We start from the raw sequence: 57671 nt of genomic DNA on the forward strand, positions 1-57671 counted from the left end.
CAATAGTTATACCACTCTGTCCAAGAATCAATAAAACTATTTACTACAGGATTGGCTTCATCAAAATGTTTACTTTCAATCTTAACAGTCATACGGCCTTACTCCTGTTCGCTAAAATTCTATTGCCCGCCTCAGCATCGGCTAATTGCAATATTTTCAACACGAACATTTCGTCAAATCAAGGTTCTCTGTCCTACACCACTGCATCTTCTATTCCAGAATTACGCTCTAAATTTCGGTTGAAATTGAAATTTAACACACCGCGTACAGAACCAAATGACAACAGGACTGGCTCAATATTTTTGATTGGCGCAAGCAAAGCTAGTTCACTTCAATACCTACGCACCCAAAAGCCTTGTCCTTTAAGCCGTTAACGACCACCAGACTCGCTACTTAAGGTATAGCTGACAAAAAAAAGAAAACTAGAGACATATAGTAATTATGACTATTTTTTTACAACAATCTGTCGCCTAAAGAGACACTGTAGAATTTTTTAATAGATATGCATCTGAATGCTGACTTTAATATTCGATAAAGACCTTATAAAAGTTCTAAGAATTAGGAGAGCACCAAATAAACCGATTGGGGGAAGAAGAAGAGAAATCGTTAAGCCGATAAAAAAACAAACAACGTTCGCCAGCGAACGCAACAAGTCGTTTTTAGCCCTGTCCATTACTCAAACGATTGGCTTTGCTGAATAACGTTTTTGACGGGAGCAAAGGAAGTACGATGAATTTCACTTGCGCCCAGCTTTCGCAGCGCGTCCAGATGCACACGCGTCGGATACCCCTTGTGCTTGGCTAAGCCATAGCCAGGGTACTGTTTATCCAACACCTGCATTTCTCGATCGCGGGTTACTTTTGCCAGAATAGAAGCTGCGCTAATTTCCGCAACTTTACTGTCACCTTTTACAATCGCCTCTGCAGAATAGTGCCACTTAGGCAACCGGTTGCCATCGACATAGACGTGGTGTGGTTGTGTCGGTAGCTGCTCCACGGCTCGCCTCATTGCTAGCAGGCTCGCGTGTAAAATATTCAGTTCGTCAATTTCTGCCACACTGGCCCTGGCAATGGCCCAGCTAACACTGTGTTCCTGAATCAATTCAAATAGACTCTCTCGCTTCTTCTCCGAGAGTTTTTTCGAATCGGCCAAGCCTTCTATGCCGTGATCTGGACCGAGGATAACTGCGGCCGCCACGACGTCTCCGGCGAGCGGGCCTCGACCAACCTCGTCAACACCGGCAAGCCACTGCAACTTTCTGGAAACATGCTTCATATATTTTTTTTACGCTCTAATAGTTCGCATATAGCATTGGCTGCAGCAACATCGGCATTCTTTTTAAGCGACAAATGAATATCCAAATAATCCTTCTGCAACGCAGCGACTTTCCCGGCATTATCGCAATAGGACAATATTTCATCCGCGAGATTTTCCGCCGTTGCCTGGTCTTGTAATAATTCTGGAACCAGCATCCTCCCCGCCAATAAATTCGGCAAGCCAACAAACGGACTTTTAACTAATCGCCGTAAAATCATCCAGGACAAGCTCGCCATTTTATAGGCGATAACCATGGGTTTTTTTAGCAATAGAGCCTCTAACGTCGTGGTGCCAGAAGCCATTAGTACAACATCAGATGCCGCCATAACGTCGTGAGACTGCTTCAAGAAAAGCGTTACGGGCAGCTGAGGAAAAGCCTGGAGAACATCGTCGATTTGATGCTGGCGTGACTCATTGGCTGCTGCCATCAAAAAACGTAACTGAGGATTTTTTTGCACGCAAATAGTTGCCGCCTGAAAAAATGTTTCGGCCAGATACGCGACTTCGGCCGCACGACTACCGGGAAGCAACGCGATGGTTTTGAGTGCAGGAGCGTCCGGCAGTTTTAATTTTTTCTGCGCGGCCCCCTGGTCAATGTCTAACGGAATCTCATCGGCTAGCGTATGGCCTACACAGGCAACCGTTACATCGTGCTCGCTATAAAATTGTGCTTCGAAGGGAAATAACGTGAGCATAAGATCGACAGCTCGCGCTATCTTTTTAACGCGGCCTTGTCGCCATGCCCAAACAGAAGGGCTAACATAGTGTGCGGTTACCACTCCCGCATTACGCAGTTTTTCTTCCAGTGTGAGATTAAAATCCGGAGCGTCAATTCCGATAAAAATATCCGGTGGATTTTCACTAAAGTAAACACGCAACTGTTTACGAATGGAAAGCAGCTCCGGCAATCGTTTCAGAGGTTCAACTAACCCCATAACCGCCAGGCGCTCCATATTGTGGAGAGAACGAAAACCCATGGCCAACATTCGCGGCCCGCCCACCCCCTCAAAAACGCAATCGGGAAAGCGACGCTGCAATTCGGACATTAAGCCAGCGCCAAGAATATCGCCAGAGGCTTCGCCAACAACAATGCCCACACGCCTAAGTGATACCGAAGCAGCAGAGCCCTGCCCACTCATTAGCGAACAATTCCTCGCGTCGAAGATTTTAAGGATTCAATTAAAACGCTCAGGCTACCGGTAGAAGCCGCTAATGACTCAAGCTCCTCAATCGCCTTCTCCAGCGTCAGTCCACGGCGATAGACCGTTTTGAACGCTTTATTTAACTGGGAAATTTCGTCTTTTGAGAAGCCTCGGCGCTTCAAACCTTCCATATTAATGCTGCGTGCCGCGCCAGGCGCTCCCGTCACAACCACGTAGGCTGGAATATCCTTACCAACTGCGCTACCCATACCGGTAAAAGCGTGGGCACCAATATGACAAAACTGATGAACCAGTGTGTATCCGCTAAGAATCGCCCAATCACCAACGACAACATGTCCTGCCAGGGCAGCATTATTGACCAGAATACAGTGATTACCAATAATGCTGTCGTGGCCTATATGCACATAAGCCATCAGCAAATTATCATTGCCGATGGTCGTTTCACTGCGATCCTGCACGGTGCCCCGATGAATAGTGACGCCTTCGCGGATAATATTATTGTCACCAATAACTAAACGGGTGGGTTCTCCGTTGTATTTTAAATCTGGAGTATCTTCACCCACCGAAGAAAATTGATAAATCTTGTTGTTTTTTCCGATTCGGGTGGGCCCCTTAATAATTACATGGGATGCGACAACAGTCCCTTCATCGATGCTCACATCGGGACCAATAACACTCCACGGCCCAATCTCCACCCCAGGGGCAATATCCGCGCCGGGGTCAACAAGTGCTTGTGAGTGAATACGACTTTCTGTCATAGCAGGCTTTCCACCAAATAGCATCTAACGAATGTTTAGAGCGTTAACCTACAGCTCTATCAGCACACATAATAGTTGCACATGCCACCAACTGATCATCGACTTTAGCAATACAATCAAACTTCCAGATACCGCGTTTTACCGAAACAATTTTAGCTTCAAAGTACACTCTATCACCGGGCACAACCTGACGCTTAAAACGCACTTTGTCCGCGCCTGCGTACAAGTAAATCGAACCATCATCAGGTGTTTTATCCATGGTTTTAAAACCGAGAACACCACAGGCCTGCGCCATTGCTTCCAATAAAAGTACACCAGGAAAAACGGGGAAATTGGGGAAATGCCCCTGAAAAACTTCTTCATTCACGGTGACATTTTTGTATGCAACAATTGATTCGCCTTCCACTAAATCGACTACACGATCAATCAATAAAAAGGGATAGCGATGTGGCAAATATTTTTTAATTTCCAATATATCCAACATAAATGAGCCCCCAGTGCCCAAATTTTTCGTAACTCGAAGAAAAGAATAAGGTGATTTATTTAGCGGCTTTTTCCAGATCTTTGATCCGGTTTGCTAGGTCATCCAATTGAGTATAGCGCACAGAGTTTCTACGCCATTTCCTCACATCTTGCATGGGTGGAGTGGAAGCATAAGCTCCCGATTCACGTACACCTTTCGTAACAATCGTTCCGCCATGGAAAAAGGTATTATCGGCTATTTCAATATGGCCGTTAATGGCAACAGCACCGGCAATCTGACAATTCTTACCAATAGTCGTACTGCCAGCAATGCCGACACAACCGGCAATGGCAGTCCCCTCACCCACCTTCACCCCGTGGGCGATATGAACGAGGTTATCGATAATAACATTGTCCTCAATAACCGTATCCGTCAGAGCACCTCGGTCAATTGACGTATTAGAGCCAATCTCGACACGACTACCAATGCGCACTCCACCAAGCTGGTGTATTTTTACCCACCCCTGTTGAGAAGGCGCAAAGCCAAAACCGTCTGAGCCTAGAACAGTGCCACTGTGCACAATAACTTTATCGCCGATGGTTACTCCGGCATAAACGGATACATTTGCATGCAGTAAGCAGTTGTCGCCCACGCGGCTGGCGTCGCCAACCGTACAGCCGGCTGAAATTTCGGTATCTTCGCCAATAACGGTGAACTCACCAATAACAGCATTTGGGCCAATACGAGCCGTCGCTGCAACCATGGCACTTTCAGCAACAACTGCCGAGGGATGAATACCAACTGCAACACGCTGCCGGCTTTCGAAAATGCGGCTCAGCTGGGCGTAAGCCATATAAGGGTCCGTTACCAGCAATTTGTTGCCGCTAAACTTTTCCTGCTGCTCCGGTTTTAAAACCAAAATACCTGCTCGACAATCGGGCAGGTATTTTTCGTATTTATCCTGAGAGATAAACGTCAGCTGCTGCTTGGTCGCCTGCTCAAGCGTTGCTATTGCGTCAACTTCAACAGCAGTATCACCTACATAATCACACTGAAGAAATTCAGCCAATTGTTTTAGAGAGTAGGTTGTTTTGACCATTATCCGGCTTCCTTCAAAACCAATTACTTAGCTTTATCCAGCGCCGCAGTTACTTTAGCGGTAATATCAAGCGCGGGCATTACGGTATAAACCGCCTGTGGACGCAAAATAACATCGATACCGTCGGCTTTCATAATTTCGTCCAACACAGCTTTCAACTTAGGTTGAAATTCCTGAGCCAGCTTATTGATAACCGCAGCATTTTCGCCCTGAATTTTTTTTGCCGCCAGCTGTAAATCTGCCTGCACGTATTCCATCTTTTTGCGATGCTCAGCCATTTTTTCCTGCGACCAAGTCATGCCATTGGTTTCAGCCTCTTTGGCCAAGCCCTTCAGGTCTGCCTGCAGTGATTCAATCTGGGTCATCATCTGGTTGTATTCGGCATTAGCCTTTAACTTTTCAATAGCCTGAGCAGCTTGTTTGGTACCCATCATCGCGCTTTCGTGGTTAAAAATAGCGATCTTACCGGCGAATGCCATATTCGCCATAACCAAAAGTGCGCCAACTGCGAGGATTTTTTTAATAGTCATAATGGTCTCTCTCAATTTTTTAAGTATTAGAAGCCGGTTCCGAACGAGAACTGGAAAGCCTCCGTTCGGTCATTTTCATTCCGGTGCAGAGGCACAGAATAGCTGAACGTCATTGGGCCAAACCCGGAAATCCAGGTAAAGCCAAACCCCGCAGAAGAACTCAGGTAATCAGCAGAAATCTCGTGGCAGTTTAACTGTTTAAAATTGTCTTTGCGGCAGTAACCGGAGAATACGTTACCTGCGTCAACAAAGGCCACTAACTGCATCGAGCGAGTATCTTCAATAAAGGGAATGGGCAGAATCATCTCGGCACTAAATTCCGCCAGAACGTTACCGCCGATAGAACGAACGCCACCGGTTTGGTATGCCATCAGTTTACCGGGCTCACAAATTTGATAGCTACTGTTCAGAACCTGGGGAGATGTTGGGTCTTCGCAAGCGATATAATTCGGCGAAACACCCGACAGCTCTGTCGATTGAATATTTCCATCACGATTCAGATCCGTCCAACCCGTCGGTAATGCATTGCGATTATTGTCGACAGCCGTACGATATTCCCAGGAGGGAGAACCACGCGGTCCTAAAGTAGAACGTTCAAACCCTCGCACAGAACCAAATCCGCCGGAGTAGAAATTCTCAAAAAATGGCAGCTCATCCATACTTCCGTAGCCATCGCCATAACCCAAACGCGATTTCAGACGCAAAGTAAAATCTTTAGTTAGAGGGAAGAAAATATGACCATTATAGGTAAGCTTATAGTATTCCATTTCACTGCTAGGCACCGTTGCCTCAAACTGCAAACGCTGAGAGCTCCCCCTGGTGGCTAAAATACCGCGGTTCAGCGTGATTCGGCTCCAATTAAAGGACAGAGTAGCGCTGGAAAAATCTTTACCGTATTCGTCAATAAAACCGGGCTGCGTTGCCAGCAGGTTTTCTTCGGTAATAGCGTAAGTATCAATTTCAAATTCCTGATACTGATTATTTTCTATCGGAACAGCATAACCTGATGGATTGGCGCTGGCGGCGGGAAGAGAAATATTTTCCCAATCGTACTGTGTGATATAGGAGTTGGATGAAAAGGCGCTCAGGCTAGGGCTACTGGCAATTTCCTGTGGCGCATAGCGGCCGGTTTTAATCTTCTGATTAATAAAACCCAAACCGAAGCCGACACGGGAAATTTCAGATATCGGATAGCCGAAAGTCATGTCCGCACCATAAGCATCGGTGCTGTAGCTGGACACGTTAATTTTGGAATAGTCCCGCGTACGATAATAGGCGCTCAAACCACGACTCACACCATCCGGCGTAAAGTACGGATCTGAATAGCTGTAGCTGTAAAGCGTTTGGTAAGTGTTTTTATTAATACCAAAACTCACCTGCTTACCGGTGCCCAGCCAGTTGTTTTGCTGAACACTCACACCCAGGTTTAAGCCAGTCGTCTGGGCATAACCCACGCTGGCCTGAATACTACCCGATGCTTGCTCCTCGACCGAGTAGTCGACATCAATCATATCGTCTGTGCCAAGGACATCGACGGTGTTAACCTGCACTTCTTTAAAGTACCCCAGGCGCTCCAATCGAACCTTGGATTGCTCAATGCGAGAGTTAGACGCAGAGGCTCCTTCCATCTGACGCATTTCACGGCGAAGCACTTCATCGCTGGTTTTCACATTGCCGCGGAAGTTAATCCGTCGAACATAAACGCGCTTACCAGGGTCGACAAAGAACGTCACGTCAACCGTATGCTCTTCCTGGTTTTTCTCAGGAATACCTTCCACCTTGGCGTTGGTATACCCGGAATTACCCATCATAGTCGTCACATACTCAGAGGTATCCGTCATATAACGCTGCGAGAAAGTCTCGCCTTCACGTAGCAACACAACTCGGCGCAATCGTTCCTCTGGAATAATTGGATCGCCTGCAATATCAATGCTTTTGACGGTATAGATCTCACCCTCATGAATATTCAGGGTAATAAAAACCTGTGTTTTATCCGGGCTGATAGAAATCTGACTAGAAAGCACTTCAAAATCCAGATAGCCCCGATCCAAGTAGAAGGATTCCAGGGTTTCGATATCACCGGTCAGTTTCTCTTTAGCGTACTGATCCGCACCGGATAAGGGCTTGTACCACTTACCCGTATCAATTTCGAACAGGTCGAGTAATTCTTCCTCGGGAAATACGGTATTACCGACGATATTCAAATGCTTAATACGTGCAGACTTACCCTCGTCCACTTGAATATCAATGCCCACCATATTGTTGGGCAGCTCTTCCACCTCAGCCTCAACAGACGCGCCGTAACGAGCACGGGCAACATACTGCCTTTCCAGTTCACGGGTAATCCCCTGCAGCAAATCCTGCTGCAGAATTTCACCTTCGCGCAGGTCGTTTTCTTCCATCACCTCCGTCAGCTGCTCGGTTTTGATGGCCTTGTTGCCCTCAATATTGATCGACTTAATGGAAGGGCGTTCCTGCAAGATCACAATGAGCACACGGCCTTCCCGCGCGATCTGGACTCCAGAGAAGAAGCCCGTAGAAAAGAGCGAGCGAATAATATCGCGCACATCTTCCCTGTCGATGGTTTCACCCACCTGAACCGGTAGTGCGGCAAATACCGGACTTGCCGAAACCCGCTGCAAGCCTTCTAGGCGAATATCGTCGACTCGGAAACTCTGAGCCAGTGAGGGCGCCGAGACTACAAACAGCGCTAAAAGAACCAGAAATCGCTTCATACTAATAGGGAAACTCAACAAGATATCTTCTTATTTGTTATTAATAATTACCCGCAAATCTACAGGCGTAAAATGTCGTTATAAAAGGCTATCACCATCAAACCCAGCAGCATTACCAGACCTGCCTGATAACCCAAAACCTGTATTTTTTCAGACACAGGACTACCCTTCACCCACTCGATCAAACCGTACAAAATATGACCGCCATCAAGCACTGGAATCGGCAATAAGTTAAATACACCGAGAAGAACGCTGATATAAGCAAGGACATTCACGAAGGTCCAGATACCAGCCTCCGCCGAATGGCCGACAACTTTAGCAATGCCTATCGGGCCACTCAAGTTCTTAGTGGAAATTTGGCCTAAAATCAGCTTTTTAAGGGATATCAAGACGGTCGATACCACTTCACCGGTTTCAGTTACCGCCTGCTTCATACTACCGAAAACGCCATAGTGATGTCGGCGGATCATTTCTTCCGGCCACGTTTCACTGCCCCAGGCAATGCCCATCAAACCTCGTTTACGACCCAGCGTATCTTTCACTTCGCGCGGCGTTACGGTGAGAATCTTTTGGCTAACACTGCCACCCTCTTCGGTTCGCGCTACAACAATCGTCAGTACCTGTCCTGCGCGCGTACTGATATAGCTGGACCACTGGTCGCCGCTACTGCGACTTCCACCGTCAATGCTAATAACCTTATCGCCAACCTGAAAACCACCGGCCTCAGCAGCACTGCCCGGCTCGACATGGATAACGTTTAACAGAATCTGTGGGTGATAGAATTCAATTCCCAGGCCGCCGATAACATCCGGTGCCTCCGCTCCCTTTAACCACTCGTTCAGTTGAGCCCGCGATTCGTATACAAGGTCGCTATCCGGGTACTTCACCGTAAAACTAATATCGCCGCTTTCGCCCAGACGGTTAATTAAATACAGGTCCAAAGATCGACGACTGTCTATCGTCTTACCATCGACCGCCACAATTTCCTGCCCAACCTCCAGACCAGCCTGCGCAGCAATAGACCCTGGCTCAACGTTGCCAATCACAGGAGACAGGGATACCGCTCCCTGCATTGCCAGCAGCCAATAAAATACAATAGCCAGAATAAAGTTGGCCAACGGACCCGCAGCGGCAATAGCGATACGTTGCCAAACCGGCTTCTGAGTAAAGGCGTAGGGTAGATCTTCTGGAGCGACATCACCTTCGCGCTCATCCACCATTTTGACATAGCCCCCTAGAGGAATAGAGGAGATCGCAAACTCGGTACCCTGCTTATCAGTCCAACAATACAGCCGCTTGCCAAAGCCAATAGAAAAACGCAGCACCTTAACACCACAGCGACGGGCGACATAAAAATGACCAAACTCATGCACCGCCACCAGAATCGTAATGGCGATGAGAAAATAAAAGACGGTTGTAATTGTTCCTATCACAAATAAAATCTCATGCTAGCGGCTAAGTCGCGCTATAAATGACTGCGCACTCACGCGCGCTCGTTGGTCGGCATCTTTGACCACATCTAATGAATCTGGTTCGGTACTTTGCCAGGCATCTAAAACATCGGCTATTAATTCAGCTATCTGTGCAAAGCCTATTCGCTGATCCAGAAAAGCCTCCACTCCAACCTCGTTGGCAGCATTCAACGCGGTCGCAAAATCGCCACCTTGCTTCATCGCCTCAATGGATAACTTTAAACCAGGAAAGCGCTCAAAATCCGGCGCGCTGAATTCGAGGGCATTTAAGGTGAAAAAGTTCAATGATTCAACATTGGATGCAATCCGTTGCGGCCACCCTAGGCAATTAGCGATAGGAGTACGCATATCCGGTACGCCCATCTGTGCCAGCACCGAGCCATCAGCATACTCCACCATGGAGTGCACAATGCTCTGTGGGTGAATCACAATTTGTATATCCTCTGGTTGCGCTTTGAACAACCAGCAGGCCTCAATAAATTCCAGCCCTTTATTCATCATCGTGGCGGAATCGACAGATATCTTCTGGCCCATAGACCAGTTCGGGTGCGCGCAAGCCTGCTCAGGAGTTTTACTCGCCAACTCGACAAGTGGCGCTTCCCGAAAAGGGCCACCAGAGCCGGTAAGCAAAATACGGCGAATACCCGCCTGCTTCAGGGAAGAGTAGCCAACCGGCATACACTGAAAAATGGCGTTATGCTCGCTATCAACCGGTAACAACTCAGCGCTATACTTATCAACCGCATCGGTAAACAGCTTGCCACTCATAACCAGCGATTCTTTGTTGGCAAGTAAAACCCGCTTGCCAGCCCTCACCGCAGCCAAGGTCGAATCAAGGCCAGCGGCACCGACAATGGCGGCCACTACAACCTGAACATCATTGGCAGAGGCAATATCGATTAAGCCCTGCTCACCGGAAAGCACTTGCGTTTTGCTGCCCTGCGCTAACAGAGCGCTGCGCAATCGCCCAGCTGCAACTTCGTCATTCAACACCGCATAAACCGGTTTGAACGCCAAACACTGCCCCAGTATTAACTTATCCTGGCAGTTAGCACCCAGCGCATACACCGTAAAACGATCGGGGTGCGAACGAATCACGTCCAGCGTACTAACACCAATCGAGCCGGTTGAGCCCAGTACCGTTATCTGTTGCACTAACCTACCTTTACCGTCCACTGGGTTGAAAGGACCGCGAGCGCAAAAATAGGTGCGGCGGCGACAAGGCCATCGATGCGATCCATAAAACCACCGTGTCCCGGTAGCAAGGCACCACTGTCTTTTACACCTTGATGCCGCTTAACCATGCTCTCTAGCAGGTCGCCGAGTACAGAAACGAGCGCAGTAGGTAGTATGACGGCCACCAGCGCCAACCAGTTGCCATGAATAATGACAACATTGGCGACAGCCCCCAAAGCGAGCGCAAAACACAATCCGCCGACAACACCCTCCCAGGTTTTGCCGGGGCTGACATTTTTCGCCAGCTTGGTTCGACCAAATGCGCGACCGGTAAAATAAGCACCAATATCTGCTGCCGCGACCGTAAACACGGCCATCAGCACCAACCAGCTACCCGCAGGCTCAGAACGTAAATAAACCAATGCCAACCAGGCTGGAACCAATACAAACCACCCCATCACCAGGCGCACAGGGGTGGAACCCCAGATAATGGCGCTGGAGGGGTAACCCTGTACCCACAAAAGTGCGACAGCCCACCAGATCGAGGCCGCAATCAGCAGCGTCTGAAGATTTTGGTGATGCTCTGTCCACTGTAGAAACCATCCAATCAAGGCTCCACTCAAAGCGATAAAGGCCGTAAAAACAGCCCGTGAAAGGGGGGTTTTTAGGCCCGCCAGACCGGCCCATTCCCAGGCGGCAAGGCCCACGACCACACCTGCCAAACAGGTAAAATGAAGCCATGAGCCCAGAAACAGAATCGTAATAAATGGCACAACCAGTGCCACGGCAGTATAAACACGTTGTTTAAGCACGAGAGGCCTCTTTTACCAGCTGTTCCCCAGTTTTGCCAAAACGACGTTGGCGGCTGTAATAGTCCTGAACAGCCTCTTTTAACGCAGAACCGTCAAACTCAGGCCATAACAGATCCGTAAAATAAAGCTCGGCATAGGCTGCCTGCCATAAAAGGAAATTACTAATACGGTATTCACCACCGGTACGAATAAGCAGATCTAAAGGAGGAAGGTCTGAAGTACTGATATTGTCAGAAAGCGCCTCTTCGGTAATATCCGCTGGTGCGATCTCACCCATAGCCACCTTCTGCGCGAGCTTCTGAGCAGACTGAGCGATATCCCAGCAACCGCCATAATCCGCAGCAATAACCAGTGTAGCCTCACCACTGCAAGCAATGGATTCTGCTTCTTCAATCGCTCGCAGCAGCTTTTTATCAAAGCGTTCGCGGCTGCCAATCACACGCAGGGCAACACCTTCGCTGGCGAGCTTACGCGCCTCTTTTTTCAGATAACTGTAAAACAACCCCATCAGGGCTTCGACTTCTTTGGGCGGGCGACGCCAATTCTCACTGCTAAACGCAAATACCGTCAGAGCGTCGATACTCTCTTCTCGACACGCACCCAAGACATCCCGAATGCGCTCGACACCGGCCTTATGGCCAGAAATACCCTGGCGTCCCTGCTGTTTAGCCCAGCGATTATTACCATCCATAATAATGGCGACATGGCGCAACGGGTGGGGATTTAAATTTTCGGTTACATTCATAATTCAAGCGGAAAAACGCCCGGCGCTACAACGACCGGGCAGGATTTTAGATTTCCATCAAATCCTTTTCTTTTACAGCCAGAGCTTTATCCACTTCAGCAATAAATTTATCGGTAGTCTTTTGAATTTCATCCTGGGCACGACGATCATCGTCTTCGCCAATCTCTTTATCCTTTAGCAGATCTTTTATGTGAGAGATCGCGTCGCGACGAATATTGCGAACAGAAATACGAGCATTTTCAGCCTCGTTGCGCGCCTGCTTGATATAGCCTTTACGCGACTCTTCGGTCAGTGCGGGCATGGGTACCCGAATCAACTCCCCGGTAGTCACAGGGTTTAATCCCAAACCAGATTTCATGATCGCCTTTTCAATTTCCGGCACCATGGACTTTTCCCAAGGGCTAAGAGACAGGGTGCGAGCATCCAACACCGAAACATTAGCCACCTGAGACAACGGCGTTGGGTTGCCGTAATAATTCACTGAAACGCTGTCCAGAATACTCGGGTGAGCGCGACCAGTACGGATCTTGTTAAAGTTTACGCCCAGTACTTCTACGCTTTTTTTCATACGCTCTTCGGCGTCATTTTTTATATCATTCAACATTGCTTTACGCCTCTTCTTTTTCTTTGGGGCCTTCGATAAGAGTTCCCTCTTCCTCACCCACAATAATACTCAGCAGCGCGCCCTGCTTTGTCATCTTAAAAACACGTACCGGCATACCGTGATCCTGACAAAGGCATATGGCGGTAAGATCCATAACACCAAGCTTGTCCTGCATCACTTTATCGTAGCTCAGAGTATCGTAGCGGGTAGCCGTCGGATCTTTTACTGGATCGGCGGTATACACACCATCAACCTTGGTCGCCTTCAACACTATCTCAGCCTCGACCTCGATAGCTCTCAAGCAAGCAGCAGAATCGGTGGTAAAGAAAGGGTTGCCCGTACCGGCAGAGAAAATAACCACTTCGCCATTTTCCAGCAGTCGCATCGCTTTGCGGCGATCGTACTGATCGGTAACACCGTGCATGGGAATTGCGGACATAACCGTAGAAGATATATTGGATCGTTCCAGAGAGTCGCGCATAGCCAAGGAATTCATCACTGTGGCCAGCATACCCATATGGTCGCCCGTTACGCGATCCAGACCAGCTTTGCTCAGTGCGGCGCCGCGAAAAAGGTTGCCTCCACCAATAACCAGACCAACCTGAACACCAATACCCACCAGCTGACCAATTTCCAGCGCCATCTTATCGAGCACTTTGGGATCGATGCCGAAGCCCTCATCCCCCATTAACTGCTCACCACTTAACTTCAGCAGAATTCGTTTGTACTTCCGATCGCGCCCGCTTGACATAAACCCCATCTCCCAACTTGCACTCTAGGTTCCGGCCCAGGGCCGACCAAATAAATTCGCGAGAGTTTAACAGAAAAAAGGCGGGAGTTGCGTCCCGCCTTTCTTATTCTGGTACACCTTGCAGCGATTAGGATTTAGATGCCGCTACCTGGGCAGCAACTTCTGCTGCGAAGTCTTCTTCTTTCTTCTCGATACCTTCACCAACCTCATAGCGAACGAAGCTAACAGCCTCTGCGCCGCCAGCTTTAACCAAAGCGCCAACAGTCTGGTCTGGGTCTTTAACGAAAGGCTGCTCAACCAAGCTGTTCTCTTTCAGGAACTTGTTGATACGGCCAGTCATCATTTTTTCAACGATCTGCTCTGGCTTGCCTGCCATATCTGGCTGAGCTTTAATAATTTCTTTCTCTTTGTTAACCAGGTCTTCAGACATATCGGACGGATTAACAACCTGCGGATTCACTGCAGCAACATGCATGGCAACGTCTTTGGCCAACTCAACAGTACCGCCAGACAGCTCAACCAAAACCGCAATGCGATTATTTGAGTGAACGTAAGCACCCACCACACCGTTAGCAGCTTCAACCAGCTGAACACGACGGATATTGATATTTTCACCGATTTTCTGTACCAGCGCCTGACGGGTATTCTCCATCTCGTCGTCTAAAATTACGCCCACGCTCCCGGCTTTGGCGGCGAAGGCCTTGTCAGTTACAGAGCTAACGAATGCTAGGAAGCCGTCATCACGAGCAACAAAGTCAGTCTCGCTATTAACCTCAACCACAACACCATAACTGCCGTCTTCGGCAATCTTAGCCGCTACAACGCCTTCAGCAGCTGTACGATCAGCTTTCTTGGCAGCTTTCAAACCAGAGGCCTTGCGCAGATTTTCTATCGCCAGTTCGATGTCGCCGTCCGTTTCAACTAGTGCTTTTTTACACTCCATCATACCCAGACTGGTACGCTCGCGGAGTTCTTTTACCAAAGTAGCAGTCACAGCCATCTTAATAATCCTCAACTTGTCACGTTTAAATGTTAAAAAAGGGGAGCATAGCCCCCCTTTATGAATTTAACTGCCAGCTGGCAACGCTATTTGCACTGGCAGACACCGGGGTAGATTAACCCTCGGCTTTACCTTCTTCTGCAGCAACCTCAACAAACTCACCTTCAGTAACGGCGGCAGAACCCTCTTTGATACCGTCAATGCAGGCATCAGCAGCGGCAGCTACGTACAACTTAACCGCACGGATCGCATCGTCGTTACCAGGGATAACATAGTCAATACCGATAGGGTTACTGTTGGTATCTACCACGCCGATAACGGGGATACCCAGCTTGTTAGCTTCCTGAATCGCAATACGCTCGTGCTCAACATCGATCACGAACAAAGCGTCGGGCAGACCGCCCATATCTTTAATACCACCAATAGACAGCTCAAGCTTGCCCATAGTACGGGTACGCATCAGCGCTTCTTTCTTGGTCAGCTTCTCGAAGGTACCATCTTTGCTCTGAACTTCCAGCTCGCGGTAGCGACGGATAGAGGCACGGATGGTTTTGTAGTTGGTCAACATACCACCTAACCAGCGGTTGCTCACATAAGGCATACCTGAACGCTCAGCCTGCTCTTTAATGGTTTTTTGAGCGGCGCGCTTAGTGCCTACAAAGAGAACTTTTTTCTTCTGGCTGGCCATTTTTTGGATAATAGCCAAGGCTTCGTTAAACGCTGGAACGGTGTGCTCCAGGTTAATAATATGGATTTTGTTACGGGCGCCGAAAATATATTGACCCATTTTCGGGTTCCAGTAACGGGTTTGGTGACCGAAGTGGACACCGGCTTGCAGCATATCGCGCATGCTTACTGTAGGCATATTCATTTTTCCTGTATCGGGTTAGGCCTCCACATACCCCACCGACCAACTGCTTCCAGCGCATGGCTGTTACAGCACCCAGGCGGGTGTGACGGTATATGTGCGACTTTAATTAAAGGTTAATCCGGCCAAAGAAGTTAGACTCCATATGGCTGGGCGCGCTTTATACCACAGAAGACCAAAAACTTAAACCCAAAGGTCTCGATTCAGGTGTTAATGACTCTCAATCGTGCTGTGCCCGTCCGATTGGTTTAGAATAGGCGGCTTTTACGACAGCTTCGTGAAGGGCGTGCCGCCCACAAACACCTAAAGAGACATAGTGCAGTTATGGCCGTATCCATCAAAACCCCAGAAGACATCGAAAAAATGCGCATCGCGGGCCGTATGGCCGCCGAAGTGCTGGAAATGATCGGAGAGCACGTCGTGGCGGGAGTGACCACAGCAGAGCTGGATCGCATCTGTCACGACTATATAACCATCACCCAGCAGGCCATTCCCGCGCCGCTTAACTACAAGGGCTTCCCAAAATCCATCTGCACCTCTATCAACCATGTGGTGTGCCATGGAATACCGTCGGAAAAGAAGACCCTGAAAAACGGCGATATCCTCAATATCGACATTACCGTTATTACCGGTGGTTACCACGGTGATACCAGTAAAATGTTTATGGTTGGCCAAGTCGCTCCCCACGCCCACCGGCTCTGTAAAATTGCCCAGGAGTGCCTCTATAAAGGTATCGAAATGGTAAAACCCGGATGCCGCCTAGGCGACATCGGCGCGGTCATCCAGCAGCACGCAGAAAAAAGCCACTGCTCTGTTGTGCGCGACTACTGCGGCCACGGCATTGGCAAGGTCTTCCATGAAGATCCTCAAGTCTTGCACTACGGCACCGCTGGAACCGGCATGATACTCAGAGAAGGTATGACCTTTACCATCGAACCCATGATTAACGCCGGAAAATACCAAACCAAACTCAAAGGCGATGGCTGGACAGTAGAGACCCGCGATGGTCGGCTGTCTGCCCAGTGGGAGCATACACTGGCCGTAACCGCTAGCGGCGTTGAGGTAATGACGGCGCGTAAAGAGGAATCGTTTTAATAATGGCCAAAACAGATGTAGCGCCAGAGATCCCCTATTTTCCCTGCCAGCCGATATTCTTTAACCAAAGCCGATTCCGTCTCGATCTGGAAAAGGGGCCGGTCATTACCGTATTTAAAGATGCTATCTTTGGTGTAAACGAGCACTTTAATACACGCTTCGCTGAAGGCAACGAAATCCGTGACCTTATTGCCGAACGCGCCACCTTTATTGACCTGATCCTGCACTACGCCTGGCACCAATACCGCTGGGACAACGATATAGCCCTTATTGCCGTCGGCGGATACGGGCGCGGCGAACTGCACCCAAAATCCGATATCGATCTACTGATTCTGCTCGACAACAAAGCCGCAAAGAAATACAACGACCAGCTGCAAGTCCTAGTAACACTGCTCTGGGATATCGGCCTCGAAATTGGCTGCAGCGTTCGCTCCATGAAAGAGTGCGCAAAAATTGCAAAGGACGATATTACCGTTGCCACCAACCTGATCGAAGCTCGGCGACTAGCGGGCAACGACAAGCTCCGCGACCAGCTTCAAGTTCTCACCGGTCCAGACTACATGTGGCCGGCAGACAAGTTCTACAAAGCCAAGCGCGAAGAACAGCAGGACCGGCACGCCAAGCACAACTATACCGAGTACAACCTCGAACCCAATATTAAAAACGCCCCCGGTGGCCTGCGCGACATTCAAACCATCAACTGGGTCGCCAAACGCTATTACGCCGTACCCACCATAAGCAAACTTGGCGGCATGAATTTTTTCACCGAACAGGAATACGCCATTTTACGCCATGGTGAAGCCTTCTTATGGCGCGTACGTTATGGCGTTCACATGCTTTCCGGGCGAGCAGAAGAGCGCCTGCTATTTGAACACCAGCGGGAGCTGGCGAAATTATTCGGCTATGAAGACGATGACAGCCACCTGGCCGTAGAAAAATTTATGCGCGATTACTATCGTGCGGTTCTCGCTCTGCGCGAGCTGAACGATGTACTACTGCAACATCTGGGCGAAGTCATTTACGCCCATAAAAACCGCCACAAAATCACCCCCATAAACGACCGTTTTCAGCTGCACGACGATTTTATCGAAGTCACTCGCAACAGCGTATTCGAAGAAACCCCCAGCGGACTGCTGGAAATATTCTTAATCATGGGCAACAACCCCCAGATTAAAGGTGTCAGGCCACCCACCATCCGGCTCATTCGTGAAAGCCGCGCCTTGATAGACGACAGATTCCGCAACGATCCCGTTAACAAACTGATGTTTATCGAACTGTTTAAAATGGAAAACGGTCTGGTAAAACAACTGCGCCGCATGAGCCGATACGGGGTTCTCGGTCGCTACCTACCCGCGTTTGGAAAAATAACCGGGCAAATGCAGCACGACCTCTTTCACCGCTACACGGTGGATGCACACACATTACTCGTGATTCAAAACCTGCGCGAATTCCGCCACCCCGAAGCGGAAAAACAATTCCCGATTGCCGCGCACATTATGAAAAAGCGCCAGCATTTAAACCTGCTCTACCTCGCCGGTTTATTTCACGACATAGGCAAAGGTCGGGGTGGCGACCACTCGGTACTAGGCGCTCAGGATGCCATCCAATTTGGTGAGCAACACGGCCTGCGCGGTAAAGACACGCGCCTCGTTGCCTGGCTGGTCGAAAAACATTTGCTGATGTCCTACGTATCGCAGAAAAAAGATATCTCCGATCCAGAAGTCATTCACGACTTCGCTCTAGAAATGGGCGACCAACGCCATCTCGATTATCTCTACACGCTCACCGTTGCCGATATGTGCGGCACCAATCCCGACATCTGGAACACCTGGCGCGCAAGCCTAATGCGACAACTGTATATGGATACCCGGCGCGCACTGCGTCGCGGCCTGGAAAACACCATCGACAAACAGGAAACCATCGAAGAAACGCAACAGTGGGCGCTGGCAAAACTCAGCGATAAAAATATCAACGAAACCGATGCGCGCGCCGTCTGGGCAGACCTGGGCGATGAATATTTTATTCGCGAATCACACCTCGATATTGCCTGGCAAACAGAAGCCATTATTCATCACCAAAGCGAGCAGCCCATTATTCTTATTCGCGAGACCACCTCGCTAGAATTCGAAGGCGCAACCCAGATTTTTGTTCGCGCAAAAGACGACCAACACATCTTTACCGCCGTCGCCAACTGCTTAGCCTCTCAGCAGCTGAATATTCAAGATGCAAGGCTTTACTCATCAGCCGATGGCTACACCGTCGATACTTTTTATGTGCTCGACGAAAATGATCAGCCCATTGGTGACAACCCAGAACGCTACCAAATAATATTGGATTCTCTACACGAAGAATTAATGCTACTGGACGACTACTCAGACGTCGTGCGCCGCCGAACACCAAGAGCACTCAAACAATTTGCCATCCCCACCACCACCAGCATTAGCAATGACATTGCCAGCGGTTGTACCGTGCTGGAAGTTATCAGCCCAGATAGAACCGGGCTTCTGGCAACAATTGGTCAAGTGTTTATGGATCACAATATTCAGCTGCAAAACGCCAAAATCTCCACACTCGGAGAGCGTATTGAAGACATATTTTTTATTACCGATACCAACGGCAGCCCGCTCGGCAACGCACAACAGTGTGACGAACTGCAAACTGCGATTTGCTCCAGCCTGGATCAACACGTAGAAAAAGACCTTGCCGCTTGGCAGTAATACCGGAACCCCACATGAACCCATTGCTACAACAATTGCAGCCGTACCCGTTCGAAAAACTCAACGAGATAAAAGCGGGTATCAACCCTCCTGCAGAGCTGGAGCACATCGCCCTCTCAATAGGTGAACCCAAACATCAACCACCGCAATTTGTTTTAGACGAACTGCACGCACAACTGCCGCGCGTCGTGAACTACCCCAGCACCAAAGGGCTACTCACGCTGCGGGAAACAATCGCAGAGTGGGCAAGTACACGCTTTCGATTGACCGCCAATAGCCTCAGCGCAGAACACCATATACTGCCCGTCAACGGCACCCGTGAAGCCTTATTTGCCTTTGTACAAGCCAGTATCGACAACACTACCGGCAACGCAAAAGTGCTAATGCCCAACCCCTTCTATCAAATATACGAAGGCGCGGCACTGCTGGCCGGTGCGCAGCCCGTTTTTCTAAACTGCACAAAAGAAAACAACTACCAGCCAGATTACGACAATATTGACGAGAAAACCTGGCAGGATTGCCAGCTGCTGTTTATCTGCACACCGGGGAACCCAACCGGCGCCGTTATGAGCATTGAACAGCTACAGGCCTTAATTCACCTCGCCGACAAATACGATTTTATTATCGCCAGCGACGAGTGCTACTCCGAACTCTATTTCGACGAAAGCACACCGCCTCCCGGACTATTGCAAGCCTGCGCCGAAATGGGCAGAGACAACTATGAACGCTGCGTGGTCTTCCACAGCTTGTCGAAACGCTCCAACCTCCCCGGCTTGCGCTCAGGTTTTATCGCCGGAGACAAAAACCTTATTGCACCGTTTTTTCAATACCGAACCTACCACGGCTGCGCCATGCCCATTCAAACGCAGCTAGCCAGCAGTGTTGCCTGGCAAGACGAACAACACGTAAAAGCCAATCGCGAGCTTTACCGCAAAAAATTTACCCGCGTCATCGACACACTGGGAGATAACCTGGAAGTAGAACAGCCGGAAGCCAGCTTTTATTTATGGGCAAAAACCCCCATCAGCGATACCGCGTTTGCCCAAAAATTATTTGCTGAATGCAACATTACCGTATTGCCCGGCAGCTTCCTCGCTCGCGATACCCGCAACGGCAACCCCGGAAAAAATCGTATCCGCATGGCGCTGGTCGCGTCACTGGAAGAATGCGAACAGGCCGCGCTGCGGCTGCACGACTTTTGCCAACAGTTTTAACGCGATAACACCATGCTAAAACAACAACGCGTTACCTATATTCTTTCAGAGCTGCAAAAGCGCTACCCCAATCCGCCTATTCCACTCGACCACAGCGATACCTACACCCTACTGGTGGCGGTATTACTTTCAGCACAGTGCACCGACGAGCGCGTCAACCAGATAACACCAGCGCTCTGGCAACTGGCCGACAATTGTTTCGATATGGCCAAGCAAGACGTTGACGAAATTAGAGCGATTATTCGACCGTGTGGCCTATCGCCACAAAAATCCAAAGCGATAAAAAAACTGTCCGAAATACTGGTCGAAGAACATAACGGCGAAGTACCCAACGATATGGAAGCACTGGAAAGGCTACCGGGCGTAGGCCATAAAACCGCAAGCGTTGTTATGTCCCAGGCATTTGGCGAACCGTCCTTTGCTGTCGACACCCACATCCACCGTCTCGCGCAGCGCTGGGGATTAACCAACGGAAAAAACGTTACGCAAACCGAAAAAGATTTAAAACGTTTATTCCCCAGAGAAAGCTGGAACCACCTCCACCTGCAAATTATTTACTACGGCCGCGAACACTGCTCTGCAAGAGGCTGCGATGGAACCGTATGCCCCATTTGCACAACCTGCTACCCCAACCGAAAAAACCCCAAGGTCACTAAAAAAGCCTAAAAACTGTCTACTGCGCACAACAAAGAGCGTTTTAAATTTTCTATCGGAAGCTCGGCGCTGTGCGCCAAAATCAGGCTCGCGACCCACGCTAAAACCACAGTGCCTAACACCAACCACTCCAACTTACCTTGGCCAAACGTTGCGCTAGCTCAATCCGTAGACCAACCATATAAAAACTTAGATAAATCTCGCTTATGGCTAATGAACTACCACCCCCAATTTGCTATGCTACGGCCTCGAAAATTGGCTACAAAACCGACACTTATTGACCGATTAAAACGTATGGCAATCACCCTTTACGGCATAAAAAACTGCGATACCGTGAAAAAAGCTCGCAAATGGCTCGAGCAACACCATATCGAACACCAATTCCACGACTTTCGGGCGGACGGCCTAGAAGCAACCAAATTGTCCGGATGGCTAAAAGAGCTGGGTAGCGAAATGCTCATCAACAAACGCAGCACCACCTGGAAACAATTGTCAGACGCCGAAAAGGAAAAAATCCTGGCCGGAGATGCCCTCGACATCGCTCTGGCACAACCGACACTGATAAAACGCCCGGTACTCGAAACACCCACCGGCGTAATTGTCGGCTATAGCGAAAAATCCTATACCGAAAAACTGAATTAGCTTGCCGTTTTACGAAGCCGTTACCTTTTGTTTTTCCCACTTTTAAAACTTGATAACTAAGGACTCACAGATGACCAAACTCTACAGTCTCGGCCTGGGTGTTGGCACCCAGAACAGTAAAGGCGAATGGCTGGAAGTCTTCTATCCCAAACCTATATTGAACCCAGAAGACGCGGTTGCGACAGCTTTTATCGACACCCTTGGGTACACCGGCGGCAATGTCGCCATCGACCTGGAGCTGTCCAAAATCGATGCCCTCACCAGCGCATTGAAAAATGTCGGCGCAGAAGAACTGGCCAGCCTGTGCACAACACTGCGCTCCAGCACTCGCCCCGTTGTTGTCACACTGCTAGACAGTGATGCCGCGCCAAGCTCCGTACCGGAAGGCTACCTCAAGCTGCAACTGATCTCTCACCGGCTGGTAAAACCCCACGGCACAGACCTGACCGGCCTGTTCGGCGTACTACCTAACGTAGCCTGGACCAACGAAGGCGCGATCGATATAGAAGAGCTTGCCGATCGGCAGCTACAAGCGCGTATTGCCGGCAAACTACTCAGCGTCGATTGCGTGGACAAGTTCCCCAAAATGACCGACTACATCGTTCCCCAGGGCGTTCGAATAGCCGATACCGCCCGCGTTCGCCTCGGCGCTCACATTGGCACCGGCACCACCATCATGCACGAAGGCTTCGTTAACTTTAACGCCGGCACACTGGGCACCAGCATGGTAGAAGGCCGCATATCCTCCGGCGTAACCGTAGGTGAAGGCTCCGACCTCGGCGGCGGCTGCTCGACAATGGGCACCCTTTCCGGTGGCGGAAAAGTCGTGATCTCGGTTGGCAAAGAAAGCCTTATTGGCGCCAATGCCGGTACCGGTATCCCACTGGGAGATCGCTGCATTATCGAATCCGGCCTCTACATTACTGCTGGCACCAAGCTCACCCTACTGGACGAAAAAAACCAGCCCGTTGAAACCGTTAAAGCACGCGACCTGGCAGGAAAGAGCGATCTACTGTTCCGCCGTAATTCCATGACCGGCGGCGTAGAATGCAAAACCAACAAATCGGCTATCGCGCTTAACGAAGAGCTGCACAAAAACAACTAACCCCCCCCGTTTAGCTCCCCCCTACCCAAGAGCGTACCATTCCGGTACGCTCTTCTTTTTTCTGGACACTGCCTTTATGACATCTGCCACACTCCAACTCGCCTGCGACCTTATCCGCAAAGCGTCCATAACGCCGGAAGATGACGGTTGCCAACCGTTAATGATCGAACGCCTAACCGCGATTGGCTTTAAAATCGAAAACCTGCGCTTTGACGATGTGGATAATTTCTGGGCCATTCGCGGCGACAGGGGGCCAATACTCGCCTTTGCCGGCCACACAGATGTTGTTCCCAGTGGCGACCTCAAGCGCTGGGACACCCCGCCCTTCGAGCCCACAATAAAAGACGGCATGCTCTATGGGCGCGGCGCCGCCGATATGAAAGGCAGCCTTGCCGCCATGGTAACCGCTTGCGAAAACTTTATTGCCCAACACTCAAACCACAAAGGTCGCATCGCCTTTTTAATTACCAGTGACGAAGAAGGCATTGCCGCAAACGGCACCGTTAAAGTCATCGAATGGCTGGAACAGCAAAACGAAAAAATCACCTGGTGCTTAGTGGGCGAACCGTCCTGCACCCATAAGCTGGGAGACACCATTAAAAATGGTCGCCGCGGCTCACTGGGCTGCGAACTCACCGTAAAAGGAAAGCAAGGCCATGTGGCCTACCCGCACCTGGCGAAAAACCCTATACACATGGTATCGCCGGCACTCGCCGAACTGGCAGCAGAACAATGGGACAACGGCAACGAATTTTTCCCGGCCACCAGCTTTCAAGTGTCCAACATTAACAGCGGCACCGGTGCCACCAACGTTATTCCAGGCGAAGCCCATATTGTATTTAATTTCCGCTTCTCCACCGAAACCACCGATAGCGAATTAAAAGCGCGCGCCGAAGCCATATTAAAAAAACACCAGCTCGACTACGACATACACTGGCACCTTTCCGGCCAACCATTTCTGACCGCTGCCGGCGACCTAGTGGATGCCGCCGTTAACGCCATTAAAAAAGTCGCCAATATAGAAACCGAACTCTCAACCTCTGGCGGCACCTCCGACGGACGCTTTATCGCCCCAACCGGTGCACAGGTATTAGAGCTGGGGCCACTGAATGCCACCATCCACCAAGCCAACGAAAGCGTTTCGATAAAAGATTTAGATTCACTCAGCGAAATGTACCAACAAATTCTAATAGAACTTTTGGCCAACTAAAAAACATGACATCACTCACACACCTAAACGAAAAAGGCGAAGCTCACATGGTCGACGTGGGTGGCAAGAACATCAGCCACCGCGTAGCCACCGCGCGCAGCACCGTAAAAATGCTGCCCGAAACCCTGGCGATGATCACCGAAGGCACGCACAAAAAAGGTGATGTCTTTGCCGTAGCCCGCATTGCGGGCATTCAGGCGGCAAAAAAATGCAGCGATTTAATTCCACTCTGCCACCCGCTAATGCTCACAAAAATCGCCGTAGACATACGTGCAAACAGCGAACAAAACACCGTAATAATCGAAGCGACCTGCCAACTGGACGGTAAAACCGGAGTGGAAATGGAAGCACTTACGGCAGCGTCTGTAGCGGCACTCACCCTTTACGACATGTGTAAAGCCGTCGATAAAGGCATGGTGATATGCGAAACAAAACTACTGAAAAAAACGGGCGGAAAATCGGGAGACTGGCAAATTGAACGCTAACAACAGCATTAAGCTCTTGTACTTCGCCAGCCTCGGCGAACAACTGGGCCTGAGCGAAGAAGCGTTTCCGCTAACCCAGGCCTGCAGCGTTCAACAACTGTGCGAGCAACTCAGCGAGCGCGGCCCGCAATGGAAAGAACTGCTCGGCGCCACAAAAATCAAATGCGCCGTAAACCACACCATCAGCAACCAACAGCAACAGATCAAGCCAAACGATGAAGTCGCTTTTTTTCCGCCGGTAACAGGAGGCTAAGGTGATCCGTATACAAACCGAAGACTTCGACCACAACAACGAATACCAAGCGCTACGCAAACACGGCAGCAGCGGTGCTGTTGTCACCTTTACCGGCCTGGTACGCGACTTTGCCACAGCAGAAAACAGAAGCAGCCTTTTCGAACTGCAACACTACCCCGGCATGACCGAAAAAGTACTGAAAAAAATAGAACAGCAAGCAAAAGAAAAATGGGCACTGCAGGCAAGCACCATTATTCACCGGGTAGGAAAGCTACACAGCGGCGACCAAATAGTCTTTGTCGGTGTCAGCAGCAAACACCGACAAAACGCCTTCGCCGCCTGCGAATTTATAATGGACATACTCAAAACCCAAGCCCCCTTCTGGAAGAAAGAAGGCCAACACTGGGTAGACGCAAAAGAAAGCGACCAACACGCCGCCGAACGCTGGCTAAGCCCGTGACACGCTTCACCTGGCCGGCAATAAAAGAACTGCTCGGCAAACACTACTCCGCGCCACTGGAACAAACCTTTAAACAATTTCGTGCCGGAGTAATCTTCTTCACCGTGGGGCTCATTATTATCTACCTCGCCAACACCGCAATGCCTCAATCCGCGAAGCAGGAATTAATCATTCTGCTGGGGCTGATCATTACCGGTTGCGGTTTTATGGTAGCCATGCTCGCCCATATTCGAATGATCATCAGCCGCGCCGTTAAGTTTCTGAAGAAATAATCTCAAACGCCTTTAACGGATAAATATCAAAGCGATTGGATTTCCCCAGCAACTGATAACCCGGCTCCCTGGCCGCTAAAAACGGCGCCACCTTCGGTCGCTTAACCACCACACGATTTTCCGCCAGCGCTAACGCAGGCTCCAGCAGGCCATCTGCGTCATTGTCTGAACCGACAACATCGTGAAAAAACTGCATCTCCTTTTTCACCTCAGCGCTTTTCCGTCTCTGCGGAAACATCGGGTCGAGATACACCACCTGCGGCCTCTCCAAGCCCTTTTGCGCCAGCAACGCAAGACTATCGCCCTCGAGCAACGTCATACGATCGACAATCTCCAGCAGCTCGGCATCGCCATCCTCGGCAAACAACCTGGCCCGCCGCAAGCCATCCTGCAACAACATACGTACCACCGGTGAGCGCTCAACCATCGTGATACTGCAGCCCAGAGAAGCCAACACAAACGCATCGCCGCCCATACCCGCCGTTGCATCCAACACCCGAATACCCCGGGCTTTATTTAAACCCACCGCCTTGGCGATAGACTGCCCCTTACCACCGCCATATTTTCTGCGGTGGGACTGAGCACCCTCGGCAAAATCGACATAACTACTAACAGTCTTCTTTCCCATCTTATGCCGCAAACAGATGGTATCTTCGCCAAACACAAGCTCGTACTCAGCCCGCGTCCCTTCGCCATCGCAAAAAAACTCAAAGCCGTTTTCACGGGCAAAAGCCACGGCCGTATCGAAAAAAACCAAGCGCTTTTCACAAACAACACACACACTCATAAATGGGCTAAACCTCTACTATCGTCGCAGCGCCACAACAGCGTATTTACGACCACTTTACAAAAACCAAGTCTGTACACCTAGGGCAGCGACTTACCCACCGCTACCCCCTGGCACGGGAATTATGCCACAAGACTGTCATATGCTCAGAAAATTCCTGTCTTGCAGCGATAACGATATCACTAAGCCCGCCGGATCGACTGGCGCCTATAAACAGTCACCTGAAACCCGAAACCAAAGCGCGGTGAAATTTTCGCAAACAAAAAACCGAACCCCCATCACCAGCAGCAACCGATTTTAAACGAAAGCACAATACAGCGACCGGCGACAAGAAAAGACGATTACATTCCAACGCCTAAATAAAAAAACAGGCGAAGCCCATCACCCTCAAAACGCCCACATAAATATTAATCAACAACATGAACACTAAATTTCAATTTTATGACAAACATTAACCACCTACATTTGTAAAAAATGGCGCTCAACAATAGAAAACTTTCGCGAATTAAACTACCTCTAAAAAAAATTCCCCAGGCAGTTGAAAAAACACTGGCAGAAGCGCAGACTTTTATCTCAAAGAATTAGAACATTGGCTCGTCTCAACAATAATTACGACAGACAGTTAAGTGTTGCGCCAAAAAACCACATATCTATTTAGCCTTAACCTATTTTTATTACCACCCAGGAAATTCTTGTCGCGCGAATAACGGCGCTCCTATTGTTATTCTCGCTACTCGATGTTCATGTTTGCGAAATCGTACTTAGTTCTCATCTTATTACCAACAATAAAAGAGGAATCATTATGCGACACCTAAAATACAGCTGTATTTTACAACGGGCTGGCACCTCACCCATTATTAAAATAAATAAACATAAAGCATTGCTTTCGCGTATCTTTTCCACTGCCGTGCTATTTTCAGTTTTGTTTGGCTCTGCACTCAACGCACACGCACTATCGTGTTCAACCTCCAACAATATTTGGAATAGCGGTTATGTTATCCTCGTAACCGTAAACAACGATAGCAGCTCTGACATTAGCGCATGGGAAGTGACATTAGACTATGCCCAAAGCACCGGCATTACGAATTGGTGGGGCGCCACCCTCGCAGCGGGGGGTAATACAATAGTGGCGTCAAATATGAGCTGGAATGGAAATTTGTCTGCGGGCCAAACGACAACATTTGGCATACAGGGAACGCATAGCGGTCAGTTTGCAGCGCCCGTATGCACAACGAATCAAACCGTAACTCCGACTCCGACACCGACACCGACTCCGACTCCGACTCCCACGCCCACACCGAGTAGCTCCAGCTCCAGCTCCAGCTCCAGCTCCAGCTCAACCTCCAATTCAAGCTATAGCTATGGCTCTAGCTCTAGCCCAAACACACAACTTCCCGAACCGACACCTGTGGCAGACCCAGAAATTGGTGAAGACGAAACCTACTTCTACCTAAGCTATGACGACTCCGCGAGCACTGCGCCGAGAGACCTGACATTTGCGGCGCTTGCGAATGGCGTTGTTCCCGATCCCTCATACGGACGTGCCTATGAATTTTTAAATGCGGAAACATTCGATCATTTTTCCGCTGAACAAGTCGATCCGTTTGTAATATCAATGGGCTTAATGCAAGTACCTCAATCGGAAATCCCCATCAGTATTGACTACGAAGGCAGCATGTACGCGCTGGGCGCCAACGTTAGCGGCCCCACACTCACAAAAGAAGACCGTAAAAATGTCGTATTAACCCTGCTCTTAGATATTTCAGGATCTATGCGAAGCGCTTACGCAATTGAAACCCAGTCGGATCTATCGACACTACTCGACGTTGCCAAACATGGGCTCACGCAAATTACTTCGAGCCTAAAAGACGGCGACATATTGAACCTGGTAACCTTTGAAACATACGCCGAGATCGTATTAACCGATTGGGCTTACGACCCCGATTCGTCAACCTACGGAGATGCCGTTAGCAGCGTGAACGCAACGGGCACCACCAATCTGAATGCCGGTATTGAGCTTGCGTACGAAGTAGCAAATGTTAGCTATGATGCAACCAAGGCAAACCGCGTAATCATATTGACCGACGCCTACGCAAATACCGGCCAAATAGATCCAGACATTATTGCGAACCACACCGTTATCAACGGCCTAGAGGGCATTTTATTTTCAGGTATAGGAATTGGCTCCAACTTTAATGAAGCCTTTTTAAATGAACTCACCGACATAGGCAAGAGCACCTACTCGGCAATGGTCACCCCCACCGACGCAGAACGCATTTTTACCGAAGGGTTTATGCGCTTTGTTGATCACGCCGTTGAAAACATTCAATTCCGCGTAGACTACCCCCAAAGTTTAGACCAACTAAAATCCGCAGCGGAAGAAGTTTCAACAGATCCAGACGCAGTCTCCACCGTCAACTACGCATACAACAGCTCACAATTTTTCTTGGAGCTATTCAGTAGCAATGTAGAAGTTGATACAAGCGAAACCATCACACTCACCGCAAGCTTCGATAGTGAAAATGGCGAAACAGAAACGGTTACCGTAGAAAAAACGCTCGCAGAATTAATGGCCGAAAGCTCCGACCAAATTTATTCCGCAGCAGCCGTAACCACCCTTGCCGACCTGGTTGCCGGTAAAATTGAATGTGAAACGGCTCTAAATAGCGGCCTATACGCACAGGATATTGATTCAGCAATATTCAATACCTATATCTCGGCCATTACCGACTACTGCTGGCTTCAGTCTACGACTCCCACCCCAGTCCCCACCGATGGGCCCTATACCAGTAGCTCCAGCAGCTCCAGCAGCTCCAGCAGCTCCAGCAGCTCGAGTAGTTATAGTAGCTCTTCAGCCAACGCTGGAATATAAAACGTAACGGCAGTACCTAGTGCAGCCAACAATGGTGCCCCTCCAAACCCTTTTGGGCTTTGGGAGGGGTTATCAACAGAGTGGAATGAGCGTTAAAGTTAAAGCATTAGCCGCTGCCAGCGAATAAAGGATATGCTTACCACGAAAAACACACTATTCCAACTCAATCCTTCTATACGCAAATAACAACGCACTTAAGAATTAACTCCAGCATAAAGGCCCATTACTGCAACGGATTAAACGTGTGATACCTGTTAGTTCAAAACCTCTGCAACATTAACCTCATACGTTCTATACCATTTTTTTCTTACCTAAACATTGAGCCTTTCTATGTTCAGATTTTTTATGCCACTTTTCAATATGCACTCTTGAAGGCCAGAATGAAACTGCAACTTTGTATCGCCTTCAGCGCAAGATAAAAATTCTATACATTCGGAATCTAATTTTCTTATTGTGGCGGCAAAGATAACGACATACCTTCAGCGAGATAATCCTTTATAAGGATTAACGGCTCAACAAGGGTAAGGCCGAAGGTTCAGACGCTGAGCGCCGGTGTTTTTTTAGATGTTATCAATAAGTATCTATCGAATCGTCTTCCGTTTCTCCGTAATCAGTTCTTCGGTCGTACGACTTATCAATGTCAGAAAGCTTTTTCAAAAGACCGCGCCCTAATTGATCCACTTTATTTTCACGTAATTTACAGTGCGTCTCGGCTGGCAGACTAGCAATCCCACTCTCTATTTTTTCAACAGTTACTGTATTATTTCTGTGGCCCGGTTTGTGGCGCAATAAATTTGGATACCAATTGTGAAAAATACTCTTTACGTTTTCCGGGGCAGGCCCCAGCCAATACCCTGACCGGGTGATGTAGTTAAAGCTGTGTGCGCTTAAGTAAGTGCCATTCGGGTCTGCCCCCGCGTAGTACTTCGATTTTTTTGATGCTTCCCATGGAATTTGTACAAAGACTGATAACACTACGTAAAGAGCGTGGATTAACCCAACAGGCTCTAGCCAACGCGATTGAGTTACACGTAAATCAGATTAAACGGTACGAGGCGGGTACAGCCCAACCTACCCTAGATACACTGGTTCGACTGGCTAAGGAACTACATACCACATTGGATGATTTGGTATTTGGAGAAGATCACCGCAGCCCTGAAGATGATTTAAAGCTGCAATTTGAAGCATTAAGCCAATTTGATGAGAACGAGCGGATGGTCGTTAAAAAACTGCTGGAAAGTTTGATATTAAAACACAACGCTAAACGCGCCTTTGCCGATAAGCTCGCATAAAAATTCCATTGCAGATCACTCCACAAAGGCTTCGATTAATTTAATTGGGGTCTGTCCCCTATTATTTTAGTCTTGCTTATCGTGCCTGTCCTATTAGTGTTCCCTGGGCGTCCCACTATTTGGTCCCGCTAAATATTGCATTCACTCATGATCTAAATCAATGGAGTCTGCCCCCTTCAATTTGCAAAACCCATGGGCACAAATATGATATTTTTATAATACTTTCATTGTGGGCGCTAGAAACCTGCTCTAAGGGCTCTTTTTCAACCAGTTCAGAGATCTCATCATAAGATTTCACTAACCCCGAATAATACACATATGATGAGCTATCTTCACCCCATTGCTTTGCTATTTCGGCTTGATAATATATAAGCTCTCTCCAGCCATATACCCAACAATCTTTGCCACCCAACAAGTAAAGATGTGTTTTTTCTAAAAACTTTGCAGCATCCAAGTAGTCTTCTGCGACTATGGTCAACTCAGCCAACCGCAAATACGCTTTAATGTAGCCAAGTCGAACGGAAGAAAGATTACTATCTTGCCGATCTAAATAGTCTACCCAATGAAGCAAAATATCTTTGACCTTTGATGAATCATCAGACAGTAGATAAAGCCGACTTATTTCATCAACAAGAGATTCTGCTAGGGCTTCACTCGGCCCGAGAGTTAAGATCACCTCCAATGCGTTAGCTGATTCAATAAACTTTCCATCCCTTTCATATAACCGACTTTTTTTAATAAACAAATCACCAACGATGAATATAAATTTATCTGACATCAACAAAGGAGGTTCGAGATACAGCGCCAACTCATCAACACACACAATAAAATTAGTGTCAGCCTTAGATCGGCATTCCGCGGCTAGGATCTTTAGCGCCCCAATATGGCACTCACTAATTCCTGGAATCTCGGAAGACTCCAGAATCTTTTTTAAATCTTTCTGCGTTAGTTTTGAGTCAAATCTGCATAAAGCCTGCAACTCAAGATCATCAGGTGCAGACAATGGCTTTATCACTAAAATATCGCCAAAACACGATTGCATGACAACAAAAGAAAGTACAAAGACGGAAAATCTTATTATTAACTTGTCCATTATTTTTGCGCAATCATTGCTTTGAACCTGCTTCTAACTTTTCGATATCCTTGAACAGTTATTGTTCTCCTGCTACTAAAATTACTGATACGTATAGTCGTGGTGCCTTCAGTAACGACATGCGACCCACTTTCATTTGTGGCACCTGATCTACTGAAAGTTTCTGTACCCTTAACTTTCGCCACTCCAGACGAATAAACTGTAGCACCTCCCTCCATCACTTCTACCGAGGCTTTAGCTGTTTTATCTGAAGACACATTGACATTTATATCACCTCCAACTCCATCGACTTCTACGGTCATTTGCGTACCCGGCTGAATTTCAGCCGGACCAAATTCGTCGTACTCATTAACCGATTGATCAAATTGCCCGTCAGGTAAACTGTCTCCACCAGGAGGGTTTTGAGGATCGTAATCTTCAAACTCTTGGTCTGATGAATTCCCAAACACACTAACATCATAACAAGCATAAGCAGTACTACCGGCGCACGCGCTTTCCATGCCTGTTGGGTCGATCAAATTCATGGGATCATTCCCCACATAAGCATAAAGATTCATTTGATCCTCATACCCAATCGGATCGGTTTGCAAGAACCGCCCCATATCAGGGGGTATGCCTGGGGTCAAGTCTTGCCTTTTGCCTTTCTTAATATCCTGCTGACCCGTGAATAATGCAAACCAAAGTGCTCACCTATTTCTTTCATGCTATAGCCGCCACTGGCGTACGCTTGGCTGATGGCGGTATTCCGGTCTGCTTCGGCAGCTTCGTACCAGGCGAGAGGTTTTGGTGCAGCACGCCGCTGGCTTGATGGTATTTCTGACAGCTCTTTGCTGCCGTCAATAAGCTGCTGCATCTGTTCAACAAACCCAGATATACCTGGTTTTTTAGCGTTCCCCACAGAGAGGGCTGGCCTTTACCTTGGCGAACAAAGTCTTTATAGGCAGTTATGGCGCGTGTTTTCTGATGCCCAAATGCCGCGAGCAGCCATTCGGTCTGCAACCCGCCGGTCTCTTTGGCCTGGCCGATGGTGGCGCGGTAGCTACTCCAGGGCCAATCTTTTGCGTGTCGCACCATACCCGCACGCACGGGGTTAAGAACAATATAACGGGCCACCTCCAATAAATAACCATTTTTATCAACCAGGATTGCTTTATAACGTCCTTGAAAGACATGCCCGAAGCGGGTGTGGTTGTGGTTAAAGCGCTGTGTATACACGCCATTAAGATGGCGCATACCTTTGGAAAGGTTGGCATCAGGCGTTTCAATCAAAAGATGGTAGTGATTCGACATCTGGCAGTAGGCATGACACACCCAGTTGTATCGGTCACAGGCTTCAGTCAAAACCGCGAGAAACAGCTCACGGTCTTTATCCGTTAAGTAAATATCTTCACGCCGATTTCCGCGCGAGGTGATGTGATAAAGCGCACCAGCAAACTCCAAGCGTAGAGGTCTGGCCATAATCTTTGCCTGTTTTATCAACTATTGGATAAATCGAAACCTACTCCAGCGGTAGGCAAAAGGCAAGACTTGACCCCATTCTTCTTATCATTGCTGGCTTGCTTTCAATTTTTATACTTCCACAGGCACTTCACTACGGCTTTAAATCATACTTAAATGCTCAGGGATACACTTATTGTGAATTCAACTCACAACAATGGCTACATGTTGACTCGCTTGAATACAGAAATGATGGCAAATGTCGAAAGGAGTAGTGTTTCATCTCTACATCTACAACTAGAGAGCCACATTACTGCCAATCAGAAAGGCTTTTTAGTCGCCCCACTGCCAAACCTGATCCTATGCCCACCCTTGTGTAGCCCTTGAGTAAGGAAGAGGTGCCGTTGTTTCTCTGGGCTTGATATACCAGTCTCTTTACAATACACGTCGAAAATGTCCGGCTCAGCGATGACATAGCCATCGACTGTCGCCGTAATATGATCACCGTACCGACCAGAATCAATCGCTTTCTTTAACCATTGCCGTATGCACGATCCATTGCTCTGTCAAACATCTCTCGATCAAAGTCACAAAGTGAACTCGCATTTCTATCTTTTCGACCACAAAAATTTTCGCCAATTTCTATTGTCGCCATTTGTAAAAACATGGCATAAAGGCATAAAGGCATAAAGGCATAAAGCATATCTCGCGCTTCTTGTTTGTCATATTCACTGATATCGACAACATCATTCACCTGTTTTCCAACGCTGGTAGCAACACTTTCAGCGTACTCTTCGGTCGGACTAATTCCATACGGACAATTATTAGGCGGTTTCCCAATGGAGCCCACACAATCGTCATCCGGAGCATACAAGGATACGATCTGGTAAGTGTGGTATTTAGTGAGTCAATGCGGGGCACGCTATAAACGACTCGACGAACCTCTATGGTGGATGATCGAGTAACCTTGAGATTCAGCGCTTGGTAGTTTACGGCTTGATGTTTGGGCAAGCTTTGTAGGGCTTGCTTTTCTTCGATAAAACGACTGTGTGACCGGCGATTGAGCTTTTCGACCACGCGATCAATAAAGGTCTGGTAGGCTTCGATTTTGTCAACGTCGTTGCTTTGTCGGAGCTTTAGTTGCTGGGATATTCGACGTTTTAATGATCCGTTCGCGCACTCCACAACACCATTTTCATGGGATTCGCCTAGGTTGCACATGCTTTCTTAACAGATCTTGTTTTGATTCGGCAAAATATACAAAGTCTTGCCACGTTTCCACACCGAAAATTGAACCACTAAAAACAATTAACAAGATATCCGGCAAGGCATGGAGTTTTTGTCGGTCAATTCGTGGATCTTCGAGTGAATGAAAGTAATTTAATAGATCTGGCAGGTTTTTTTGGGTCATGTCTCAGCCTGGTATCATATTTTATTGTCACCAATGATACGATATGGGCTTAAGAAATACGACTGCGTTCATTTATTGTGCAATTTAAGTGGGGCAGCCCTGATTGAGATACTTAGTACAGAACCTCTTTATCTCCGCCTGAGCATACCCACGACAATCAGTTCAAGAATTCAATTACATCCTTAAGTATGTACGAGGCATTAAGCCGCTTGCTTAAAGGATATATAAAAATGAATTAATTCGACAGACTGTCAGTACTAAAAAAACCAATCGAACAAATTAATGGCTATCATTACTATGGGCGCTATTAATCCTTATCCTGTATTAAATCTGATGCTTCATTCTGTCTATACAGAAAACGCATTTTTCGCTACCCTATATCATTCCCTTTATTTCCGACCATACTCGTAATTAAATCCCTTAACTGATCAGCAGGCGACAACAGTCTTGAGCGGTACTTAGCCGCAAAGGCTTCCACTTTGGTTCGAATGGTATCCGAATATAACAACATCTCTCGAAAATGCTTACTAATACTTTCTGGTTTTCCAGGATCAGCAATGCTTGCCAGGCTAGATTTAAAGAGGGTTTTTGAGAAAATAAGCTGCTCCATTTGTAAGGGAATTGCCAATTGAGGAATTCCCAGCAACGCAAGCTGTGATGCGGAGTTAAAATTGCCGTTTGTCACAGCGAAAGCACATTCTTTTGCCACTAACTGTAGATCCAGCGGATCACTTTCAAAACAAATGTTGTCGCACTCAAACTGATTCAGCAAAACCGGATCAACACTGCTTGAACAAAATATAACAGGGACTCCAGACTGCCTTAATTCGTAGAGCAATGTCTTTATTTGAGGAAACATATGACTGTAAACAAATATTTTTTTGCCTTTTACATTTGTCCAATTTGGCGTTTTACCCGGCAAGGTGGGAGGAACACCAACATACTGTTCGGAACTTCTACTTGGAAAATGGTCTAGTTCCGGGTAAGCAGTGAGCAACGAAGCATCCACGGTTTTGTAGATATCACTTAATTGTAAAATCTGCGAACAACCAAATGACTGGAGCACAGTGTTTATTTTAACGACCAGCTCCGTCTCAAACACCTTGAACTTTTCCAAATCGGCTTGACTTAATTGCTCCGATAAAAAAACAGCCATTGGATAGGTTTGTGGCGGACAAAGAAACCCAGAACCCATCACTACTTTTTTAAAGTCAAACGCCCTGGCAGCCAGGAGTGCGCTGGGGCTATGATCAAATATAACGATATCCGGCTGTACTAGCTGAAAAAGCGTGCGCCATGCATGCATTAACGCCGCTAAGCTATTCGCTGTGGAAAAGCCGCTGTTATGAAGTAGATGCGCGTAACAGCGTGGAGAGGAGACAGGATTGGCAGTGTTACCTTGAAAGTGCGGCGCCTGCAGTAGTTTTACGTCAAGCGCTTCAACCAATTGATGTGCATGCTGTAAGCTCTGCACAGCAGCGAACAGTTCGTGTTGCTGAAGCGAGTCACAATAGTGTTTTATTGGGATAATGTGGCCTAACCCAAAACCCATTTCCCAAACGAATAAGATTCTAGCCATGACTGGAGTATATACGCCTATATGGACTGATGCATTTCATTCAACGTGAATGCATCAGTCTCACCATTAAAGGTCTTTCACAAAATTAGTGAATCACTTTACGCTTTCTAATACCTAATACGCCTAACATCATAATCAACCATGACACGCCAAAAGCACCGCCACCACCGGATGATTTATTTGTCTCACCATTTTCATTGCCCGGGTTTTCTGTTGGAATTGGTGTAGCTATGGGTGAATCAGTAGGAACCGGCGTTACTGTTGGTATTGGTGTGGCCGTTGCAACAATCCCAGCATCAATCATTAGACTCTTTTCAGCGGTTAAAAAACCGTCACTGACTGTTATCTGAAGATTAACGGGCAATTCAGAATAACCGGTTTCAGTTAACTGGCCACTTAGCACACCATTTTCCGCCAAACTAAGTCCCTCTGGCAGCCCCTGCGCGGAATACGTTAAATCAGCCCCTTCTGGATCAGAGCCATATTGTGATAAGTCTTCATTTATATCCTGCCCTGCGATTAGGGTACGTTTTGGTAAATCATCGAGAATGGGGTTCTGATTGACCAATGACAATATAAACGAGGTGTTTACTGAATTAACCCCATCACTAATCTCGAGAGGAATAGTCGCTGGCAATTGCTCGATATCTGTAAGACTTAATTTCCCTGACAATCTCCCGTCATCCGTCAGCGAAAAACCATCTAACAAGGTATCGCCTACGGAATAATTCAGCTCGGCCGCCTCTGCATCAGTAACACTTTCTGACAGTTCATAACTGACATCAACGCCAACCTGAACACCGAACTCCAGGGCTTTGCTAACTTCAGGGGGCAAATTATTCTGAACGAAACTGACTGTCGCCTCTACACGATTCTGCCCGTCAGTAACACCGATATTAATATCCGCCGGAAAAGTAAATTGGTTGATTGCCGTAACATCAAATTCACCATACAACTCTCCTTCTGGGGATAAAGCATAATAATCAGAAGGCTCGTCCAGGCTAAAGACAAGCGTATCCCCTTCTCGATCAGAAAAATGGGATGCAAAGTCAACTGAAAATGGCCTATTTACAGTGACTTCAACTGAATCGATAGGCGCCTCTACTTTTGGTGGCTGATTACGAAACTCTATCGCTCCAATATCGACACCATCACCAACGATCCGATCAAACCCTTCACCTCGCTGATCATATTCAGGTAACCCATCAACATTTATATTTTCAATATCAATTAACGGACTACCAGGTAGGGGTTCATAAGAGTACATCGGATATTCACCATCGACTCCCACACGAACACCGCCATTATCAGCTAAATCGGCTAACATCGGATTCACGCCAAAAATATTTGAGCCGGGGGTCAACTCTTCAAAAACACCATTATCACTTGTTCCTATCAAGCTGTTTTCTACATAAACTGGCCCAGAAATAATATCCGTTCCTCCATTTTCTGTCCGAGAGGCTATAACGCTATTGATTACGCGAACACCTGTAACACCTTCATCGATATATAATGCTTTTCCTTCAGCGGCATCGTTATCAATTAACGTTGAGCTAACAATATCAATATTGACGTCTCCTTCAGAATTAAATAAACGAATAACACCTCCTTTGTCTCCTCCCATATTTTCACTGAAAGTACTGTTTGTTATTGAAACGACAGCCCCCCCGTAGTTGAGCGAATACAGACTAAACAAACTATCGTCAGCAACATTACCATGATAAAAATCATCTTCAACATGAACGATATTTGCTCGATAAATAGGCGCATTATTTTCAATATATGTATTGTGAATAGAGGTTACATCTCGGTCATAAATAACTGACCCTCCAGAATTATTTCTAAAAACGCTATTTTTAATAATAGTTGAGCACGAAGTCAGTGAAAATACAGCTGCTCCTGAACCGCGTACAGAATTATTCTCAAACAATGAGTCTTCGATTCGCAAGCTCCCGTTATTACAATATACTGCTCCTCCATAACCATAGGAATTGAAATCTTTAACTGTCGAATCATATATTTCAGCACCAGCCATCAACCGAGTTGGATAAGTAAAGCCAGAGATTATGGATGATTTAATTGTTGTGAAGCCGTGAGACCGCAAAGGACTTTGAGTCTGTAACTCTCCGGCATTCGTTAACTTAACAGCGGCTAGCTGTAAAACTGCGTCAGACCTAATCATGTTCCGATCAACCTTTGCGCCAGCAACAGTGTTAATCGATAGATTTGAAATCGTTGCTTCGGCAGAGATAATATCAAAAACTTGCGAAGAGACCGGATTCGATAGAATGGTGTTTTCGGCCCCCAACCCGGTAATAGAAACCGAATCAGTAACTTCAATTAGTGAATTAAGCAAAATATCGTATGTCGTTATTGAAGAATCAAAAACAACTTCATCAGCGCCTTCAAGCGCGTTTGCATCCAACACCGCTTGTCGAAGACTTCCTGCACCACTATCGTTGGTATTAGTCACAGTGAACGTTTCAGCATTGGCTATAGAGGTACCCGCAGCAATACAACTAATTGCAACGACAAGAAGGTTTTTTTTCATTTTTAGCGTAATCGGTTGAACGTCAGTTGATATTGTTGATGAATTGTTTCGTCCCATCAGTACTGCTCCATTTTACAGAGGATTTAGAAATTTTAGTCGATACTTACCAGAAGTTACTAGACTTGCACATTCGAGGTGTTGGGATATTTGACACAGTCATACATTCCAACATATAGGAAACCATCCCCCAACACCCAAGCGCGGAATTATACTGGAAAGACAAAGCAAAGCTTTGTCATTTGTCGCATTTTTGATCGCCTTTTGAACGATACCCCTTCCCGCTGTATTAACCCTGTTTATTCCGCAGCTCCACGGTCAATGCTTATCTACAGCAACACGCTAATGCTTAATCATATTGCTAGCAATCTCTAGCACCGCCTCCAACTCCGAACACCCCTTCTCCTCCATAATCTTCGCCCGCTCCCGCTTTTCATGCTTCTCCGTCATGGCCAACGCTAGCGCAATCGGTGGCGGGACATTGCGGAATAGTGCTTGTACCTTGTCGGCAATAATCACCCCTTCTGTGTATTTCCCCGGTTCTTTGTGGGCGGCCAGTAGCATGCTTTTTTGCTCTAGGGTTAGGTCTTTGAATCGTGCAATTTGCTCAATCTGCTCTTTGGGGCAGACCATCGCAATACACCATTCAAACATCCCCAGCAGCTTTTTCGCTGAATTCGGAAAATCTTCCATATTTTGGGTGGCGAGCCATAACCAAGCGCCCAGCTTGCGCCACATTTTGACGATTTTGACGAGGTATGGGGCCAATAGCATATTGGTGAACCGATACGGTCTGAGATGTAGAGCGTATGCCTGGGGTCAAGTCTTGCCTTTTGCCTTTCTTAATATCCTGCTGACCCGTGAATAATGCAAACCAAAGTGCTCACCTATTTCTTTCATGCTATAGCCGCCACTGGCGTACGCTTGGCTGATGGCGGTATTCCGGTCTGCTTCGGCAGCTTCGTACCAGGCGAGAGGTTTTGGTGCAGCACGCCGCCGGCTTGATGGTCTTTCTGACAGCTCTTTGCTGCCGTCAATAAGCTGCTGCATCTGTTCAACAAACTCTTCGTCACCCAGATATACCTGGTTTTTTAGCGTTCCCCACAGGGAGGGCTGGCCTTTACCTTGGCGAACAAAGTCTTTATAGGCAGTTATGGCGCGTGTTTTCTGATGCCCAAATGCCGCGAGCAGCCATTCGGTCTGCAACCCGCCGGTCTCTTTGGCCTGGCCGATGGTGGCGCGGTAGCTACTCCAGGGCCAATCTTTTGCGTGTCGCACCATACCCGCACGCACGGGGTTAAGAACAATATAACGGGCCACCTCCAATAAATAACCATTTTTATCAACCAGGATTGCTTTATAACGTCCTTGAAAGACATGCCCGAAGCGGGTGTGGTTGTGGTTAAAGCGCTGTGTATACACGCCATTAAGATGGCGCATACCTTTGGAAAGGTTGGCATCAGGCGTTTCAATCAAAAGATGGTAGTGATTCGACATCTGGCAGTAGGCATGACACACCCAGTTGTATCGGTCACAGGCTTCAGTCAAAACCGCGAGAAACAGCTCACGGTCTTTATCCGTTAAGTAAATATCTTCACGCCGATTTCCGCGCGAGGTGATGTGATAAAGCGCACCAGCAAACTCCAAGCGTAGAGGTCTGGCCATAATCTTTGCCTGTTTTATCAACTATTGGATAAATCGAAACCTACTCCAGCGGTAGGCAAAAGGCAAGACTTGACCCCATGCCCCTAAAATAAAAAGCCCCAGTCAATGACTAGGGCTTTGGATGGGTGTCTCGATTATTTTGTAGATTGCTTTACCAAGGCTTCGGATTTCAGTTTAACTGTCGGGAAAATATGTCTGTCCCCATTGTTTTCATGACAAGAAGTTGGTGTTTAGGGTGAGGGATTAAAAAGAAAAAGGCACTCGGTGATTTCTCAAAGAGTGCCTATCCTAGCTATTTATTGCGCCATAAGTTTGATCTGACCCACATATCCCACATATCCTAATTATTTCTACTTAGGCTTTAGTTTTTCACCTTCATAATTCAATTCATATTCAATCAGCCAACCACACCCATCGCCGTAAGAAGCCTGAATAAAATTATGATCAGACATACTTTCAGAAAGCATATACCAGACGTGAACTTTTCCACCTTCCTTTTGAATTTCTAATGGAAATAAAAATTCCGTCTTATCATCAATATTCGGGACTGACTTAACAATAAAAACACTTGATAACTCCGCTCCATTAATTTGGGAAGGCAACTTTAAAATCACATCTATTTCTTTCTCAGAGAAATCAGCTGAAAAACTTATTTTATCTAAGTACATCTTGCTGAGTTTCTTTATAGCTTTTTCATCACTAAAACAAGTATCCCCATACACAGAGAAGCTATAAAAAAAAGCTAATAGCGAAAAAACCATCGACTTCATAGTGTATCTAAAATGAAATTTAAAATTTATGGCCATACCGTACTCATTACATGATCAGGATTTATTACCCTTTTTTCTTTGGATAATTTTTTAAATGCTCTTTTTTGTGCAAAATTACCACTGTAACGGTATGCAATATTTCCCACAAACGTCTGATCCTCTAAGCCTGCGTTGTGCAATGATTCATGCCCTGCCGACCAAGCCGTAGCGTTTGTTCCATCACCAAACCTTGAGTGGCCAGTGTCAATCGTCATAGTTTTTCCACCAACCACAGCTTCAGCAAAACCACCTCCAGAAGTCGCTCCAGCATTCGCGATATAACCCCCCGAACCGTCGTCGTTTAGAGCCTTAGCGCCTGCGTCCAATGAACTAGCCATCGAATTTAGATCATTAGCAGAATATCCATCACCATTAACCTCCCCCTCTCCTAAACCACCAGCTTCATTACGTAAACCTGACGCAGCTCCAGTCATTTCCGACGCTGCTTGCTTTTGGGCTGTGTCAAATTTTTCCCAATCCTCATCACTCCAACCATCACCTTTACCGTACATCCCTGTCGGGTCAGTCATATTCATCGGATCATTCCCCACATACGCATAAAGATTCATCTGATCCTCATACCCCACCGGATCCGTTTGCAAGAACCGCCCCATATCAGGTGCGTAGAACCTCGCCTTGTAGTAATACAGCCCTAAATCTGGAAACCAAGCTTGTCCTGTATAACCAAAACGCCCTCTGTTTTCAAGCCCTGGAAGACCGTATTCATCATAGGTATTTGAATAGTTTAAAGCACCAGAGTAATTAGGTGAAGAGTCTTACTCGCTAATGTGCTAGCGGATAAAACCAAAAAGCCCCGGCCATCTCTGGCTAGGGATTTTGCAGCTTACGGGAAAATAATTTCAAAAACCGCTTAATGTCAAATGTAAGGCCTTCCCCCTTAGTTGGACCCCTTAGCTGTTTGATGGGTTGTAATTATTATAGCTATAGGTTACATCGCTACTGCTCAACGTTGCAAAACATGGGCTCACGCAAATTACTTCGAGCCTAAAAGATGGCGACATACGATTGGTTCAGATTAAGCCACGAGCGAGGAAAAAACGTAACAAGTATTCGCATAGCGTCCTAACAGGACTACAAAAAATCATCATTTATAATCAGTTACCCACAACCCATATTTTGTATTTTAGTTACCTGCCATTTAAGCAGATTACCCTAACATAATCACGCCCATGAAAATTATTATCACCTTTTCGTAGCATGCCTCTTAAAAAAATACACATATGTAGTAGAAACAATAAAAAACGCTATCGCTAAACCGACGGCTATGAGCGAGTAACCATGGCAACCGCCCTTAACCCCGATGTAAAGTTCGAAAGGGCTCGAAATACCGATATAAATCATAAATACGCCTAATGGCGCTAACGGTAATGAATTAGCTATTAGTGCCACCTTAAAATAAATATTACTACTCTGAACTTGGTGCCAGTCTATGTACTGCCCAGAAAGATATTTTGGTGTACAAACCCAAACCACTACTGCAATACCGATAGCAGTTAAAAATAAATCCATTATCACTATTGGGACACCAAAGTATTCAAAAATGGCATCTATGACAATTGCCACAACAACAAATACAACTGTTACAATTTTCTTCATCACTCAACATCCACTCCAGTACACAACACCCTGCTCAGCAGCGCCAAGCCGGAGAGGTTTTTGTGGCAACGTTTAGCGCTGTAAAACACACGAACAGCGTCGGCTTGGGTTTGCATTTTGTGATTTTCTCAGAAGAATGTAATAAAGCATTGTTTGATATTTACCTTGAACTTTTGACGCTTTCAACGTTTCTTGGGTTTGAGAAAAGTCGATGAATAGTTCCAGAACAACCGTTGTAGCAGCGCATACTGCCAGCCAAAGGCAAACATTACACAAAAGCGTTGATACCACTAAGCCTAAGTAGAAACAGGGAGGTTGGCAACAATATCATAATTGGTACCAACCGAATGATATTCTGAATTAAGTCATAAAGACTCATGGAGAACTCGGATGAATAACGCCTACAATAACGGGCCGCAGTGTAGGTGCCAATTGTCGAAACGGGGGTCCGAGCCAGCTTGCCGGCGTGTTTGGTTATTTTTTAACTACATGCAGCACAATGAACCGTAACAGCTGATTAATTGTCAAGAACAAGAGCACACATAAAACCACCGTTACCATTAGCTCGGGGATAGATAATGAAAGCATCTCTACCCTATTGTCGCCGAGCTCACACGCACCCGAATTTGTAACCATTCCCCCCCTATCCAGGCAATAATCGACACGCAGAAAAGTATTTATTTTCATCCCCACGTACGTACACACCACGGAAGAAATGACGGCAATGATTGATTTATGAGATTTTTTCATAAGTAAACACATAACGTCTCATTAACAGGCCATATTGTTAAGGCAATATTTGTACGATAAACATTCCGCCAACGACAATTGCAAACAATGTAAATAGCAACTGCATATTTAATTGTATAGGCCCCGTGAATGCGTATTTCCAGGTAACACCAAACTCAAGATATGTCCAACTACAGGAATTCCAAATAAAGGGTTAGCTACACCAAACCGGCTAATTGAAGTCAGTATAGAACCTATACTTGTTGCATCTCAACTTGTTTAAAAAACGGCATCTATTAGCGTTGTTTCAGGGGCAGCCGCCCACCCATGTGTTACCCGATGCTAATGCGCCGTAGCCCTTCTTGTTGTAGCGCTAACTTTACCTAAATTTACACTCCGTTAACCCAAGTTAGCACTTAAACCGTTCATACTGGTTACTACACCCACCAACCGACACAGGCAGTATAAACACTGTGACCATACGCAAACTCGTCAAGCTCAGCTTAATATTTATTCTTCTCACCATACTCGGCGTTGCGGCTTACGCGCTGCTACCATCGCCAGATGCACCTGAATATGCTACGGCATCCGTTTACAGGGGTGCCATTGAGCAAACGGTTCTGGCGAACGGCATGATACAGGCTTCAAAACTTGTGAGTGTTGGCGCACAGGAATCTGGTCAGATTGTCAGTCTCCCGGTGGAACTTGGTCAAAAAGTGAAAAAAGGTGATCTCATTGCGCAAATCGATAGCCTGACCCAGCAGAACAGTCTGAAAACCGCCAAGGCCGAACTCAAAAGCCTGGAGGCTCAGGTTGAGGCCATTGTGTCTCAAATAAACCTTGCCCAACTCGAATTTAACCGTCAGAAAACCATGCTCGCCAATCACACAAGTGCAAAGGCAGACTATGACATCGCCTCAGCCAACCTGGAAGTTTTACAGGCACAGAAAAACCAATTGAGTGCTGAAATTGCTCGCGCGGAAGTGAACGTGGACAGCGCCAATATCAACCTCGCATATACCACTATCACCGCCCCTATGGACGGCACTGTTGTCTATTTAGCGGTGGAACTTGGCCAAACCGTTAACGCCAAACAAAACACACCAACTATCGTTGAACTGGCCGAGCTCGATACTATGACTGTGAAGGCACAAATTTCTGAAGCGGATATTATTCACGTGCAACCAAGCCAAGCCGTTTATTTTTCTATTCTGGGAGATCAACGGCAAAGGTATAGCGCAACACTAAAAGCCATTGAGCCTGGCCCCACCTCCATGAATGGCAATGATATCAACATGTCCCCTGACGATAGTGAAGCGATTTATTACAACGCACTGTTCTATATTGAAAACCCCGAGCAAAAACTGCGTATTGGCATGACGGCCGAGGTTTCGATTGTGCTCAATAAAGCTGACAGTGCCTTACTGGTACCGTCGCAAATCCTCAAGAAAAAAAGTGGCCGTAACACCTATTTAATTGAGGTGCTGGAAGGCAACACCATTGAGCTTCGAGAAGTAGAGGTCGGCATTAATAATAGAATGCAGGCAGAAATACTCGCGGGGCTCGAGGAAAATGAACGCATTATTTTAGCCTCTGGCGCAGCGGGTGGCCACAACATTCCCCAGCGCCGCATGAGGCCAGCAAGGATGCCTTTCTAAATGATGAGCACAAGCCTGCTACACCTTACCAATGTCTCTCGCTGCTACCCCGCTGGCGACCAGACGCTAACGGTTCTAAAGAATGTAAACGTAACCATAGAGCGAGGTGAATTTCTCGCGGTGGTTGGGTCATCCGGGTCGGGTAAGTCTACACTGATGAATATCCTCGGTTGTTTAGATAAGCCCTCGAGTGGCAACTACCTGATCGACGGCAAAGATACCGCTTACATGAGTGCTGATGAGCTGGCAACGCTTCGCCGAGAGCGTTTTGGTTTTATTTTTCAGCGCTACCATTTATTAAATGATCTTTCAGCCCTGGCAAACACAGAAATACCGGCAGTCTATGCGGGTGAAAAAAAAGAGGCCAGAAGGCAACGGGCCAGCAGTCTTCTTACGCGCCTCGGCCTAGCTGAACGCCTGCAACATAAACCGAGCGAATTGAGTGGCGGACAGCAACAACGCGTGAGCATTGCACGCGCGCTAATCAATGGTGGCGAGATTATTCTGGCTGATGAGCCTACGGGAGCCCTGGACAGCCGCAGCGGTAACGAGATGATGAGTTTACTGAAGGAGCTGCATCGGGAAGGCCACACCATTATTATCGTTACCCATGACAGAAACGTGGCCGGTTACGCCGATCGCGTTATAGAGATTGAAGACGGTACAATTGTCAGCGACCGCATTTCCCGCGAGCCACCGCCTAGAACAACCGAAGTGAGACCCGAAAAAAAGAAAGCCGTGCTCTCGTTAACCTCTTTCGCTGAGACCATGAAAATGGCTCTGGTCGCCATGTCGAGCCACCGCCTCCGTACATTCTTAACCATGCTGGGCATAATCATTGGAATCGCCTCGGTGGTATCCGTTGTTGCTCTCGGTGAAGGTTCCAGTAAAGCGGTACTGGAAAATATCAATTCCATGGGAACCAACACCATTGCTGTTAGCCCTGGCAAAGGCTTTGGTGATAGACGCTCACAGCGGGTACGTACTCTGGTTGCAGCAGATGCGGATGCTCTGAACAATCTGCCTTTTGTAGAAGCTATCACGCCCGAGAGTTCTGCTAACCTCAGCGTTCGGTATGGTAACCAAACAATAAACGCTAAAGTTGAAGGCGTTGGGCTCGACTACTTTCAAGTAAGAGGTTACGAAATCGCTGAAGGTCAATTTTGGGGTGAACAAAGCGTTACCGCAAAAGCACAGGAAGCGGTTATTGACGAAAATACCAAGAATGAATTGTTTTCAGATACACAGGCATTAGGGAAAGTGATTTTCCTTGGCAAGCTGCCCGTGAGAATAGTGGGTATCACCCAGAAAAAAGAAAGTGCATTTGGCAACAGTGATTCGCTGAAAATCTGGCTACCCTATACCACCGTAGCAACACGCATAACCGGGCAAAGCTCCCTAGACGCCTTAACCATTCGTATAAAAGATAACACACCGTCTGCAGCGGCGGAGCAGGCCATTATTGCGCTGCTAAAAATGCGTCATGGCAGCGAGGATTTCTTCACCATTAATACAGACACCATCAAAAAAAATATTGAAAAAACGACAGGGACTATGACATTAATGGTCTCTGCTATTGCCGTTATTTCACTTATTGTTGGGGGCATAGGGGTAATGAATATTATGCTGGTTTCTGTCACTGAGCGCACCCGGGAAATTGGTGTACGCATGGCTGTTGGCGCGAGACAAAACGATATTTTGAAACAGTTTTTAACGGAAGCGGTTATTGTATGCCTGGCTGGCGGGCTGATTGGAATCTTTCTTGCGTATTCCGTAGGTTTAATTTTTTCCGGTATTGGTTCCAGTTTTACAATGATTTATACCGCCACCTCTATAGTCACAGCGTTCGTCTGTGCAACGGCAATCGGCATAGCCTTTGGCTTTCTTCCTGCCAGAAACGCAGCGCGACTAGATCCGGTATACGCGCTTTCGAGAGAATAGATATATCAAAAAGTTGCTTTAAAAGGCAACCTCTAACAACGGTTAATTAGATCCCAGATTCCATTAACATTAACAGACAAAACGAACTGCCTGCTATTAACGCAATCCCCTGCGTTCTACATAGTCACGTACAACGATAAACACATCGTCAACACCATCATTGTTGGCATCCCCGTTACCTAAAACTTTACCTCTTGGTAGCCCCATCGTAGTAGCAAATAGACTTTGTTTGCGAAGGTGACTGGAATTTAATTATGGGTGCAATATCGGCCCAGGTTTTCAGTTTGTGCACACTGGGGCGCTTTAATTGGCGACTGCCCCCCATTATTCATACCAGACATATGGTTAAGCTGCCTATGCAACAGTGAGCGGGTATTAAAGCATTGCTTGGCAGCCCGATCCCCAGGGGCTCAATAAACTGCAGATCAGCCCATTTGAGCCTCGAAATATACAGGGCGAAATTAAGTGGCTCGAGGGGTGGCTACTTCAGCGCTTATTTTCTGATCATTTTCTCATCAAAAATTCGTAACATTTCTGAAATAATTTGAACCGCTTCAAATACTCTACTACGCGCTATTGACTCTGCTTCCGCGTATTAATAATTTATGCAACTCAGTGACTCAACGGACGAGGCACTTCTGCGCTTTAATCGTTCATGCTTTGCATTGGCTCCTCACCGAAAGCACTGTTAAACGTGTTTGTGAAAACAGACATTTTAATAAGCCAACAGAAAGGAAGCTCGAACCATGGTACAAAAAAACCGCTTAGACGTTAAAATCTCCGAAGCCGATCTGGCCGATATCAACGCCGCAATTGCCACCCTCAACGATAAACTTGCCCCCCACCTTATTAGCCTTTCCAGCGAAGAGCGCATGGCGCTGCCCAAAATGGGCGACCGAACCAAAGCCTTTGTCGAAAAAGCGCGCGTATACGCAGGGCAATACCCGAACTTTCTGCCCAACTTCGTTAGCCTGGACGCTTTTGATAACGACTTGGCAACTATAGGGGTGTTAGGCAACGTGCTGCGCGGCATACAACCCCTCACAAGCAATTTGGAAGATAGCCATTTGCTCGCTGGCAGTGAGGCTTATCAGGCCGCGTTGATTTACTACCGGAGCATAAAAATGGCATCGGAAAGCGGTATTCCCAATGCCAGTGCCATCTACAAGGACCTTTCGCGACGCTTCGACAACCGGTCTCGCAGCAAAACCCCAGCAGAAACTGAGGAAGTGGTCGCTTAAAAGTGCAAACGTGCTGCAAAAAGCGACCTTTTTGATGCTTTTTACAGCAGGGGGGGTACCTCGGAGGTACCCCTCCCCCTGATTAACCAGCCCCCAGGGCATGTTTTAGCGCCTGAGGGGGGTATTAAAGAACCCCCTCCCCCCTGTTTAACCAAGCCCCCGGGCACCTTTTAGCTCCTGAGGGGGGTATTAAAGAACCCCCTCCCCCCTGTTTAAGCAAGCCCCCGGGCACCTTTTAGCTCGTGAGGGGGGGATTAAAGAACCCCCTCCCCCCTGTTTAAGCAAGCCCCCGGGCACCTTTTAGCTCGTGAGGGGGGGATTAAAGAACCCCCTCCCCCCTGTTTAACCAAGCCCCTGAGCATCTTTTAGCTCCAGAGAACGTGCCTCTAAGATCCGCCCCCTGCAGCTTTTAGCTAGCCTGCAGCGGTTCTTTCAACCCCGCAGGTACCAAGAACGCAGTCTAGAGAAATGGCTGGAGCCGAATACCACGGAAATACTATTGCTCCCCAGGGCGGCGGCCCCCGGTGGCGCTGAACAAATAGCGATGCTTAACCCCAGGCGCTCGGGTATCAAGCCAATTAGACGGCTGGAAACAGAAAAGACTATTTATGGCCCTCGAATGTTTAACCGTGTTTAGCGAACCCCCGCATAAGCCCTACCGGCAAGCCGAAAAAAATACATGCTTAAGGCTAACGACCCGGATCGAAAGCTTCGATCGAATCAGGATCGTGACTCTTCCACGTAAACGAAGCATCTTCCTTTGCGAGCACAGCGGCTTAGCCACCTTACCTTCAGCTCAGCTCAGTTCAGTTCTGTTGTTACTCCGTCACACAAAGATTGAAAGTACCGTATGCGACTTGGGCGTAGCGGTAAATGATGCGCTCGGGCTAGCCGAGCGAAAGCCAAATATTAAGACACAAACCCATCTGCCCCACTTCGGCTGGAAACTTTTAATCGAACCCGCAGTAATAAGGCCGCATTGAATGTAACGGCTTGTAACCGTCTGTAACCGTGTTTAATTGGTTCCGCATGCTAATATCGATTCTCAGTGTTCCAATAACAATTACGACATTATTGCGACATCGATGGTTTACTCTGCCGTGGGTGCTTGCAGTCGCGCAATGATCGAAACGTGGGGCACATGTGACTCCCCGGTATTTCACTACTTATGTTTAATGAGGTTCTGTGTCGAATGAATAAATTACTCTGGCCAGTTTTTCTGTCTGTATTGTCTTGCAACGCAGCGGCCCAAGAAGGATCAGGCAGAGGCGCGGGTGGTGGACCACCACGATTAAGTGTTGGTATCGCAGCAATACTCAGCGACAGCCCCTATGCAGGCGAAGGGGCGCGAGTCATTCCCATTCCGCTGATCACCTATCAGGGTGAAAACTTTTACTTTCGCGGCGTCACCGCCGGGTGGAATGTTGTCCGCAACGAATCGTTCGAGCTTTCTGCAATAACAAAATTTCGCTTTGACGGATTTTCAGTAAACGATCTAGGCAGAGAAGAACTCGCCAGCAATGGCATTGACTACCGATTACTGGAAGATCGCGATCTCGCATTGGATGCAGGCGTAGGCATGAAATGGAAAGGTGAAGCTGGCGAGATAGAACTGGAACTGTTGGCCGATGTGACCGACACAAGTGGAGGCCAAGAGGCATCGGTTCAATATGGCTATCCCGTTCGACTGGGCAATGGCATGATGACACTCAACCTGGGAGCCACCTGGATATCTGAAGACAACGCAAACTACTACTACGGAACGCTAGACGAAGAAGTGGCTCGCGGTGTTATCAATTACAGACCTGACGCAGCCACTATTGCGCACGTCGGTTTTTCCTACTTTCGCCCGCTCGGAAATAAGTGGTCCTTGATGGCGCTAGTGAAATACAGCATGTTGCCCGACGAAATCTCAAATAGCCCTTTCATTGAGCCTGACACCGATAGCACTGTATCAGCCCTTATCGGCATCTCACGCGGATTCTAATGTGGTAGAGGCAAGGCCGGGGTAAAACTACGGCCTGTTTGGATCCATGTAGCGACAAAGTGAGTTGATCGACGCAAAGCGTTAAATGGATTTTTAAGGTGAAGAAAAAACTCTTCAACCTCTACACGACAATTTATGACTTACATTTAATTTTAAAATAACCAAAGGTTTTTACGTATAAGTGTCGAAGGTGAAAGTGTGTGTGTAAAAGATCAACAAGCCAAAACCATTGGTTTTAACGTCCCTTTTCGGCCAAAAGCGGACATTCAAGAGAAAGGCAAGTATCAAGACCTGCCCCCATATACCCTCGAGAAAATGGAAAAAAGTTTATTAACTACGCGTAAACTCTTTCACTAGCATTAACATCGACATACTTGTTAACGGCACACAAAAAATTGGCCTAATGACTTTCCCTCGTATTATAGACAGGGAATCTGATTTAGTCTTCAGTGAAAAATCTGATCCTAGTGAATATATCTTTTATCCTATAACTCATAACGCCGCGGTAAGTTACTGAAACGAAGTTGCTATTTTTGTTCTATTTGAGCACAAAATAGCAACGTAGTGGAGGTCGACTTGACTGCCTTGTATGTTTTTCCCATATCGAAGGAAATATGTTATTAAAGTGACTCCTTGCAACCAACTTGAGTTGTGTAAGTCTCGCCATATTTTCTCGCTATTTTAGAACAGTAATATTTTCAATTTTTACACTCTGCTACCCAAGCCTCTGACATGCCTAAAGCTAAATCAACCACATTCAAAATAGATATATCGCTTGGTGCACACCCAATAAACCCTGAATTTTCTACTCTGTATATTGCATCTGAAAACCTACCATCAATAGAATTTTTCTCTGTTGTAGGCTGTATAGCACACGCACTCAGAAAGCTAACGAAAAAAATAAAATTGCCCTTCTCATAAATATTCCCTATTTTTAGATTAACGCCCGCCATATGCGGCAAATTTGGAGTGGATTGATTTTGTGTTAGCGTAGCGTAAAACACAAAAACGAGCGACGGAAAATTTGCCCAGCCAGCTTGCTGGCGGTGCATGATGGCTTTGTTAAGCTGGGCTGATCTCAACAACCCCTTCAACTTCAACAGCTACATTGTACGGGAGCGAGCTCACACCTACTGCCAGACGCGTATGCTTACCTTTCTCACCAAATACCTCGATAAATAGCTCTGAAGCCCCATTCATAACTTGAGATTGCCCATGAAAATCGGGTGTCGAGTTTACATAACCCGCCAAGCGTATAATCTTGACAACACGATCCAGATCACCATCCAAAGCCTTATCAACCTGAGAAAGAAGATTTAATGCGCAAATGCTCGCGGCCTTACTCCCTTCGTTAGTATCGAACTCTGCTCCAAGTTTTCCAGTAAACAGACGATCACCATTCCAGTGGCACAGCTGGCCTGTTAAGAACAATAGACTCCCAGATATATGGTATGGAACATAACTACCACCAGGATTACTTGGCTCAGGCAGTTCAATATCTAACTCCTTTATACGAGCTTTAATTTTTCCTAACATAAGTCATTCCTTCAATTTATGTGAAACTTAACAATATTATTGGGGTGCAATATCCCGTGTTTAAACACGGATATTGCCGCATAACTCTCAAAGCAAAACTAGTAAGCCAGAGTAACTTGATTTTTCACTTGGGTCGCCAATCTTAAGGTCAAACCAAACCATAACTTTTCGTAGGTTCATATTCATAACGCCTAGCTTACCGGCCCATTTTGCGGAGAGCGTTTGTATAAAATGGAGCAAAGCGACATACACAAACGAGCGTAGCAAAATGGGCCCGTGTGTAGCGATTTGTTATGTTTTTGATTGGATTGATTTTAATGCCATTGAATGTACTTGTACCAACACACTACTAACACCAAGAACAATACCAAAGAATATTACTATAGCGAGCGGTGAACCAAAATATTGCATGGTAATACCGCTTCCGCTCTCGCATCCTTCGAGAATACCAAGCCAAACCCCTCCGGATTCAATACAAACAATTTGAACCTTTGTACGTATAAAATAAACCAATCCCATTGCGCAAACAATCGCTGAAATAGATAAGCAAACAAACCATTTTTTCACTGTACTTACCTAGAATTCAGATGAAAATTGATAAAAAACATAACGTAGCCATTTGGCACCACTTTGTAGTTGTTTTGATCTGCTCTATCAAAGTACAAATTGAAGCGACGGAAAAGTGGTCGCTACGATGGCCGTGTTAACTTTTACTTAATTGATGATATTTCGATTAAAACTCAAGTGAATTTTCAAACCCTGGATACTGGTTGTAATAAATCAGTGCTGCATCGGAGCCAAGATAACCCTTAAGCTTATCTAATATTTCTTCTTCCACTTTACCGTTTGCCTGAGAAGTTATGCTATAAATTGTTTTTCCATCAGGCATAAAGTCAGCACCAAGCATGACTTTACCATCTAAGATTTTTGACTGACCATTCCAGAAAAAAAGACCGCTATAGCTTGGAGTATCGGCAAAGCAACTAATCATATCCTGTTCTGACTCAAAGAGTATCTCTTCGTTTTCAGGATGACAATGATAGTCTGGGGCTAAATGATCTCGTTCATATAAAAAGTGGGCTAAAAATTTGCGTACATTTTCAGACGATCTATAATTCGATAAAACGCAGCAAATTGCATCTGTATTTTGCCAGTCTACATCATTCATGATTTCTCAGTTTGGAATTAACGCCTTGCTTTTCAGCATTTTTGGAGTTGCAGATTTTGTGCTAACAAGCACAAAAAATACGACGGAAAAAATGTCAGCAACAGCAACTTTTTAGGGCACCGAATTGAACTCCACGAACAGCACAGTAACGTTGCCCTGATTGTTTTTAAAAAACTCTACCACTGAAAGCTCGTAGTTGCCAATGGGCCATACTTCCGACACGACTTACTCAACTTTACTACTTGCCGGTAAAAACACTTTCCGACTTCGGGCCAACTTAAGCGGTGAACCTAAAAACAATTAGCACCCATTAATTTTAGTAATACCAACCCCCACAACAGACAGGATATCCAATTACGGAAACATTCAGCTCAGCTAACGCCCGTATCAGGGGCCGTAACGTAGTTGATTGTTTAGCTGAAAAGCACAAAACGAGCAATGTAGTGGAGGTCCAAGCGGCTTACGGCTGAGCCTGGATACGCTTGTATGCATTTACCCTCCAACAGGAATGAAAACAGGCGGCATCTCCCAGCGAGCGCTGCTCGTACCACCTACATCGTTTTTCGTAAATTCCGGCTCTAATCCCATAAATATTTCGGTGCTTCCAAGATTAGGATATTTTTCTCGTAATACCGCGATATCCTGTGAATATTTTTCTTCAAAATCCACTTTGACACCCGTAACAGTTAGGCCGATTGAGCTTGTTACTGTAAATATGAATGAGCCTATATAGGTGGCCTTTCCAGGCTTGATTTCGAAATTAATTGCGAACGGCTGGGTTTGGCTTAAACTTACATAGCCACTTTTAACACCCCAGCGCGAAATTTCATATTTACCTGCTGGCAGTTCTGCAACCTGAAGATTTCCTTTTGTGTATTTGAAATCGCTACTAGGTGGAATAGGAATTAGCATAATACCGACTCCAGCCTCAAAATAACCAGATTGTTCGTTATCTATTCCACGGAAATAAATTCGATACCCTGACAGCAATCCACGGTACTTTACTGAACCAACTAGAAGTCCATTTTGAGAATTAGAATCTAAAGAATATGACTTACTAATATTTGCCGTAGGTGAGACACAAGCAGTAAGCGATAAAACGATTAAACCCACTATTATAAATTTATAAATCATATCTCGATTCTTATCCTCGTATTGCATAACGCCGGTGTAACCTGCGCCCTAAGTGGAGCTGGTATTGTGCAAAAATGGCCGTAGGCCATGCGCTAAAACCAGCGTAGCTTTGGGCGTCAGGTTGACACCCTTGTTAAATGCTTTACTATGCGCACATACATACGCATACCCGAGGTACTTATATGGACCCCTTGTACAATACAGAAGCCCCAAAAAAGCCTACAAACCTCAGTGTAAACAGTGACTTACTAGCCAAAACACGAGCCTTAAACATAAACCTTTCAGCTACATTAGAACAAGCACTAAAACATCGGCTAGCTCAAGCTGAAGCGGCCAAATGGGCCAAAAATAATAAGGCTGCCATTAATGCATATAACTCTTTCATCGAAACGAACGGCTGCTTTGGCGACGAGTTCAGTACTTTTTAATGGCTCAGTTTGACGTATACCGCAATCCTAGTAAGCAGAGCAAGAAGCACTACCCATACCTACTTGATATTCAAAGCCCCTACATTTCGGAAATTGCCACACGGATAATTATCCCCTTGGGGCATGCTGCCTCATTTACAAATGAGGCAATGACAAATCTTACTCCAGAAATTTCATTCGAAGATGAGAAACTTCTACTTTTAACGCCTCAGATTTCTTCTGTTCCTGTTAATATTTTAAGCAATCCAATTGGCTCTCTTTCACATTTCAGAGAGCAAATTATTAATGCTCTGGACTTCGCGATTACAGGCATTTAACAATATTATTAGGGTTCAATATCCCGTTTTTAAACACAGAATATTGCAGCATAACTCTCAAAGAAAAAATAATAAACCAGAGTAACTTGTTTTTTAAGGTCGGCTTTGGGTCGAAATCAGCCCCATCCAACCTACAAATCCCCACTCTCCGCCACACCCGCCTTCCTAATCATCTGCACAAACTCACTCCTTCCGTACGCATCTTCCCCACTGACTAACGTGCCTGTTCTGGTAGGCGCACATTGTTTTCTGCGCGCGAAACAATAGTGGGAAGCTGATTGGCAGATGCTTTACTCACTATAATCCAGTCGAACCCTTTGCCAAAGGCTGTGGTTATATTCCAGTCCAGCCGCAGGAAGATATCTTCAAAACCATCGTTATTAAAATCCGCACGGGCTAATACTACATAGGTAATAGCCAAATCGCCGTTTAATATTATCTCGGCAGAAAGCGGGTTGAGCGCTTGAATCGCCAGCGTTGGTGAGTGTGGTTGGCCAATGGTTATGCGAATGCAAACAGCATAAAAAGCGGTTCATCCCCGCGGGTGCGGGGAACTCACCTCTCCTGGCGTTGATGAGCCATATACAGCCGGTTCATCCCCGCGGGTGCGGGGAACTCATGTTGAGCCTGGATCCGCAACTTGTAGAGAGCGGTTCATCCCCGCGGGTGCGGGGAACTCACGCAGCCGCCGCCTTTATGGCTGATACTATGCGGTTCATCCCCGCGGGTGCGGGGAACTCCATCGTTCCTCTTAAAAAACGAAGATTCCACCCGGTTCATCCCCGCGGGTGCGGGGAACTCCTTTGCTGCCGCAAATTAATCTGGTAAATAAACGGTTCATCCCCGCGGGTGCGGGGAACTCCCATCGTTACACTCGAACTCATCATTTAATATCGGTTCATCCCCGCGGGTGCGGGGAACTCGCGCTAATGGAGGAGTGAATGAAACCGAGCGACGGTTCATCCCCGCGGGTGCGGGGAACTCTTGGTACTTTGTTCTCCATACAAACTCCATTTCGGTTCATCCCCGCGGGTGCGGGGAACTCCAAGCTTTTTCTTTTTGCTCATGTTAAATCCTCGGTTCATCCCCGCGGGTGCGGGGAACTCCAGAAAGTGAAAATGAACATAAAGTCAGATTCCGGTTCATCCCCGCGGGTGCGGGGAACTCCGATATAAAACGCCATTTTCATCTCTCTTTAACGGTTCATCCCCGCGGGTGCGGGGAACTCTTGCCCCGGAGAGTTCGGGTGATCAAGATCGGCGGTTCATCCCCGCGGGTGCGGGGAACTCCATTCAATACCAACTCGTTACTAACAATGTCTCGGTTCATCCCCGCGGGTGCGGGGAACTCTCGTATGCGAATTTGATTTTATCTTTAAAGAACGGTTCATCCCCGCGGGTGCGGGGAACTCGAAAATATTTCACAAAAAAAGACCTGGATCAGCGGTTCATCCCCGCGGGTGCGGGGAACTCGCTTTCCACTCAAAGCCATAAATTATTTGGCGCGGTTCATCCCCGCGGGTGCGGGGAACTCATCATCACGGCACAACAGAAAGCACTAATTAACGGTTCATCCCCGCGGGTGCGGGGAACTCCGAACAACATCAACCCTATCATCAATGATAACCGGTTCATCCCCGCGGGTGCGGGGAACTCTTTTGACGTCATCTTCAACAAGACTGCTATCGCGGTTCATCCCCGCGGGTGCGGGGAACTCTGTAATAACGCTCGACTCGCCTGTCGGGCGGGCGGTTCATCCCCGCGGGTGCGGGGAACTCTTATCACGACCCGAAACATTGTTGTTGTTGCCCGGTTCATCCCCGCGGGTGCGGGGAACTCTTATGCATATGAAGGCCGTAAACAATGCAGACCGGTTCATCCCCGCGGGTGCGGGGAACTCAGCTGTGATTCAGGGATCTGTTTGTTCATAAACGGTTCATCCCCGCGGGTGCGGGGAACTCATACTCGTGACTAGACAAAACAATTTGCATCTCGGTTCATCCCCGCGGGTGCGGGGAACTCCCTACCACATTCGCGGCTTCTGTCATTGCCGCCGGTTCATCCCCGCGGGTGCGGGGAACTCCCCCAGTCAAACGATCTATCAACTCGCCATCCCGGTTCATCCCCGCGGGTGCGGGGAACTCGTTCGAACAGCTAAGCTTTCGATATGTTTAAACGGTTCATCCCCGCGGGTGCGGGGAACTCTAAAGTGTGTGCTCATTTGATTTTATTAATCTCGGTTCATCCCCGCGGGTGCGGGGAACTCTTCTCGCGCTTCAATTCAAGAGACAGAAAATGCGGTTCATCCCCGCGGGTGCGGGGAACTCTTCAAGAGACAGGAAATGCCTTTCCGCCGCCTCGGTTCATCCCCGCGGGTGCGGGGAACTCTCCTTAGCGCCAGCGCAAGATCTTCAACACTGCGGTTCATCCCCGCGGGTGCGGGGAACTCTAATGTTAGTAATCAAGTGGGTTCTGATCCGACGGTTCATCCCCGCGGGTGCGGGGAACTCTGAGATCCAGGTAACAGCTTGAAAGCGGCTACCGGTTCATCCCCGCGGGTGCGGGGAACTCAAACTATCTATGCGAAAACTATCATTAAGCAACGGTTCATCCCCGCGGGTGCGGGGAACTCTTCGATATCGAGTCAAACAAGCTAGATGCAGACGGTTCATCCCCGCGGGTGCGGGGAACTCCTGTTCGTAAAATTCGTACTAGTTTTGACAAGCGGTTCATCCCCGCGGGTGCGGGGAACTCCTGTACTGCATCAATTTCGGCTTGCGCCAACTCGGTTCATCCCCGCGGGTGCGGGGAACTCAACACGGTCACGGCGCTTTTTTGACC

The 57671-nt window shown here is 47.3% G+C and carries 55 protein-coding genes, 2 pseudogenes and 1 CRISPR repeat array (2 of these 58 running past the window's edge); of the genes and pseudogenes, 19 read left to right on the forward strand and 38 right to left on the reverse strand.

The features are described 5' to 3' along the window. The 16 genes from H5715_RS10470 to rpsB all read right to left on the reverse strand — a co-directional run. Nucleotides 1-92, reverse strand: partial view of a PilZ domain-containing protein gene (locus H5715_RS10470; RefSeq protein ID WP_075186713.1) — the start only. The gene continues 469 nt to the left of window position 1, outside the view; 92 of the gene's 561 nt are visible here — the first part of the coding sequence; its start codon is at nt 90-92; its stop codon lies beyond the left edge, outside the window. 580 nt (nt 93-672) lie between these two features. Next, the gene (gene rnhB, locus H5715_RS10475; RefSeq protein ID WP_075186715.1) at nt 673-1275 is read right to left on the reverse strand and encodes a ribonuclease HII; all 603 of its coding nucleotides are present in this window, start codon (nt 1273-1275) and stop codon (nt 673-675) included. Beyond that, a complete protein-coding gene (lpxB, locus tag H5715_RS10480) occupies nt 1272-2456 on the reverse strand; it encodes a lipid-A-disaccharide synthase (protein WP_075186716.1) in 1185 nt (394 codons plus the stop codon). Before lpxB ends, rnhB begins: the two co-directional genes overlap by 4 nt. Further along, complete coding sequence (gene lpxA, locus H5715_RS10485; protein ID WP_075186717.1) at nt 2456-3238, reverse strand: acyl-ACP--UDP-N-acetylglucosamine O-acyltransferase; 783 nt, start codon at nt 3236-3238, stop codon at nt 2456-2458. The genes lpxB and lpxA overlap by 1 nt, the downstream gene beginning before the upstream one ends. Before the next feature lie 43 nt (nt 3239-3281). Beyond that, a complete protein-coding gene (gene fabZ / locus H5715_RS10490) occupies nt 3282-3722 on the reverse strand; it encodes a 3-hydroxyacyl-ACP dehydratase FabZ (RefSeq protein ID WP_075186718.1) in 441 nt (146 codons plus the stop codon). A 55-nt stretch (nt 3723-3777) separates the two neighbouring features. Further along, nucleotides 3778-4800, reverse strand: coding sequence for a UDP-3-O-(3-hydroxymyristoyl)glucosamine N-acyltransferase (gene lpxD / locus H5715_RS10495; RefSeq protein WP_075186719.1), 1023 nt, complete (start codon nt 4798-4800; stop codon nt 3778-3780). Nucleotides 4801-4823: 23 nt separating this feature from the next. After that, nucleotides 4824-5330: an OmpH/Skp family outer membrane protein gene (locus H5715_RS10500; protein ID WP_075186720.1), complete on the reverse strand. Its 507-nt coding sequence runs from the start codon at nt 5328-5330 to the stop codon at nt 4824-4826. A 26-nt stretch (nt 5331-5356) separates the two neighbouring features. After that, nucleotides 5357-8065, reverse strand: a complete 2709-nt coding sequence (gene bamA, locus H5715_RS10505; protein ID WP_075186721.1) for an outer membrane protein assembly factor BamA — start codon at nt 8063-8065, stop codon at nt 5357-5359. Between the two features lie 59 nt (nt 8066-8124). Then, nucleotides 8125-9495 (reverse strand): RIP metalloprotease RseP, encoded by a 1371-nt coding sequence (gene rseP / locus H5715_RS10510; protein WP_075186747.1) that lies wholly within the window; start codon nt 9493-9495, stop codon nt 8125-8127. An 18-nt stretch (nt 9496-9513) separates the two neighbouring features. Beyond that, nucleotides 9514-10692, reverse strand: a complete 1179-nt coding sequence (ispC, locus tag H5715_RS10515; protein WP_075186722.1) for a 1-deoxy-D-xylulose-5-phosphate reductoisomerase — start codon at nt 10690-10692, stop codon at nt 9514-9516. After that, complete coding sequence (locus H5715_RS10520) at nt 10692-11525, reverse strand: phosphatidate cytidylyltransferase (protein WP_075186723.1); 834 nt, start codon at nt 11523-11525, stop codon at nt 10692-10694. The genes ispC and H5715_RS10520 overlap by 1 nt, the downstream gene beginning before the upstream one ends. Then, nucleotides 11518-12270: a polyprenyl diphosphate synthase gene (gene uppS, locus H5715_RS10525; RefSeq protein ID WP_075186724.1), complete on the reverse strand. Its 753-nt coding sequence runs from the start codon at nt 12268-12270 to the stop codon at nt 11518-11520. Before uppS ends, H5715_RS10520 begins: the two co-directional genes overlap by 8 nt. A 46-nt stretch (nt 12271-12316) precedes the next feature. After that, nucleotides 12317-12874 carry a ribosome recycling factor gene (frr, locus tag H5715_RS10530; RefSeq protein ID WP_075186725.1) on the reverse strand — a complete coding sequence of 186 codons (558 nt, stop codon included), beginning with the start codon at nt 12872-12874 and terminating at the stop codon, nt 12317-12319. A gap of 4 nt (nt 12875-12878) precedes the next feature. Further along, complete coding sequence (gene pyrH, locus H5715_RS10535; protein ID WP_075186748.1) at nt 12879-13625, reverse strand: UMP kinase; 747 nt, start codon at nt 13623-13625, stop codon at nt 12879-12881. 127 nt (nt 13626-13752) lie between these two features. Further along, the gene (gene tsf / locus H5715_RS10540) at nt 13753-14625 is read right to left on the reverse strand and encodes a translation elongation factor Ts (RefSeq protein WP_075186726.1); all 873 of its coding nucleotides are present in this window, start codon (nt 14623-14625) and stop codon (nt 13753-13755) included. Nucleotides 14626-14740: 115 nt separating this feature from the next. Continuing rightward, complete coding sequence (gene rpsB / locus H5715_RS10545; RefSeq protein ID WP_075186727.1) at nt 14741-15490, reverse strand: 30S ribosomal protein S2; 750 nt, start codon at nt 15488-15490, stop codon at nt 14741-14743. 324 nt (nt 15491-15814) lie between these two features. Here rpsB and map point away from each other — a divergent pair. From map to H5715_RS10600, 11 genes and pseudogenes are all read left to right on the forward strand, one after another. Then, nucleotides 15815-16588: pseudogene (gene map / locus H5715_RS10550) on the forward strand (type I methionyl aminopeptidase); the annotation flags it as partial. 2 nt (nt 16589-16590) lie between these two features. After that, nucleotides 16591-19305, forward strand: coding sequence for a [protein-PII] uridylyltransferase (locus H5715_RS10555; protein WP_075186729.1), 2715 nt, complete (start codon nt 16591-16593; stop codon nt 19303-19305). Between the two features lie 14 nt (nt 19306-19319). Beyond that, nucleotides 19320-20519 (forward strand): succinyldiaminopimelate transaminase, encoded by a 1200-nt coding sequence (dapC, locus tag H5715_RS10560; protein WP_075186730.1) that lies wholly within the window; start codon nt 19320-19322, stop codon nt 20517-20519. Nucleotides 20520-20531: 12 nt separating this feature from the next. Then, nucleotides 20532-21185, forward strand: coding sequence for an endonuclease III (gene nth / locus H5715_RS10565; protein ID WP_075186731.1), 654 nt, complete (start codon nt 20532-20534; stop codon nt 21183-21185). A 282-nt stretch (nt 21186-21467) separates the two neighbouring features. Further along, on the forward strand, nt 21468-21815 hold the full coding sequence (locus H5715_RS10570) for an ArsC family reductase (RefSeq protein ID WP_075186749.1): 348 nt from the start codon (nt 21468-21470) through the stop codon (nt 21813-21815). Between the two features lie 70 nt (nt 21816-21885). Further along, nucleotides 21886-22920: a 2,3,4,5-tetrahydropyridine-2,6-dicarboxylate N-succinyltransferase gene (gene dapD / locus H5715_RS10575; RefSeq protein ID WP_075186732.1), complete on the forward strand. Its 1035-nt coding sequence runs from the start codon at nt 21886-21888 to the stop codon at nt 22918-22920. A 76-nt stretch (nt 22921-22996) separates the two neighbouring features. Beyond that, nucleotides 22997-24130: a succinyl-diaminopimelate desuccinylase gene (gene dapE / locus H5715_RS10580; protein WP_075186733.1), complete on the forward strand. Its 1134-nt coding sequence runs from the start codon at nt 22997-22999 to the stop codon at nt 24128-24130. A 5-nt stretch (nt 24131-24135) separates the two neighbouring features. Next, complete coding sequence (moaC, locus tag H5715_RS10585) at nt 24136-24615, forward strand: cyclic pyranopterin monophosphate synthase MoaC (protein ID WP_075186734.1); 480 nt, start codon at nt 24136-24138, stop codon at nt 24613-24615. Beyond that, nucleotides 24605-24868, forward strand: coding sequence for a molybdopterin converting factor subunit 1 (gene moaD, locus H5715_RS10590; RefSeq protein WP_075186735.1), 264 nt, complete (start codon nt 24605-24607; stop codon nt 24866-24868). The genes moaC and moaD overlap by 11 nt, the downstream gene beginning before the upstream one ends. A 1-nt stretch (nt 24869) precedes the next feature. Beyond that, nucleotides 24870-25310 carry a molybdopterin synthase catalytic subunit MoaE gene (moaE, locus tag H5715_RS10595; protein WP_075186736.1) on the forward strand — a complete coding sequence of 147 codons (441 nt, stop codon included), beginning with the start codon at nt 24870-24872 and terminating at the stop codon, nt 25308-25310. Next, the gene (locus H5715_RS10600) at nt 25307-25582 is read left to right on the forward strand and encodes a hypothetical protein (protein WP_246434507.1); all 276 of its coding nucleotides are present in this window, start codon (nt 25307-25309) and stop codon (nt 25580-25582) included. The genes moaE and H5715_RS10600 overlap by 4 nt, the downstream gene beginning before the upstream one ends. On the opposite strand, the gene H5715_RS10605 is transcribed toward H5715_RS10600, so the two are convergent. After that, nucleotides 25563-26369: a class I SAM-dependent methyltransferase gene (locus H5715_RS10605; RefSeq protein WP_075186737.1), complete on the reverse strand. Its 807-nt coding sequence runs from the start codon at nt 26367-26369 to the stop codon at nt 25563-25565. The two genes, H5715_RS10600 and H5715_RS10605, sit on opposite strands and share 20 nt — an antisense overlap. Nucleotides 26370-27171: 802 nt before the next feature. On the opposite strand from H5715_RS10605, the gene H5715_RS10610 reads away from it, so the two are divergent. Continuing rightward, on the forward strand, nt 27172-29241 hold the full coding sequence (locus H5715_RS10610; RefSeq protein WP_075186738.1) for a cellulose binding domain-containing protein: 2070 nt from the start codon (nt 27172-27174) through the stop codon (nt 29239-29241). Between the two features lie 570 nt (nt 29242-29811). Here H5715_RS10610 and H5715_RS20570 read toward each other — a convergent pair. Continuing rightward, a complete protein-coding gene (locus tag H5715_RS20570) occupies nt 29812-30216 on the reverse strand; it encodes a DUF922 domain-containing protein (RefSeq protein WP_075186739.1) in 405 nt (134 codons plus the stop codon). Here H5715_RS20570 and H5715_RS10620 point away from each other — a divergent pair. Beyond that, nucleotides 30189-30533 carry a helix-turn-helix domain-containing protein gene (locus H5715_RS10620; RefSeq protein ID WP_075186740.1) on the forward strand — a complete coding sequence of 115 codons (345 nt, stop codon included), beginning with the start codon at nt 30189-30191 and terminating at the stop codon, nt 30531-30533. The genes H5715_RS20570 and H5715_RS10620 overlap by 28 nt on opposite strands. Nucleotides 30534-30690: 157 nt before the next feature. Here the strand turns inward: H5715_RS10620 and H5715_RS10625 are convergent, their stop codons facing one another. The 14 genes and pseudogenes from H5715_RS10625 to H5715_RS10685 form a co-directional block, all read right to left on the reverse strand. Beyond that, nucleotides 30691-31626, reverse strand: a complete 936-nt coding sequence (locus H5715_RS10625) for a hypothetical protein (protein ID WP_075186741.1) — start codon at nt 31624-31626, stop codon at nt 30691-30693. After that, entirely contained in the window at nt 31626-32228 is a 603-nt protein-coding gene (locus H5715_RS20255) for an RHS repeat-associated core domain-containing protein (protein ID WP_075186742.1), read from the reverse strand. Before H5715_RS20255 ends, H5715_RS10625 begins: the two co-directional genes overlap by 1 nt. A 20-nt stretch (nt 32229-32248) precedes the next feature. Then, a complete protein-coding gene (locus H5715_RS20575; protein ID WP_221892403.1) occupies nt 32249-32329 on the reverse strand; it encodes a hypothetical protein in 81 nt (26 codons plus the stop codon). After that, nucleotides 32326-33084: an REP-associated tyrosine transposase gene (locus H5715_RS10635; protein WP_221892287.1), complete on the reverse strand. Its 759-nt coding sequence runs from the start codon at nt 33082-33084 to the stop codon at nt 32326-32328. The genes H5715_RS20575 and H5715_RS10635 overlap by 4 nt, the downstream gene beginning before the upstream one ends. Nucleotides 33085-33595: 511 nt before the next feature. After that, nucleotides 33596-33817, reverse strand: coding sequence for a hypothetical protein (locus H5715_RS10640; RefSeq protein ID WP_075187312.1), 222 nt, complete (start codon nt 33815-33817; stop codon nt 33596-33598). Next, the gene (locus H5715_RS20040) at nt 33814-34284 is read right to left on the reverse strand and encodes a hypothetical protein (RefSeq protein ID WP_221892288.1); all 471 of its coding nucleotides are present in this window, start codon (nt 34282-34284) and stop codon (nt 33814-33816) included. Before H5715_RS20040 ends, H5715_RS10640 begins: the two co-directional genes overlap by 4 nt. Further along, the gene (locus tag H5715_RS20580; RefSeq protein ID WP_075187313.1) at nt 34259-34474 is read right to left on the reverse strand and encodes a transposase family protein; all 216 of its coding nucleotides are present in this window, start codon (nt 34472-34474) and stop codon (nt 34259-34261) included. Before H5715_RS20580 ends, H5715_RS20040 begins: the two co-directional genes overlap by 26 nt. A gap of 370 nt (nt 34475-34844) precedes the next feature. Then, complete coding sequence (locus H5715_RS10655; RefSeq protein ID WP_075187314.1) at nt 34845-36053, reverse strand: glycosyltransferase family protein; 1209 nt, start codon at nt 36051-36053, stop codon at nt 34845-34847. An 85-nt stretch (nt 36054-36138) separates the two neighbouring features. Beyond that, a complete protein-coding gene (locus H5715_RS10660) occupies nt 36139-38661 on the reverse strand; it encodes a choice-of-anchor Q domain-containing protein (protein ID WP_075187315.1) in 2523 nt (840 codons plus the stop codon). 282 nt (nt 38662-38943) lie between these two features. Continuing rightward, a complete protein-coding gene (locus tag H5715_RS10665) occupies nt 38944-39375 on the reverse strand; it encodes a hypothetical protein (RefSeq protein ID WP_221892289.1) in 432 nt (143 codons plus the stop codon). A gap of 45 nt (nt 39376-39420) precedes the next feature. Then, nucleotides 39421-40266 (reverse strand): REP-associated tyrosine transposase, encoded by an 846-nt coding sequence (locus H5715_RS10670; protein ID WP_185906519.1) that lies wholly within the window; start codon nt 40264-40266, stop codon nt 39421-39423. Nucleotides 40267-40616: 350 nt separating this feature from the next. Next, on the reverse strand, nt 40617-41036 hold the full coding sequence (locus H5715_RS10675; protein ID WP_139309908.1) for a hypothetical protein: 420 nt from the start codon (nt 41034-41036) through the stop codon (nt 40617-40619). A gap of 26 nt (nt 41037-41062) precedes the next feature. After that, nucleotides 41063-41794, reverse strand: a pseudogene (locus tag H5715_RS10680) (RHS repeat-associated core domain-containing protein); the annotation flags it as partial. Nucleotides 41795-42278: 484 nt separating this feature from the next. Next, complete coding sequence (locus H5715_RS10685) at nt 42279-42692, reverse strand: hypothetical protein (protein WP_075187542.1); 414 nt, start codon at nt 42690-42692, stop codon at nt 42279-42281. Between the two features lie 1202 nt (nt 42693-43894). On the opposite strand from H5715_RS10685, the gene H5715_RS10690 reads away from it, so the two are divergent. From H5715_RS10690 to H5715_RS10705, 4 genes are all read left to right on the forward strand, one after another. After that, the gene (locus H5715_RS10690) at nt 43895-45079 is read left to right on the forward strand and encodes an efflux RND transporter periplasmic adaptor subunit (RefSeq protein ID WP_221892290.1); all 1185 of its coding nucleotides are present in this window, start codon (nt 43895-43897) and stop codon (nt 45077-45079) included. Then, nucleotides 45080-47020 (forward strand): MacB family efflux pump subunit, encoded by a 1941-nt coding sequence (locus H5715_RS10695; RefSeq protein ID WP_221892291.1) that lies wholly within the window; start codon nt 45080-45082, stop codon nt 47018-47020. A gap of 746 nt (nt 47021-47766) precedes the next feature. Then, complete coding sequence (locus tag H5715_RS10700; RefSeq protein WP_075187544.1) at nt 47767-48261, forward strand: hypothetical protein; 495 nt, start codon at nt 47767-47769, stop codon at nt 48259-48261. 1192 nt (nt 48262-49453) lie between these two features. Continuing rightward, nucleotides 49454-50248 (forward strand): MipA/OmpV family protein, encoded by a 795-nt coding sequence (locus tag H5715_RS10705; RefSeq protein WP_175574330.1) that lies wholly within the window; start codon nt 49454-49456, stop codon nt 50246-50248. Nucleotides 50249-50946: 698 nt separating this feature from the next. Here H5715_RS10705 and H5715_RS10710 read toward each other — a convergent pair. The 5 genes from H5715_RS10710 to H5715_RS10730 all read right to left on the reverse strand — a co-directional run bounded on the left by H5715_RS10710 (nt 50947) and on the right by H5715_RS10730 (nt 54086). Next, nucleotides 50947-51330 (reverse strand): hypothetical protein, encoded by a 384-nt coding sequence (locus tag H5715_RS10710; RefSeq protein WP_139309911.1) that lies wholly within the window; start codon nt 51328-51330, stop codon nt 50947-50949. Continuing rightward, nucleotides 51311-51784: a RidA family protein gene (locus H5715_RS10715; protein ID WP_075187546.1), complete on the reverse strand. Its 474-nt coding sequence runs from the start codon at nt 51782-51784 to the stop codon at nt 51311-51313. Before H5715_RS10715 ends, H5715_RS10710 begins: the two co-directional genes overlap by 20 nt. A 291-nt stretch (nt 51785-52075) precedes the next feature. After that, complete coding sequence (locus H5715_RS10720) at nt 52076-52351, reverse strand: hypothetical protein (RefSeq protein ID WP_139309912.1); 276 nt, start codon at nt 52349-52351, stop codon at nt 52076-52078. A 166-nt stretch (nt 52352-52517) separates the two neighbouring features. Next, complete coding sequence (locus H5715_RS10725; RefSeq protein ID WP_075187548.1) at nt 52518-52952, reverse strand: hypothetical protein; 435 nt, start codon at nt 52950-52952, stop codon at nt 52518-52520. Nucleotides 52953-53444: 492 nt separating this feature from the next. After that, nucleotides 53445-54086 carry a hypothetical protein gene (locus tag H5715_RS10730; RefSeq protein WP_075187549.1) on the reverse strand — a complete coding sequence of 214 codons (642 nt, stop codon included), beginning with the start codon at nt 54084-54086 and terminating at the stop codon, nt 53445-53447. 182 nt (nt 54087-54268) lie between these two features. Here H5715_RS10730 and H5715_RS10735 point away from each other — a divergent pair, with 182 nt between their 5' ends. Beyond that, nucleotides 54269-54514: a type II toxin-antitoxin system CcdA family antitoxin gene (locus H5715_RS10735; protein ID WP_075187550.1), complete on the forward strand. Its 246-nt coding sequence runs from the start codon at nt 54269-54271 to the stop codon at nt 54512-54514. Then, nucleotides 54514-54831, forward strand: a complete 318-nt coding sequence (locus tag H5715_RS10740) for a CcdB family protein (RefSeq protein ID WP_075187551.1) — start codon at nt 54514-54516, stop codon at nt 54829-54831. The genes H5715_RS10735 and H5715_RS10740 overlap by 1 nt, the downstream gene beginning before the upstream one ends. 214 nt (nt 54832-55045) lie before the next feature. On the opposite strand, the gene H5715_RS10745 is transcribed toward H5715_RS10740, so the two are convergent. After that, entirely contained in the window at nt 55046-55252 is a 207-nt protein-coding gene (locus H5715_RS10745; RefSeq protein WP_139309913.1) for a hypothetical protein, read from the reverse strand. A 107-nt stretch (nt 55253-55359) separates the two neighbouring features. Beyond that, nucleotides 55360-57671: a CRISPR direct-repeat array (repeat unit 29 nt; unit sequence CGGTTCATCCCCGCGGGTGCGGGGAACTC) (it continues 2231 nt past the right edge of the window).

The sequence above is a fragment of the Teredinibacter haidensis genome (assembly GCF_014211975.1).
Lineage (GTDB): Bacteria > Pseudomonadota > Gammaproteobacteria > Pseudomonadales > Cellvibrionaceae > Teredinibacter > Teredinibacter haidensis.

Coding starts and splice junctions, on each gene's coding strand:
- H5715_RS10570 (WP_075186749.1), top strand. CDS start 21,468: ATGGCAATCACCCTTTACGGCATAAAAAACTGCGATACCGTGAAAAAA.
- H5715_RS10730 (WP_075187549.1), bottom strand. CDS start 54,086: ATGATTTATAAATTTATAATAGTGGGTTTAATCGTTTTATCGCTTACT.
- frr (WP_075186725.1), bottom strand. CDS start 12,874: ATGTTGAATGATATAAAAAATGACGCCGAAGAGCGTATGAAAAAAAGC.
- H5715_RS10725 (WP_075187548.1), bottom strand. CDS start 52,952: ATGAATGATGTAGACTGGCAAAATACAGATGCAATTTGCTGCGTTTTA.
- rpsB (WP_075186727.1), bottom strand. CDS start 15,490: ATGCCTACAGTAAGCATGCGCGATATGCTGCAAGCCGGTGTCCACTTC.
- pyrH (WP_075186748.1), bottom strand. CDS start 13,625: ATGTCAAGCGGGCGCGATCGGAAGTACAAACGAATTCTGCTGAAGTTA.
- H5715_RS10675 (WP_139309908.1), bottom strand. CDS start 41,036: ATGAAGTCGATGGTTTTTTCGCTATTAGCTTTTTTTTATAGCTTCTCT.
- H5715_RS10695 (WP_221892291.1), top strand. CDS start 45,080: ATGATGAGCACAAGCCTGCTACACCTTACCAATGTCTCTCGCTGCTAC.
- H5715_RS10665 (WP_221892289.1), bottom strand. CDS start 39,375: ATGCTATTGGCCCCATACCTCGTCAAAATCGTCAAAATGTGGCGCAAG.
- H5715_RS10735 (WP_075187550.1), top strand. CDS start 54,269: ATGGACCCCTTGTACAATACAGAAGCCCCAAAAAAGCCTACAAACCTC.
- nth (WP_075186731.1), top strand. CDS start 20,532: ATGCTAAAACAACAACGCGTTACCTATATTCTTTCAGAGCTGCAAAAG.
- H5715_RS10635 (WP_221892287.1), bottom strand. CDS start 33,084: ATGGCCAGACCTCTACGCTTGGAGTTTGCTGGTGCGCTTTATCACATC.
- tsf (WP_075186726.1), bottom strand. CDS start 14,625: ATGGCTGTGACTGCTACTTTGGTAAAAGAACTCCGCGAGCGTACCAGT.
- lpxB (WP_075186716.1), bottom strand. CDS start 2,456: ATGAGTGGGCAGGGCTCTGCTGCTTCGGTATCACTTAGGCGTGTGGGC.
- H5715_RS10500 (WP_075186720.1), bottom strand. CDS start 5,330: ATGACTATTAAAAAAATCCTCGCAGTTGGCGCACTTTTGGTTATGGCG.
- H5715_RS10620 (WP_075186740.1), top strand. CDS start 30,189: ATGGAATTTGTACAAAGACTGATAACACTACGTAAAGAGCGTGGATTA.
- H5715_RS10625 (WP_075186741.1), bottom strand. CDS start 31,626: ATGGACAAGTTAATAATAAGATTTTCCGTCTTTGTACTTTCTTTTGTT.
- H5715_RS10705 (WP_175574330.1), top strand. CDS start 49,454: ATGAATAAATTACTCTGGCCAGTTTTTCTGTCTGTATTGTCTTGCAAC.
- H5715_RS10605 (WP_075186737.1), bottom strand. CDS start 26,369: ATGAGTGTGTGTGTTGTTTGTGAAAAGCGCTTGGTTTTTTTCGATACG.
- dapC (WP_075186730.1), top strand. CDS start 19,320: ATGAACCCATTGCTACAACAATTGCAGCCGTACCCGTTCGAAAAACTC.
- H5715_RS10655 (WP_075187314.1), bottom strand. CDS start 36,053: ATGGCTAGAATCTTATTCGTTTGGGAAATGGGTTTTGGGTTAGGCCAC.
- moaC (WP_075186734.1), top strand. CDS start 24,136: ATGACATCACTCACACACCTAAACGAAAAAGGCGAAGCTCACATGGTC.
- H5715_RS10700 (WP_075187544.1), top strand. CDS start 47,767: ATGGTACAAAAAAACCGCTTAGACGTTAAAATCTCCGAAGCCGATCTG.
- H5715_RS20580 (WP_075187313.1), bottom strand. CDS start 34,474: ATGACCCAAAAAAACCTGCCAGATCTATTAAATTACTTTCATTCACTC.
- H5715_RS10740 (WP_075187551.1), top strand. CDS start 54,514: ATGGCTCAGTTTGACGTATACCGCAATCCTAGTAAGCAGAGCAAGAAG.
- H5715_RS10715 (WP_075187546.1), bottom strand. CDS start 51,784: ATGTTAGGAAAAATTAAAGCTCGTATAAAGGAGTTAGATATTGAACTG.
- dapE (WP_075186733.1), top strand. CDS start 22,997: ATGACATCTGCCACACTCCAACTCGCCTGCGACCTTATCCGCAAAGCG.
- H5715_RS10610 (WP_075186738.1), top strand. CDS start 27,172: ATGCGACACCTAAAATACAGCTGTATTTTACAACGGGCTGGCACCTCA.
- dapD (WP_075186732.1), top strand. CDS start 21,886: ATGACCAAACTCTACAGTCTCGGCCTGGGTGTTGGCACCCAGAACAGT.
- H5715_RS10660 (WP_075187315.1), bottom strand. CDS start 38,661: ATGGGACGAAACAATTCATCAACAATATCAACTGACGTTCAACCGATT.
- H5715_RS10555 (WP_075186729.1), top strand. CDS start 16,591: ATGGCCAAAACAGATGTAGCGCCAGAGATCCCCTATTTTCCCTGCCAG.
- H5715_RS20255 (WP_075186742.1), bottom strand. CDS start 32,228: ATGGGGCGGTTCTTGCAAACCGATCCGATTGGGTATGAGGATCAAATG.
- H5715_RS10685 (WP_075187542.1), bottom strand. CDS start 42,692: ATGAAGAAAATTGTAACAGTTGTATTTGTTGTTGTGGCAATTGTCATA.
- H5715_RS20575 (WP_221892403.1), bottom strand. CDS start 32,329: ATGAAAGAAATAGGTGAGCACTTTGGTTTGCATTATTCACGGGTCAGC.
- lpxA (WP_075186717.1), bottom strand. CDS start 3,238: ATGACAGAAAGTCGTATTCACTCACAAGCACTTGTTGACCCCGGCGCG.
- H5715_RS20040 (WP_221892288.1), bottom strand. CDS start 34,284: ATGTGCAACCTAGGCGAATCCCATGAAAATGGTGTTGTGGAGTGCGCG.
- bamA (WP_075186721.1), bottom strand. CDS start 8,065: ATGAAGCGATTTCTGGTTCTTTTAGCGCTGTTTGTAGTCTCGGCGCCC.
- fabZ (WP_075186718.1), bottom strand. CDS start 3,722: ATGTTGGATATATTGGAAATTAAAAAATATTTGCCACATCGCTATCCC.
- lpxD (WP_075186719.1), bottom strand. CDS start 4,800: ATGGTCAAAACAACCTACTCTCTAAAACAATTGGCTGAATTTCTTCAG.
- H5715_RS10670 (WP_185906519.1), bottom strand. CDS start 40,266: ATGGCCAGACCTCTACGCTTGGAGTTTGCTGGTGCGCTTTATCACATC.
- uppS (WP_075186724.1), bottom strand. CDS start 12,270: ATGAATGTAACCGAAAATTTAAATCCCCACCCGTTGCGCCATGTCGCC.
- rnhB (WP_075186715.1), bottom strand. CDS start 1,275: ATGAAGCATGTTTCCAGAAAGTTGCAGTGGCTTGCCGGTGTTGACGAG.